The sequence below is a fragment of the Amycolatopsis orientalis DSM 40040 = KCTC 9412 genome (assembly GCF_000478275.1).
Lineage (GTDB): Bacteria > Actinomycetota > Actinomycetes > Mycobacteriales > Pseudonocardiaceae > Amycolatopsis > Amycolatopsis orientalis.
This window is the reverse complement of record NZ_ASJB01000096.1, coordinates 1-54,710: the sequence shown is the minus strand read 5'-3', so window position 1 is coordinate 54,710 and position 54,710 is coordinate 1. Positions and strand designations below refer to the sequence as shown.

Below are 54,710 nucleotides of genomic sequence, written 5' to 3'. Positions count from 1 at the left end.
CGCGCGGCCGGCCGCCGTCCTGGTCCGGAGCATCGCGGGGCTGGACGCGGAGGTCACCGTGCGGCTCGGCGACGAGACCGCGGACGCCAACAGCGTGCTCGCGCTGATGGCCCTCGGCGCACGTCAGGGCGACCGGATCGAGGTCCGGGCGCGGGGCGCGCAGGCCGACGAAGCGCTCACCAAGGTCAAGGAGCTGGTCGAGCAGAACTTCGGGGAGTGACACTTACTCGATTAGGAGGGTGACAGCCGCTGCTTTCCGCGCCCCGGCATGGCACGATCGGAGAAAACTACCAGCGAGTAACCTCCGGAGGCCGGTTGTGGCGCGGGAAATCTCGAGTGTGGGAGTCATCGGTCTCGGCACCATGGGTGCCGGGATCGCCGAGGTGCTCGCGCGAAGCGGCGTGTCCGTGGTCGCCGTGGAGATCGACGACGACGGCGTGCGGCGGGGCCGGGGCCATCTGGAGCATTCGACCGAACGGGCGGTGGCGGGCGGCAAACTCGACGCCGACGGCCGCAGCGCGCTCCTGGACCGGATCTCCTACACCACGTCGCTGCAGGGACTGTCCGATGTGGACCTGGTGATCGAGGCGATCCCGGAGAACCTCGAAGCCAAATCCGACGTGTTCGCGGAGCTGGACAAGATCACCGGTCCGGACACGATCTTCGTGTCCAACACCTCCTCGTTGTCGATCACCGAGATCGGGGTGCACACCGCGCGGCCGGGCAAGGTCGTCGGGATGCACTTCTTCAATCCGGCGCCGATCCTCAAGCTGGTCGAGATCGTCCGCACCGTGGTCACCGAGCCCGAGGTGATCACCGACGTCGTGGCGTTCGCCGAACGGCTCGGCAAGACGCCGGTGGTGATCGGCGACCGCGCCGGGTTCATCGCCAACGCGCTGCTCTTCGGCTATCTCAACCACGCCGTGCGGATGTACGAACAGCGCTACGCCACCCGTGAGGATCTCGACGCCGCGATGCGGTTCGGCTGCGGATATCCCATGGGGCCCTTGGCTTTGCTCGACCTCATCGGGCTGGACACCGCGTACGAGATCCTCGACACGATGTACCACCAGTCGCGCAACCGGCTGCACGCGCCGGCGCCGCTGTTGAAGCAGATGATCACCGCGGGCCTGCTCGGCCGGAAGACGGGGCGGGGGTTCTACACCTACGACGAGCCCGATTCGCCGACGGTGACCGACTCGGTCACGACGTCCACAGTGGACACCGTGGCGCCGAGGGAAGTGCGCAAGGTCGGCGTCGTCGGGACCGGGACCATGGCGACAGGCATCGTCGAGGTGTTCGCGAAACGCGGCTACGAGGTCATCCTGCGCGCGCGGAGCGCCGACAAGGCCGCCGCGTCGGTCGCGAAGGTGAAGAAGTCGCTCGACAAGGCCGTCGTCAAGGGGAGACTGTCCGAAGAGGACGCCACCGCCGCGCTCGGCCGGATCTCGCCCGCGGTGGACTTCGACGAACTGGCCGACGTCGACCTCGTCATCGAGGCGGTGGCCGAAGACCTGGCCGTCAAGCAGGCCGTCTTCGCCGCTCTCGACGACGTCGTGAAACCGGGTGCGGTTCTGGCGACGACCACGTCGTCGCTGCCGGTCATCGAATGCGCGGCGGCCACCTCGCGGCCGTCGGACGTGGTCGGCGTGCACTTCTTCAACCCGGCGCCGGTGATGAAACTGGTCGAGGTCGTCTCGACCATCTCCACCGCGCCCGACGTGATCGCGACCGTCGACGCCGTCTGCGCGGCGGTGGGCAAGCACCCCGTGCACTGCGGCGACCGGGCCGGCTTCATCGTCAACGCGCTGCTGTTCCCGTACCTCAACGACGCGGTGAAGATGCTCGAAGCGCACTACGCCGAGGCCGACGACATCGACACCGCGATGAAGGTGGGCTGCGGGTTGCCGATGGGCCCCTTCGAACTGCTCGACGTCGTCGGGCTGGACGTTTCGCTGGCGATCCAGCGAACGTTGTTCAACGAGTTCCGCGAAGAGGGCTTCGCGCCCGCGCCGCTGCTGGAGCACCTCGTGACCGCGGGGCGGCTCGGCCGGAAGACCGGGAAGGGCTTCAAGGACTACTCGGCCAGGTAGGGCCTCGTGAGTGGTAATGACGGTTAGAACCGTCATTACCACTCACGAGAGGTGACCCGGCCGGTAGTTTGACGGTATGCCGGTTTCCTCGGGGGTCAGGGAGCGGATCAGGGATTTCCTCGATCCGGACGACGACATCCAGTACGTGTTCCCCGCCGACATCCTCGGCAGTACCACTCCCAGCGTGTTCTTCGTGGTGACCCGCAAGACGATCACGGTGCTGACGACGGGGTACTGGTCGAGGAAGACACCGAAACGGGTCGTCGCGACGACGCTGCGCGGTCATCGCATCGGGCCGGTGCAGGCCGAGACCACGCCGTGGTTCAAGTTCTGCGGCGTCGACTACGAGATCGACGAAGAGTACGTCTCGGTGGTGCACGCGGCCGACGCGGAGATCATGCGTGACGCGGCAAAACCTGAAGATCCGCTGCCGGACCTCTAAGCTCGCCGGGGTGCGCCAGCTGACATACGACGGGATGCCCATCCCCGGCTTGAACGACCTGGTCCGGACGGCCATCCGGCTGCACCCCGCGCCGGGCGACCCCCGTCCGGACGAAAGCCATCTGGGCGGCCCGCTGCTCTGGCCGTCGGACGAGCCGTGGCCGGAATGCCCGGTGACCTGGCCGCCGGACCCGGACGCGTCCGACGACGCGTGGGCGGGCGGGCATCCGCTCGACGAACCGGTTCCGGCGATGATCAGTGCCGCGCAGTTCTTCCGCGGCGACTTCCCCGAGCTGCCCTTTCCGGAGGGTACCGACGTCCTGCAGATCCTGTTCTGCCCGATGGAACACGACAGCCCGCATCACCGAGGGCCCGCGGTCCGGCTGGTGTGGCGCGATTCCGGCGAAGTCGAGGACATCACGGACCCGCCGCCGGTGCCCGAGGACGCCGACGCCGCTCTCTTGCCGGTGCCCTGCGTGTTCGAACCTTGCTCGATCGACGAACTGCCCCGGCTCTGCGACTTCCCGCCGGAGACCCGCGCCGCGCTCGGCATCCCCGAGGGTGCGCACGACGACCCGGAGGGCTGGCCGGAGCTGGACCAGTACTCGAAGATCGGCGGCTGGACCGCCTGGTACGCGACCGAGCGCACCGATCTGGGCTGCCGGGATTGCGGCGCCGAGCTGCGGCAGACGATCGCGCTCGCCACGGAGGAGCACGAGGTCGGCTGTGGCTGCGAGGTCACCGAAGGTGAGCCGGCGGGCTGGTCGTTCCACCGGCGGGGAGTGCTGAACATCTTCACCTGTCCGGCCGACGTCACGCATCCCTTCAAGGTCCGCATCGACTGACCTGCGGTCCGGCCGCATCCGGACGGATCCGGACACATCCGGACGGCCTCTCACCTTGTTCCCTCTCCACCGCCGTCGCCAGGCTCGGCGCGGTCGGTTCAGTTCGGTTCGAGGGAGGACGAGATGAGAATGGTTCACCGATCACGGACGGCACGCGCCACGATGGTGCTCGTGTCGGCACTGGCGTTGACCGGGGCGGGGGCCGTCCAGGCGAACGCCGCGGAGGCCGCCACGGACCGGGGCGCCGCGCCGCCGTGCAGCACCTGGAACAAGGACCGGGTGCCGACCGGCCGCCACTCGGGGTGGTGCGACGGCAACGGGCCTGCCAGCTACCGGTTCCGCGTCACCTGCCAGGGCGGTGGTGAGACGCCGGGGCAGTGGCGTTGGCTAGGCGACCGGCGTGGCTCGACCGCCTACTGCCCCAACAACCGCCGGGGCATCGGTTTCTCGATCGAGTTCGACTAGGCCGTGTCCTGCAAGTCTTGTTCGCGGTCTTCGCGCCCAGGCGGCCCCTGACGGCACGGGCGGATGCGGCCGAGTACGACCCGGTACGAGGCCGATCCGCCCGCACCGCCAGGAACCACCTGGATCACGAAGCCCATCGAACTGACTTACAGGACACGGCCTAGCCGGGGGTGAGGATCGCCCGGGACCCGTCCCGGGCGATCCGTTCAGCCGGGCGGGAGCAAAGGTCCCCCGCTCCAGTGCTGGAAGACCAGGTTGGTGTGCACCCGGGCGACCTCGTCGCGGGCGGTCAGTTCGTCGAGCACCAGCCGCTGCAGTTCGGTCGCCGAAGCGGTGGCGACGTGCGCGAGGAAATCGTCCGGTCCGGTCAGGTGGTAGACGGCGCGGACCTCGGGCAGCGCCAGCAGATGCTCGACGAACGAGTCCACCAGTGCCCGCCGGTGCGGCCGGACCTGGACGAACAGGAGCGCTTCGAGCGGACGGCCGAGTTTGGCGGCGTCCACCTCAGCGCGCTGACCGGTGATCACCCCCAGCTCGCGAAGGCGGTTCACGCGGTCGAGACAGGTCGAAGGCGCGATGCCGACCTCGGCCGCCAGATCCTTGTTCGAGATCCGTGCGTCGTTCTGCAACAGCCGCAGAATCCGGAGGTCTACCGTGCTCAGTTCGACAGAATCCGACATCGGCGAATGATATCCGAAGATATTGCTTCCGATCCGGAGAAAACCGCACCATCTCGCTATGACCGCAACGCTGCGCACCCGAGCCGTCCACGCCGGCCGTGACGATCTCACGGACCTCGGCGTCCACGCCGCTCCGCTGGACCTGTCCACGACCTACCCCTCGCGGGACAGCGTCGAAGAGGCGAGCCGCATCGACGAGTTCGCCACCACGGGCTCGCTGTCGGGCCTGCCGGTCTACGGGCGGCTGAGCAACCCGACCGTCGAACGGTTCGAGAAGGCGCTGGCCGAACTCGAAGGGTTCGAAGACGCCGTCGCGTTCGCCACCGGCATGGCCGCGGTGTCGGCCTCGCTGCTCGCCGCCGTCGCGCAGGGCAAACGGCATATCGTCGCCGTCCGCCCGGTCTACGGCTGCACCGACCACATGCTCACCTCCGGACTGCTCGGCACCGAGGTGACCTGGGCCGATCCGGAAGGCCTCGCCTCGGCGCTGCGCCCCGACACCGGGCTGGTGCTGCTCGAAACGCCCGCGAACCCGACGCTGCGCGAGGTCGACATCGCCGAGATCGTGCGTGCCGCGGGCGAGGTGCCGGTGCTGGTCGACAACACCTTCGCGACTCCCGTGCTCCAGCGGCCGGGGCGGCACGGCGCCCGGTTCGTCCTGCACAGCGCGACCAAGTTCCTCGGCGGCCACGGCGACGTCATGGGTGGCGTGGTCGCTTGCGGTGCCGAAGACGCCGGCATGTTGCGGCAGATTCGCTTCGCCACCGGAGGCGTTCTGCACCCGTTGGCCGGGTACATGCTGCTTCGCGGCCTCTCGACGCTTCCGCTGCGGGTCAACGCCGCGGCCGCGACGGCGGCCGAACTCGTCGAGCGGCTGCGGGCGCACGAGAACGTCGGCGCGGTGCACTATCCGGGCATCGGGGGCCCGCTGATCGCGTTCGAGGTCGAGGGCGATCCGCACGCGCTCATCGGCGCGGTCCGGTTGATCACCCCGGCCGTCAGTCTCGGCAGCGTGGACTCGCTCATCCAACATCCCGCGTCGATCAGCCACCGGATCGTCGCCGAGGACGACCGGCAGGGCGCGGGCGTCACCGACCGGCTCATCCGCATGTCGGTGGGGCTGGAGGACGTCGAGGATCTGTGGCATGACCTGGACCAGGCGCTCAAGGCCTGCTGAACGGCGCTGCGATCGTGATCACGCGGATGTCGACAAATCGCTCCGCCTGGCTAACCTGGTCGGGTGAAAGATCTGGTGTCGTCCTGGGTGGAATCTTCGGCTCGTAGCACGCTCTCGCGGCTTCACGAGCAGATCGGCGTCGCCGGACTCGCCGCCGCGGCGGCCCTTCCCGGGCTGTCGGCCGTCTTCGACCAGCACTCGGCCGCGGTGCGGGACATCCTCGCGGCGGGGGTCGAAGGTTCGGCGGCGGTCGCCGGGGTGGTACTCCTCGCCGGTTACACGCGAGGGCTGCTCGACGAGGCCAGGACCAAGGGCTGGACGTTCCGCGCGCCGGCCGATCTGACCGCGTGGACCACCAGCGACTGGCTGACCGCTCGCCTGGTCGGGGTATGCTCGCTGGCCGCCACCATGGACGACCCGCGACCGCTGCCGACCGGGAACGGATAGGGCGGCCGGACGCCCCATCCGTTCCCGTCGCAGGTCAGCGGTACTCCGGCGGAGGGGGCATTGACCCACCGGGGGGCCGCTGGCCGGGATCCTGGTGCGGAGGCACCTGACCCTGGTTCGGCGGGAACTGCTGCTGCGGCGCGGGCATCCCGCCACCGGTCTGCATCCCGCCACCGGCCTGCTGCGTCCGGGTCGGATCGGCGGCGTGGTGCCCGGCGGACACCGGCTGGTGGACGGTGGTCTGCTCGGTCGGCACGTCACCCGAGCGGCGTGCGTCCTCACGGCCGCGCTGGTAGGCCTCGGCCTGCGCCTTCGCGGCCGGGATCTCCGCCTCGGCCCGGCCGAGCCACGTCTCCCAGCGCTGCTGCATCGGCTTGATCAGGCCGCCACCGACACCGACGACGGCGATCCCGCCGACCGTGGCGAGCACGGTGATCAGCACCGGCAGCGTGACCGCGGTGGCCACCCCGATCTGGTTCAGCGCGGCGATCGCGCCGAGACCCCAGATGAACACCGAGGCGATGGTCGCGAGCACCTTGCCGTAGGAGACGCCGCCGAGGGCGTTGCCCACCAGGTCCTTGACCGCCTTGGCGATCGCGCCGGCGATCACCACGATGACGATCGCGACGATGGCGCGCGGCAGCCACGCGACGATGTCGTTGAGCAGCGAACTGACCGGGTTCGGACCGAACACGCCGAACGCGAACTGCAGGGCGATCAGCAGGATCGCGTAGTAGACGATCTTGCTGATGATGTTCGACGCGTCGAACTGGCTACGCGCGAGCATCTGTTTGAAGCCGCCTCGTTCGAGCAGGCGGTTGAACCCGACCTTTTCGAGCACCATGCTCACGGCCTTGGCGAGCGCCTTGGCGATCAGCCAGCCGATGAACAGGATGACCAGGAACGCGAGCAGTTTGGGGACGAAGGTGGCGACCGAACTCCAGGCGCTGGACACGCCTTGACCGAAATCGACGGCCGCCAGTGCTGATGTGGCCACTGGACTTGCTCCCTTCCACCACTGGAGGTTCCAGACTGGTGGGAGGGGAGTACCCGTTGGCTACTTCGTCACACGTATAGCCACCCGATCGGGTGGTCAGCCACAGCAGCCGCCTCCGCAGCAGCCACCGCCCCCACCTGCGGGAACAGGGGCGGGACCGGCCGCGGATCCGGTCAGCGCGACGGTGGTCAGGAGCTTGACGGTGTCCTGGTGGCCCTCGGGGCACGGCGCGGGCGCGCCGGACTCGCTCATCGGCCGCAGGAGTTCGAAGGTCTCGGTGCATTCGCGGCAGCGGTAGGCGTAGGTCGGCATGCCCGGCATTATCCCATCTCCTTCCGCCGTCCGGGATGGCAAGCTGGCCGGGTGGAACTGCCTGTCGCGGCGCACGTGCCGCACCTCGGCCAAGTCGTCCCGTCCGTCCTCTCCGCCCTCGGTGCCGCCGAGTTCGCCAACTCGCTGAGCCTCGCCGAGGCGTCCAGCGCCTGTGTCCTGCTCATCGACGGGCTCGGCTGGGAGCTGCTGGCCGAGTACGCCGCCGACGCGCCCGTGCTCACGCAGCTGGCGAAGTCGCCGCTGCGGGTCGGCTTCCCGTCGACGACCGCGGCCGGGCTCGGCGCGATCGGCACCGGGCTGGCCTCGGGGGAGCACGGCCTGGTCGGTTACACCTTCGAGGTTCCGGGTGCGGGCGTCCTGAACGCCCTTCGCTGGAGCAGCCACGTGGACGGCGGCGATCTCCGCGGGGCGCTGCCGCCGCGTGAGGTGCAGCCGCTGCCGACCACGTTCGAGCGTGCGGCGGCCGCCGGGATCACCACCAGCGTGGTCTCGTCGGCGAAGTTCGCGGACACCGCGCTCACCCGCGCGACCCAGTCCGGCGGCCGGTACGTCGGCGTGCACGCGCTCGGCGACCTGGCGGCGTGCATCCTGCGGTGTCTCGAGGCGCGGCCGGCGTTCTGCTGGGGCTATCACAGCGAACTCGACATGCTCGGCCACGTCTACGGGCCGGGTTCGTCGCCGTGGCGGATGCAGCTGCGGCAGGTCGACAGGCTGGTCGAGTCCATTGTGGACGGCTTGCCGTCCGGCGCGCTCCTCGCGGTGGTGGCCGATCACGGGATGGTGACCGTCGAGGGCGCCCTCGACATCGACGAGACGCCCGCGCTGCTCGGCGGCGTCCGGGCCATCGGGGGCGAGGTCCGGGCCCGGCACGTCTACAGCGAACCGGGTGCCGAGGCCGACGTGCTCGCGGCCTGGCGCGAGGTGATCGGTGACCGGGCGTGGATCCTGTCGCGCGACGAGGCCGTCGAGGCGGGCTGGTTCGGGCCGGTCTCCGATCGCGTCCGGCCGCGGATCGGCGACGTCGTCGTGGCGTCGAAGGGTCGCTTCGGGCTCGTGCGGGAACTGGCCGAGGCCGTCGAGTCCTCTTTGGTCGGTCAGCACGGCTCGCTGACCCCGGCCGAACAACTCGTCCCGTTGGTCCTCGCGCGCGGCTGACTGAGCGCGTTTAGCGGGCTAAACGCGCTCAGTGGGGCTTTCGGGCGGAGAACCGCACGGAGCGCTTCGGGACGTGGTCGACCTTGATGTCGGTGAAGCCGGTGGTGGTGAGCCGGGGCCAGAGCGAAACCGGGTCGAGCGCGTTCAGCGTGTCGCCGATGTGGAGGAGCCGGAACGGCACGCTCTCCAAGCCGTCGATCGCGCGCAGGACACCGCCGGGGCGGAGCACGCGGAACGCCTCGGCGAAGATCGCGTCCTGCAGCGCCGTCGTCGGCACGTGATGCAGCATCGTGAAACAGACGACCGCCGAGAACTCGCCGTCCTCGAAGGGCATCGCGGCGCCGTCCCCGTGGACGACCCGCACGCGCTCGCCGAACTCCCGCTGGAGGAGCTCCGCCGACGCCCCGTCGATCTCGACGGCGGTGAGCCGGGGGACCAGCCGGGCCAGCGCGCGGGTGGTCGCGCCGTACCCGGGGCCGATCTCCAGGACGGAGTCGCCGAGATCGAAGCCGGCGACGTTGCCCGGCATCTCCGCCGCGACGGCCTTCGCCCACAGCGCGGAACTGCAGAGTTTGCGGTGCACCAGGTTCATCGGCATGAATCCGAAGCTAGCCGTGACCGGTAGGCGATAGGCTGCCAATCGATGTCGGGAATCGGCCACCTTCCTCCGATGCCGACGGCGATGGTGCTCGGCGAGCTGGACCTGCCCGCCGGCTCCTGGCTTCCGTGGCACGAACACGACGGCCATCAGCTCGCCTGGGCGGCGCGGGGGATCTTGAACGTGAGCGTCGGCGAGCGGCACTGGGTGCTGCCGCCGACCCGGGCCTTGTGGATCCCCGCGGGTGTCCGTCATCGGACCGGCGCCACCGCGCACGCGGCGTTGCGCGGGATCTACGCCGCGACGGACCGGTGCCCGGTGCGCTGGGAGGTGCCGACCCTGGTCGCCGTCCGGCCGCTGCTGCGGGAACTGCTGGAGCATCTCGGCTCGGCCGACCTCGATGACGACGCCCGCCGCCGGTCCGAAGCCGTCGCGTTCGACCTGCTCGAAGCGGTGGACGTCGTCCCGATCACCGTGCCGATGCCGTCCGACGCCCGCGCGCTGACCGTCGCGCGGGCGGTGATCGCCGATCCCGCGGACCGTCGCGGCCTCGCCGACCTGGCCCGCGAGGCGGGCGCGAGTGAACGCACGCTCGCGCGGTTGTTCCTCACCGAATGCCGGACGACGTTCGGCGCGTGGCGGGTGCAGGCGCGGCTGCGCGCGTCACTGCCGCTGCTGGCCGAGGGCATGCCGCTGACCGCGGTCTCCCGCCGGATCGGCTACTCCTCGCCGAGCGCGTTCGTCGTCGCCTTCCGCCGGGCGGTCGGTGTGACACCGGGCGCCTACTTCGGCGGCTGAGCCCCGGCTCCGGATACCGTTTCGGCGTGCCTCGACGTAACCGGCCCGATCGCGGTGGACGCCCAGACCTCGGCGCGTCCACCGGCTGGGCGCGCTCCGAGTCGGCCACGGACGGCGAGTGGCTGGTCCGGACCGTGCCCGGCGCGCAAGCCACCAAGGACTACCGCTGCCCTGGCTGTGACCACGAGATCCGGCCGGGGACCCCGCATCTGGTCGTCTGGCCCGCCGACGACACCGGCGGGATCGCCGACCGCCGCCATTGGCACCGGGCCTGCTGGGACGCGCGGTCCCGGCGCCGGCCCGGTCGCTGGTGAGTCAGCGCCGCATGTGCAGTGACGGTGCTCCTTCGAACTCCTCCTCCGTGTGGATCTTGAATCCGAGCCGCTCGGCGACCCGGATCGACGGTTCGTTGGCCACCATGATGTTGGCGATCACCGGCACCTCCGGGATCTCCCGTTCCGCCCATGCCACGACGGCGGCCGCCATCTCCGTCGCGTAGCCCTTGCCCCAGGCGAACGGCCAGAAGCGGTACGCGAGGTTCAGCACGCGCTCGCCGTTCCACTCGTGATAGCGGACGCCGCCGAAGCCGACGATCACCTCCGGATCGTCCAAAGCGGACACCGCGAGATAGCCGAAGCCGTACTCGTCCCATTGCTTCATCCAGGCGTCGTACAGCTCCCGCGCGCCCTCGACGGTATGCGGTACGACGTTGAACTTGTTCGTCTCCGGATCGGCCTGCAGCGCGACGATGTTCTCGCGGTCCGCCTCGCGCAGCCGCCGGAGCAACAGCCTCTCCGTCTTGATCTCTGTCAGCACGGTTCCGACGGTAGCGCCAGGGTGCGACAGAATTATCGCCATGACGGATCTCCCGCTGGTACTGCTGCACGCCTTCCCCGTCGACGCCCGTATGTGGGACGCGGTGCGCGCACCGCTCTCGGCGCGCCTCCGGCTGATCACCCCCGACCAGCGCGGGCTCGGCCGCAGCCCGCTGCCGGAAACCGACCGGGAGCCGGACCTGGACGACGCCGCCCGCGACGTCGTGGCGCTGCTCGACCGGCTCGAACTCGACAAGGTCGTGCTCGGCGGCTGCTCGATGGGCGGCTACCTGACGATGGCGGTGCTGCGCGCCGCACCGGAACGCGTGGGCGGACTCGTGTTCATCGACACGAAGGCGACGGCCGACACCCCCGAGGCCGCGCGAGCCAGGCACGACGTAGCGGCCCGGGTCGAGGCGGAAGGCGCCGGCTGGCTGCCCGAAGCCGTCACGCCGGGACTTCTCGCCGAAAAGACCCGCGCGGACCGGCCGGAGGTCGCCGAACGGCTCGGTGAACTGATCGCGACACAGCCTCCGTCGGGGATCGCGTGGGCGGCGCGCGCGATGGCGGCGCGGCCCGATTCGGTCGAAACCCTGCGCTCGGCGGACGTTCCGGCACTGGTCGTCGTCGGCGAAGAGGACGGGCTGACCCCGTTGGACTCGGCGAACACCCTGGTGGAGACGCTGCCGGACGCGACACTGGTCGTCTTGCCGGAGGCGGGACATCTGACGCCGCTGGAGGATCCGGCCGGAGTCGTCGAAGCGATTTTGGGCTGGTACCCCGCGAAATAGCGGCTCCCTCGCCCCTTTGAAGGTATAGCGGACACGGGGGCTTGCGGCAAGCCCCCGTTCCCGGTCCACAATTCCCCCTTCACATTTTCCGAAGGGGGATTCCCATGCGTGTACTCCTGTCCACCATCGGGACAAGGGGTGAGGTCCAGCCGCTGGTGGCACTGGCGGTGCGGTTGCGGGAACTGGGCCAGGACGTCCGGCTCTGCGCGCCGCCGGATTTCCGTGAATGGGCCGAAGGTCTCGGGATCTCCTTCGCGCCGCTGGGGCCTGAGCTCCGGTCGACCGCGAAGCCGGATTCCGCGATGACCAAGGCGATGGCTTCACCGGAGGGGCGCCGCGAGATGGCCGAGGCGATGGTCGTCGACCAGTTCGAGACGCTGCCGGAGGCGGCAGAGGGTTGCGACGCCGTCGTCGCGGGAATGGCGTTGAACATCGCCACCCATTCGGTGGCGGAGTGGAAAGGGATTCCGTATTTCTTCACCGCTTATTGCCCGATAACGCTGCCTTCACTGCACCATCGTCCGCCCGTTTTCGCGGGATGGGCGCCGGAGAATCCCGATGCCGCCATCCCGTCCTTGTGGGCCGAAGACGCGCAACGATGGAACGGGCAGTGGGGCGGTGTGCTCAACGCGCGGCGGAAACCGCTCGGCCTGCCGCCGGTCGACGACGTCCGCGGGCACATCTTCACCGAGGGGCCGTGGCTGGCCGCCGATCCGGTACTGGCGCCGTGGCGGGGGCCGTCCGCGCTGGACGTGCACCAGACCGGCGCCTGGATCCTGCCGGACCACAGCCCGTTGCCCCCGGAGTTGGAGGCGTTCCTCGACGCCGGGGAACCGCCGGTCTACTTCGGATTCGGGAGCATCCGCGCCCCGGAGGACATCGCGAAGGCGATGATCGAGGCGGCGAGGGCGCACGGGCGGCGGGCCGTCGTGTCCCGCGGGTGGGCCGAACTGGCGCTGATCGACGACGAACCCGACTGCGTCGCCGTCGGGGACGTCAACCAGCAGGCGCTCTTCCCCCGGGTCGCGGCGGCCGTGCACCACGGTGGCGCCGGCACGACCACGGCGGCGACCAGGGCCGGGGTACCGCAGGTGCTCGTCCCGCGGATGTTCGACCAGCCGTACTTCGCGGAGCGTGTCCGCGATCTCGGGATCGGGACGTCGATCACCGGCGAGCCGGACGCGGAGTCGCTCACCCTCGCCCTGGCCGAGGTGTTGCGGCCGGAGGTGGCCGAGCGAGCGCGCCGGGTCGGTGCTGAGGTCCGGACGGACGGGGTCGAGGTGGCGGCGGAACTCCTGCTGGCGGCCGTCTAGCCCCTTCCCGCGTTTCGTCCTCTGGATGCGGTGGTCGGCAGTGCGAACTACCGCGTCCAGAGGACTAAATGCGCCGGAAGTAGCGCTCCAGAGCCGCCTCGGCCTCTCCGCGTCGCTCGGGAAACCGCTGGGCGATCACGTACCGCCAGGCGACCTCGAACAACCGGCGCAGCCCGAGGAACGGCTCAAGGGACGAAGGCGCGACGTCGGCCGGGTACGCGGAGAGAGCCGAAGCGCCAAGGTCCGCGTAGAGGACGGCCAGGTCCCAGCCGAGCGGTCCGCGCCAGGTGTCCTCGAAGTCGAGCCAGCACGGTCCGGCCGCCGTCGCGACGACGTTCCCCCGATGGGCGTCACCGTGCAGCGGCCGGGCACCGTCCGCCGGAAGCGTCGCCGCGACCCGTGCGAGTTCTTCGCGCAGCCGGGGTGCCGCGCCGTCCATCGTGTGACCATGCCGCTCGAGAAGGGCCCTGAGGTCATGGACCGGCCCGAGTTCGGGCAGTTCGCCGGGGTAGTCCGCGAGCGCGGCGTGCACCCGGGCGAGCGACTCCGCCACCTCTCGCGGCGACAGGGTTTCGCCCCGTTCATGGGGCGTGTAATGCCAGAGAGTGACCGGCAATCCGTTGGCGAAATGCGGGCCTGCCGGGGGATCCGTCGTGGGTGAGACGACGAGCACACCACGTTCCGTGAGGTACTCCGACAGTGCGACATCGCGTGCGAGCCAGTCCTCGGGGGACCGCCGGGCGAGGCGCGTCGTGCCCGGCACCCGCGCCACCACCGGACCCAGTCTCACCAGCACGTTCGACTTGAAATGCAGGACATCGGGGGTGCCCGTCGGGAGCCCGTACCGGTCACCGACGGCGACCGCCGCGGCCACTCCCGCACGCGTGTGTTCGTCGGTCACGGCGCGATCTTGCCAGCCGGTGCGCGCGACTGTCGGTAGTGAGGGCTACGATCCCCACTAGCCGTCGGAGTGGGTCCCGAACCCGCCCCGGCGACCGGAAATTGACCACCACAAGGTTTGAGTGTTGGAGGCAGGAGTGACGGCCGTAGCCCCCAAGCCGATCGCCACGCGCCCGTACCCCGCGCGCGAGTCGGTTAAGGGTTCGTACCTGCTGCGGTTGTTCCGCACGACGGACCACAAGCAAATCGGCATCATGTACCTGGTCACGTCGTTCGCCTTCTTCATGGTGGGCGGCGCGATGGCCATGCTGATCCGTTCCGAGCTGGCGCGTCCCGGGCAGCAGTTCCTTTCGCAGGAGCAGTACAACCAGCTGTTCACCATGCACGGCACGATCATGCTGCTGCTGTACGCGACGCCGATCCTCTTCGGCTTCGCGAACTTCGTGCTGCCGCTGCAGATCGGTTCGCCCGACGTCGCCTTCCCGCGGCTGAACGCGTTCTCGTACTGGCTGTACCTCTTCGGCGGCCTCATCGTGATGTCCGGCTTCCTGACCCCGGGTGGCGCCGCCGACTTCGGCTGGTTCGCCTACACCCCGCTGTCGGACGCCATCCACTCGCCCGGCGTCGGCGCCGACCTGTGGATCTCCGGTCTGGTCGTGTCCGGTCTCGGCACCATCCTCGGTGGCGTCAACATGATCACCACGGTGGTCTGCCTGCGCGCCCCCGGTATGACGATGTACCGGATGCCGATCTTCACCTGGAACATCCTGGTCACCAGCATCCTGATCCTGCTGGCCTTCCCGATCCTGACCGCGGCCCTGATGGGCCTGCTGGCGGACCGGCATCTCGGGGCGCATGTGTTCGACCCCGCGAACGGCGGCGTGATCCTCTGGCAGCACCTGTTCTGGTTCTTCGGCCATCCAGAGGTCTATATCGTCGCTCTACCGTTCTTCGGGATCGTGTCGGAGATCTTCCCGGTCTTCAGCCGCAAGCCGATCTTCGGTTACAAGGGCCTGGTCTGGGCGACGCTGGCGATCGCCGCGCTGTCGGTGGCGGTGTGGGCGCACCACATGTACGCGACCGGTGCCGTGCTGCTGCCGTTCTTCTCCTTCATGACCTTCCTGATCGCGGTCCCGACCGGCGTGAAGTTCTTCAACTGGATCGGCACGATGTGGAAGGGCCAGCTGTCCTTCGAGACGCCGATGATCTTCTCGATGGGCTTCATCGTCACGTTCCTCTTCGGCGGTCTGACCGGCATCATGCTGGCCGCGCCGGCGATCGACTTCCACGTGTCGGACAGCTACTTCGTCGTCGCGCACTTCCACTACGTGCTCTACGGCACGATCGTGTTCGCCACGTTCGCCGGGATCTACTTCTGGTTCCCGAAGATCACCGGCCGCATGATGGACGAGAAGCTCGGCAAGTGGCACTTCTGGACCACGTTCATCGGCTTCCACGCCACGTTCCTCGTGCAGCACTGGCTGGGCGCCGAAGGTATGCCGCGGCGGTACGCGGACTACCTGCAGTCCGACGGCTTCACGACGCTGAACACGATCTCCACGATCGGCGCGTACATCCTCGGTGCCTCGACGCTGCCGTTCATCTGGAACGTCTTCAAGAGCTACCGGTACGGCGAGATCGTCACGGTGGACGACCCGTGGGGCTACGGCAACTCGCTCGAATGGGCGACGTCCTGCCCGCCGCCGCGGCACAACTTCACCGAGCTGCCGCGGATCCGTTCCGAGCGTCCGGCGTTCGAGCTGCACTACCCGCACATGATGGAGCGCATCCACAAGGAGGGTGAGATCGGCTTCTTCGGGAAGCAGAAGGTCAACACCCACCGGGCGCCGTCCCAGCTGCTCACCGAGGCGGCCATGCCGGGTGACCACTCCAAGGACAACTCCAGCGAGAAGTGACCCGATAAGCGGAATCGGCGCGTGCCTTGCCTCACACAGGGGCAAGGCACGCGCCTTTTTCGTACCGGGCTGAGGGAGACTGACCCCGTGACGCAGACACCAGTTCTCATCACCACCACCGGTCCCGACAAGCCGGGTGTGTCCTCGGTGCTGTTCGCCGTGCTGTCGCGCCACGACGTCGACGTCCTCGACGTCGAGCAGGTCGTCATCCGCGGCCAGCTGGTGCTCGGCGTGCTCGCCGGGGTCTACCGCGACCCCGAGGGCCTGCAGGAGTACGTCGAGCAGGCGATGGCGTCGGTCGGGATGCAGGTCGAGGTGAAGATCGGCTCGGCCATCGGTGCCGACCCGTTCGCCATCGGCCAGAAGGACTCGACGCATGTCCTGCTGATGCTCGGCCGTCCGGTGACCGCGCGGGCGTTCTCCGACGTCGCGCGCCGTCTCGCCGCGCTGGACGTCAACATCGACTCGATCCGCAGCGTCGCCGACTACCCGGTCACCGGGCTGGAGCTGTACACCTCGCTCGCCCAGGACACGCCGGAAGCCGACGCCGCCTTGCGGACCGCGCTGGCCGACGCCGCCGTGGAGGCGGGTATCGACATCTCGGTCGAGCGGGCCGGACTCGCCCGCCGGGCCAAGCGGCTGGTCGTCTTCGACGTCGACTCCACGCTCATCCAGGGCGAGGTCATCGAGATGCTCGGCGCGCACGCCGGTGTCGAGCCCCAGGTCCGCGAGATCACCGAAGCCGCGATGCGTGGCGAGCTGAACTTCGGTGAGTCGCTGGAGCGCCGCGTCGCGCTGCTGGAAGGCCTTCCGGAGACGGTGCTCGACGAGGTCGCCGCGTCGATCGAGCTCACCCCCGGTGCGCGCACGACCATCCGCACGCTGAAGCGGATGGGCTTCCGCTGCGGGGTCGTTTCCGGCGGCTTCACCAAGATCATCCAGTCCCTCGTGGACGACCTCGGCCTCGATTTCGCCGCCGCGAACGAACTCGAAGTGGTCGACGGCAAGCTCACCGGCCGGGTGGTCGGGGAGATCGTCGACCGCGCGGGCAAGGCGACGGCGCTGCGCCGGTTCGCCGAGGAGTACGAGATCTCGCTGGAGCAGTGCGTCGCGGTCGGCGACGGGGCGAACGACATCGACATGCTTTCCGTCGCCGGGATGGGCGTCGCCTTCAACGCGAAGCCCGCGCTGCGCGAGGTCGCCGACACTGCGCTTTCGCACCCGTACCTCGACGCCGTGCTGTTCCTGCTCGGCGTCACGCGGGGCGAGATCGAAGCGGCCGACGCGGCCGACGGTCTCGAACTGTCACGGCCATGAGCGAGCTTGCGAGCGAATCATTCAACACAGGGCCCGCTCATGCGACGCAAAGCGACCCACTACGAGGAGTAGGCATGAGCGTGCTGGAGCCGCTGGCCGCGCGCTACGCGTACTGGCTCGGCCTGCCCGCCGAGGACACGGTGGACACCTCAGACGAGGATCCCGCCGAAGTCCGCGCGATGCCGGTGATCCTGCGGATGGAACGCGCCGAACCGCCGTCCCGCACCGCCCTGTTGGAGGCCGCCGCGGCGGCCGCTGTCGCGGTCTGTCTCGACGAACGCGCCGAGCCCGAGGGCGAGTGGCACGATCCGCTCAAGGCGTGGGTCGACGGCCGGATCCGCAAGGTCGCCCGCCGTGCGCGGGGCGCGCATTGGCAAGCGGTGCAGGAACTGCCGGGCATCACGATCGAGGTCGACGGCGCCGAAGCACGGGCGTTGCTGCCCGGCCGCGTTGTCGACGCGCCGAAAGAGGTCTCGCGGCTGCAGATCTCCGGGAGCGAACTCCCGGCCGACGAGCCGGGGCCCGCGCCGGACAGTGTGCCGCGGCTGCTGCTGAACCCCGAGGTCTCGATGACCGTGGGCAAGGGCGCGGCCCAGGTCGGGCACGCGACGATGATCCTGGCCTCGCTGCTGGACGAAGCCGAACGGGCCGCCTGGGCCGAGACCGGCTTCCGGTGCTCGGTGCGGACGCCGCCGGTCGCGGTCTGGAAGGCGCTGTGCCCGATCGAGGATCCGGAAGGTTCTTGGCGGCGCGACGGGGTTGTCGCGGTCCGGGACGCGGGCTTCACCGAGGTGGATCCGGGGACGGTCACCGTCATCGCTCAGCGGGTCATGGCAGCGACGAGCTGAAAGGGAAGATCGTGTCCTTGGAAGTCCAGCGCGACGGCGAGCACCGCTTCGTCGGCCGCAACGAACGCGGTGCCGAGGTCGTGATCGGCCGCAAGGGCGCCGAGGGCGCCTTCTCGCCGTCCGAACTGCTGCAGATCGCGGCGGCGGGCTGCTCGGCCGTCACCGCCGAGAACCTCATCACGCGCCGGATCGGGGAGGACTCGAAGTTCCGGGTCGGCGTGACCGCGGACCAGCGCGAAGGCGCTTCGGAGCTTGACGCCGTCCATGTCGCTTTCGACGTCGACGTGTCGTCGCTTTCCGGGGAGGACCGTGAGGCGCTCGCGGCTGCGGTGGACCGCGCCATCGAGCGGCTGTGCACGGTGAGCCGGACGCTGAAGAAGGGCATTCCCGTGACCGAAAGCTTCCCGGCTGAGTAGGTGCCCGGATGCCATGAAAGGTCCTTTCCTTGCGAAATTCGCAAGGAAAGGACCTTTCATGGCACTTGGCTCCAGTGCTTGATGGGGTGCGGACCGTCGCAAGTAGTCGACTACTTGCGAGGTACACGGGGTCAGTGTTTGGCGGGGTGGCCTTCGGCGCTCCAGACCACGTACGCCTCGTCGGCGTCGGTGGTCATGGCCTCGATGAACTTCTCGTTGTCGAAGCCGGGCAGCGTCTGCAGCCGCTCGATCAGCGCGTCGGCGGCCGGGTCGCCGCTGGGGATCGCGGTGCCCTTCCCGTCGGTGCCTGCGAGCATGAAGAAGACGTCTTCCTTCCACGGGCCTTCAGGGATCACTCTGACCACCACCGCGGACAGCTCGGACCACGTGACGGCTTCCTCGCTTCCGTCCGCGAGCTGGCGCCGCACTCCGGTGTCATCGACGCTGACGGTCCGGGATTGTGCGTTGGGCGACTCGTGGGACAACCGGTTCTCCCTGTCTTCGGCGTTCCGTTAACGGTACTCGGCCGTGTCCCAGACCACTCAGGCCGGGGCGGCGGCGTCGAGGCGGCGCAGCGCGTCGCGGGCGACCTTCGGGTCCATGGTCGGCCAGAACGGCGGCAGCGACGCGCGCAGGAATCCGCCGTAACGGGCCGTGGCCAGCCGTGAGTCCAGGATCGCCACGACGCCGCGGTCGGTGACCGAGCGGTGCAGCCGTCCGGTGCCCTGCGCGAGCAGCAGCGCGGCGTGTGTTGCCGCGACGGTGAGGAAACCGTTGCCGCCCCTGGCTTCCACGGCCCGCTGCCGGGCCGACGAGACCGGATCGTCCGGGCGCGGGAACGGGATGCGGTCGACCACGACGAGCTGGAGCGACGGGCCGGGCACGTCGACGCCCTGCCACAGCGACAGCGTGCCGAACAGGCAGGTGCGCGCGTCCTCGGAGAACTTCTGCACCAGCAGGCCGGTGGAATCGTCGCCCTGGCAGAGGATCGGCAGGTCGAGCCGTTCCCGCATCTCCTCGGTGGCCTGTTTCGCCGCGCGCATCGAGGAGAACAGGCCGAGGGTGCGCCCGCCCGCGGCCTCGATCAGCTCGGCCAGCTCGTCCATCGTGGAAGGCTGCAGCCCGTCCCGTCCCGGCGGCGGCAGATGCTTGGCCAGGTAGAGGATGCCGTTGCGTTTGTGGTCGAACGGCGAGCCGACGTCGAGGCCGGTCCACTTCGGGCCGTCGGCGTCGTCGCTGTCGGCCGGGGCGGCCTTGTCGGTCGCCGCGCCCGGTGCCTTCTCGACCCTGGCCCCGCCGGGCGGGAGACCCCATTGCCGGGCCATGGTGTCGAAAGTGCCGCCCAGGGTCAGCGTCGCCGACGTGAGGACAGTGGTGTGCTGGTTGAAGACGCGCTCGCGCAGCAGGCCCGCCACGCCGAGCGGCGCGACCTTCAGCGCAGGCGGACGCGGGTTCGTGGAGAACCGGTCACCGGTCAGCCAGACGACGTCCCGTTGGTGCGCGTTGTCGTCGTCGAAGGCTTCCAGCAGCCGGACCGCGGTGTCGTGGACCTCTTCGAGCAGCGACCGCGCCAGTTTGCGGGCGGTGGCCTCGTCGACCTCTTCCTTCCGGTCCTTGCCGAGCGCGGTGAGGCAGCGGTGCGCGGCGTCGCGGACGGCGGGGATCGCGCCGGAGAGGGCCTGCGGCAGCGAATCCATCCGGCCGGCGGGCAGGTCGTCGAGGATCAGGGCGAGCCCGTCGCTCGCCTCCAGCAGCTGATCGGCCACTTCCTCGTCGACCAGCTTCCCGCAGCGCCGGGCGGCGGCGGACACCATGCCGCTGGTCAGCTCGCCGGTCGCCACGGACGTCACACGGTCGACCAGATCGTGCGCCTCGTCGATGATCACCAGGTCGTGCTCGGGGAGCACCTGGTAGCCCTGCAGCGCGTCGATCGCCAGCAGCGCGTGGTTGGTGACCACCACGTCGGCCTTGCCCGCTTCGGCGCGGGACCGCTCCGCGAAACAGTCGGTGCCGATGGGGCAGCGTGAGGCGCCGAGGCATTCCTTGGCCGTGACGGAAACCTGGCGCCACGCCTGATCCGAGACGCCGGGGACCAGTTCGTCGCGGTCGCCCGTCTCGGTGTCGGACGACCATTCCCGCAGCCGCGTGACCTCCTTGCCGAGCCGGGAGACCGCGAACGGGTCGAACAGCTGCTGATCCTCCGGCTCGTCCGGGGCGCCGGAATCGAGCCGGTGAAGGCAGAGATAGTTGCGACGGCCCTTGAGGATCGCGAAGGTGGGCTCGCGGCCGAGGGGCTTCTTCAGCGCCTTCGCCAGCCGGGGCAGGTCGCGGTCGACCAGCTGGCGCTGCAGCGCGATGGTGGCCGTGGAGACCACGACCGTGGCCTCCTTCTCGACCGCGTGCCGGATCGCGGGAACGAGGTAGGCCAACGACTTCCCGGTGCCGGTGCCCGCCTGGACGGCCAGATGCTCGCCGGTGCGGATGGCGCGGCCGACGGCGTCCGCCATCCGGACCTGGCCCTCGCGCTCGGCACCACCCACGGACTCGACCGCGTGGGTCAGGAGTTCGAGGACGCCGGGGAAATCAGCACGGTTGGGCACGGGACAAGACGATAGCCGGGCCCACCGTCAAGATCTTGGGCCCCGTGCAATGAAAGGTCCTTTCCTGGCGAATTTCGCAAGGAAAGGACCTTTCATGGCGGCGCGTGGGGCGGTGAAAGGGCCGGTCACGCGTCCTTGCGGAACCGCGAGACGAGTGCCCAGGTGCCCGGAAGCAACGCGGCCGCGACGGCGATCTTCAGCGCGTCACCGATCAGGAACGGCACGACGCCCTTCTGCACCGCGGTCGACAGGCTGACGCCCAGCGAGGCCGCCAGCCACGGCACGCCGAAGGAGTAGATGACGAGGTTGCCGAGCACCATCGTGCCCGCCATGCGCAGCGGCGTGCGGTCACCGCCGCGACCGGCGAGCGCGCCGACCAGTGCACCGGCGAAGACGAACCCGACGATGTAGCCGGCGCTTGCGCCGAACAGACCCGACGAGCCGTCCTGGAACCAGCCGACACCGGCGGCGCCCACGGCCAGGTACAGCGCCATCGACAGCGCGCCGCGCTTCCAGCCGAGCGCCGCGCCGACCAGGAGGGCGGCGAACGTCTGGCCGGTCATCGGTACCGGCGAGCCGGGCACCGGGATGACGAGCTGCGCGGCCGCACCGGTGAGGGCGGCCCCACCGGCGACCAGGATCGCGTCACGGACGAGGGCGCCGGGAACGAGGTCGGCGAGGACCGGACGGTGGCCGGCCACGGACAGCGAAGACACTCAGACCTCCTATGAGTACACGAATGTGAACCGAGGTTAACGTCAGAAGACGGAGTGCGGACCGAATGTCGGCCACCTCACGATCCGGCCCGATCCACTCGTCCGGGTGGCGTGGGCCTGCGCCGGCCGGATACTTGGTGAAGGCTGCCAGCCATGACGAAACCCACGACAGCGGGACGGCTGCTTTCGGTGACGCTGCTGACCGCGGCGCTGGCGGTGGGAGGCCCGGTGGCGTCGGCCGAACCGGCACCCGCGTCGGCGTCGGCGTCGGTCGGCTCTGTCGACGTGGAGATCGGCGACGAACACGTCGCCACCGGCGAACTGGCGCCGTGCGACGCCGACGGGCCGTCGACCGCGAAGACCGCGGGCGGGTCGATCGGCGACTTCGCCCGGTTCAACGGCGGCGAGTCGCGTTGCGGCCGCACCGGGGCCGTCGCCGTCGGCGAGGCGACCGGGCGGCGGTTCGAGACCACGCTGCTCAAGCGGTTCGGCGGCCCGGTGATCAAGGTGCGCACCTTCATGGCGAAGTGCAGTACCACCAAGGACGGCAGCCTCGGCTACATCGAGTTCGGCGACGTCACCGGGTTCACCCTGCCGGAGAACATCCCGCAGAACTACCGGCTGACCATCGCCGGCGGCAAGGGCGGGACGGCGCTGGCATCGCTCACGGTCAACGAGACCGTCACGCCGACGCCGCCCGACGGGAGTCTCGTGACGCACATGCTGCACATCAAGCTGTTCCCGCAGGGCGGGGGACCGGCGAAGGGCGACATCTACCTCGGGACCGCGCGTTGCGACCCGTACGGCAAGAAGCCCTGATCCCAGGCATTTCGTCCTCTGGATGCGGTCCTTGCACGCGCAAGTACCGCGTCCAGAGGACGAAATGCGGAAGGAGTCAGACGCGCGAGACGTACTTCGCCGCCGCGGCGACGAACTCGCTCGCCCGGGTCGCCAGATCCGTCAGCGACCCGGCCGGGGTGAGCGCGTCACCGAGCAGCGGCGTGGCGGCCGCGACGGCGATCGAACCCGACTCGAGGTACTTCGCGACGTCGGCGAGGTGGACGCCGCCGGTCGGCACCAGCGGGATGTCCGGCATCGGCGCCCGGATCGCGCGCAGGTAGGCGACCCCGCCGACGGCGGCGACCGGGAACACCTTCACCGCGGCCGCGCCGAGGCGCCAGGCCTGGTCGATCTCGGTCGGGGTCAGCGCGCCGCAGATCACCGGCAGCCCGCGTTCGTGCGAGCGCTCCAGCACCAGCGGATTCACCGTCGGCGTGACCAGGAACGTCGCGCCCGCGTCCGCGGCGGTGTCCACATCGGACACCTCGCGGACACTGCCGGCGCCGACGTGCACGTCGTCGCCGAGTTTCTTGCGGATCGTCGTGATGGCTTCCGGGGCTCCCGGCGTGGTCAACGCCGCTTCGAGCACCCGGACGCCCGCCGCCTGCAGCACGACGGCCGCATCGGCGAAGCGGCTCGCGTCGGCGGCCCGCAGAATCGCGACGAGCCGGTTTTCGATCAGGGTGTCCTGGAGGTCGTGCTGGATCATGCGGAGGGGACCGGCGCCTTTCCGGTGTAGGTCACGCCGGCCTCGTCGAAGTCCTTGAGCGCCGCGTCGACCGTCGGCTGCGAACCGCCGACGGTGAGGTCGAGCAGCACTCGCACGGTGAAGCCCGCCTTCGCCGCGTCGAGCGCCGTGGCGCGCACGCAGAAGTCGGTCGCGATACCGACGACGTCTACCTCGGTGACGTCGTGCTCCTTCAGCCACGCGTCGAGCGTCTTGCCGTCCCGCGCGTTGCCCTCGAAGCCCGAGTACGCGGCGGTGTACTCGCCCTTGGAGAAGACCTCGCTGATCGGGACGACGTCGAGCGCGGGGTGGAACGAGGCGCCGGAGGTGCCCGCGACGCAGTGCCGCGGCCAGCTGTCCTTGAAGTCCGGCGTCTCGCTGAAGTGGTCGCCCGGGTCGATGTGGTAGTCACGGGTGGCGACGACGTGCGCGTAGCCGCCCTCGGCGGCCAGCTTCGAAATCCCTTCGGCGGCCGCGGCGCCGCCGGGCAGGCCGAGCGACCCGCCTTCGCAGAAGTCGTTCTGCACATCGACCACGATCAGGGCGGTCCCCATGTGTTGCTCCTGAACTCTCTTTAGACGAATACGGTCGGGATGGCCGGCTCCCCGTGCGAGAGCTTGAGGCCCTCCCACGGCAGGCTCACCAGCGCACGCCGAAGCCGCTGGCGCGCGTCGTCCAGCGTGGGCAAATCATCCACCGTCCGGCCGTCCCGGACCAGCGGAATCTGCAATTCGTGGTCGTTCGGTCCCCGTTCCGGTACCGCCGAGGCGGCGGTCCAGATGACCTCTTCGACGGCGGTGCCGGTCTCGCGGTGCCGTCGCAGCGCGGATTTCCGGCCGCCGCGGGACTCCTTGTGCGCGCTGCGCTTGGCCACCGGCTTGCCGTCGACCTCGACGAGCTTGTAGACCATCCCGGCGGTCGGCGCGCCGGAACCGGTGACGACCGAGGTGCCGACGCCGTACGCGTCGACAGGTTCCGCACGCAGTGCCGCGATGGCGTGTTCGTCGAGGTCACCGGACACCACGATGCGGGTGTCCTTGGCGCCGAGGGAGTCCAGTTGCTCGCGCGCCTTGCGGGCCAGCGGGCCCACGTCACCGGAGTCGATGCGGATCGCGCCCAGCTCGGGGCCTGCCACCCGGACGGCCGTTTCGATCCCCTTGGTGATGTCGTAGGTGTCCACCAGAAGAGTGGTGTCGGCGCCCATCTTGTCCACTTGGGCGCGGAACGCGGCCTCTTCACTGTCGTGCAGCAACATGAACGCGTGCGCGACGGTGCCCCGGGTCGGGATTCCGTAGCGCCGCCCGGCTTCGAGGTTGGAGGTGGTGGCGAAACCGGCGAGGTACGCGGCCCGCGCGGCGGCGACGGCGGCGTACTCGTGCGTGCGGCGCCCGCCCATCTCGATGATCGGCCTGCCGTGCGCGGCGCCCGACATCCGCGCCGCCGCGGAGGCGATCGCGCTGTCGTGGTTGAGGATCGAGAGGATCAGCGTCTCCAGCACGACGGCCTCGCCGAACGAACCGGTGACGGTCAGGATCGGGGAGCCGGGGAAGTAGAGCTCGCCCTCGGCGTAGCCGTCGATGTTCCCGGAGAAGGAGTAGTCCGCGAGCCACGAAAGGGTGGCGTCGTCGACGACGGCCGTCGCTTCCAGCTGGCTCAGTTCGGCGTCGGTGAACCGGAAGTCCGCGATCGCGTCGAGGACCCGGCCGGTGCCCGCGACGACGCCGTAGCGGCGCCCGTCGGGCAGGCGACGTGCGAAGACCTCGAACACGCAGGGCCGGTCCGCGGTCCCGTCGGAGAGGGCGCTGGCCAGCATGGTCAGCTCGTAGTGGTCGGTGAGCAGCGCGGTGCTGGCGCCAGTGGCCGCCTCGGGGAAACCCATGGGGCCAGCCTATTCACCCACATGGCCGGACCTGCCAGCCCATACCGGGTGGGGCCCGTGACACCATGGAGTGCATGTCCACGCCTGTCGCATCCGAGCAGACGCAGGTTGATCCACAGGGAGTAGAAGTCGTCTCTGAGGACAGTCCCTGGCGGACGGTCGTCTGGAACGATCCGGTGAATCTCATGTCGTACGTGACGTACGTGTTCCAGAAGCTGTTCGGTTACAGCCGGGACCACGCCACGAAGCTGATGCTCGACGTACACCAGAAGGGCAAGGCGATCGTGTCCTCCGGTTCCAAGGAGAAGGTGGAGACCGACGTCGCGAAGCTCCACGCCGCCGGCCTCTGGGCGACGATGGAGCAGCCATCGTGAACGGATGGCGCCGTAAGGGCGAGACCATCGTCGCGGGGTTCGAGCAGCAGGAGGCCGCGGTCCTCCGTGGCCTGGTCAGCCAGCTGGAGGACATGCTCACCGCGCGCGCCGAGGAGGCACCGCAGGACGAGCTGGCCGAGCTGACCGGGATCCGGACGGGCCCGACGGAGTCGCCGGACGATCCCGTGCTCTCGCGGCTGTTGCCGGACTTCCACAAGCTGGACCCGGACAACCCGACCCGCGAGGACATCGACTCGGCCGCCGCGATGCGGTCGATCCACGAGCCGGATCTGCTGGACAAGAAGGTCGGCGTCGCCAAGATCGTGCTGGACACGCTGCCGCGCGACGGCGGGAACGTGCGGCTGACCTTCGAGCAGGCCGACGCCTGGCTGGGCGCGCTCAACGACGTCCGGCTCGCGCTGGGCACCGCGCTCGACGTCACCGAGGACATGCCCGACGAGCTGCCCGAGGACGACCCTCGCGCGCCGCACCTGGGTGTCTACCACTGGCTGACCTGGGTGCAGGAAACCCTGATCCAGTCACTGACGTCATGATCACCGACGTTCCGGGGGTGCTGGTCGGGCACCACGAGCGGGTCGGTGACGGCTGGGCGACCGGGACGACGGTCGTACTGGTCCCCGGCGGCGCTGTCGGGGCGGTCGACCAGCGCGGCGGCGCGCCCGGGACCCGCGAGACCAACCTGCTGGAGCCGGAGAACCTGGTCCAGCACGTGAACGCGATCTGCCTGTCCGGTGGGAGCGCGTACGGCCTGGCCGCGGCGGATGGCGTCATGCGCTGGCTCGCCGAGCGGAATCTCGGGATCCCGGTCGGGACGCAGCCGCACGAGGTGGTGCCGATCGTGCCCGCCGCGGTGCTGTTCGACCTGCCGCGTAGCGACTGGGGCAACCGCCCGGACGCGTCCTTCGGTTATGCCGCCTGTGAGGCCGCGGCGGCCGGGCCGGTGGGGTTGGGGACCGTCGGCGCGGGTGCCGGGGCGAAGGCGGGATCACTCAAAGGCGGCATCGGGACGGCCTCGGAGCGCGTCGGGGAGTTCACGGTCGGCGTCGTCGCCGCGGTGAACGCCGCCGGGGAGGCGGTGGATCTCTCGACCGGCCGCGCCTTCGCGGCGGATCACGAGGTCGACGGCGAGTTCGGCGTCCGCTGGCCGGACCGGCCCGGCGACGTCGAGGCGAAGGCGGCCGGGCTGAACACGACGATCGGCGTGGTCGCGGTCGACGCGGCGCTGTCCAAGGCGGAGGCGCGACGGCTCGCGGTGGCCGCGCAGGATGGTCTCGCCAGGGCCGTGCGGCCCGCGCACACGATGTTCGACGGCGACACGGTCTTCGCGCTCGCGACCGGCGAGCGGGAACTGCCCGGTGGTGCCGGGCCGATCGCGGCCACGGCGCGCGCGGCGGTGCTGGACACGCTGTGCTCGGCGGCCGCGCGGGTGTTCGGGCGGGCGATGGTGCACGGCGTGCTGAACGCCACTTCGGCCGGTGGCATGCGCGCTTATCGCGACGTCTGGCCCGAAGCGCTCTCCTGACCCCACGTTTCGTCCTCTGGATGCGGTAGTTGCACGCGCAAGGACCGCATCCAGAGGACGAAATGCGGGGGTGAGTGGCGGCAATCTCAGAGTGTGGACCGCCTGCGTCCAGCACCTAAGATGTGGATGTGCTCCGGATCCGCCGTGACCTCGTCGACGAGATCGTCGCCCATGCCCGCCGTGACCATCCCGACGAGGCGTGCGGGGTGATCGCCGGTCCCGAAGGATCGGACAGCCCCGAACGCTTCATCCCGATGGTCAACGCGGCCCGGTCGCCGACGTTCTACCAGTTCGACTCGATGGACCAGCTCAGGCTGCATCGCGAACTGGAGGCGAACGGCGAGGTCCCGGTGGTCATCTACCACTCGCACACCGCCACGGACGCCTACCCGTCGCGCACCGATGTCTCGATCGCCTCGGAACCCGACGCGCACTACGTGCTCGTCTCCACCAAGGACCCCGACTCGCACCAGTTCCGGTCGTACCGGATCGTGGACGGGGAGATCACCGAGGAGCCCGTCGAGATCATCGGCTGAACCCCGGACCCGGAATAACCCGGGCCGGACCGAACGTCTGCGTAGTAGAGAACCCACCGGAGGTAGAAAACCATGGCCGTGACCGTGTCCATCCCGACCATCCTGCGTACGCACACCGGCGGCGAGAAGTCCGTCGAGGCGACCGGCAAGACCGTGCTCGAGGTGATCGACGACATCGAGTCCCGCCACGGCGGCCTCAAGGCCCGCCTGGTCAAGGAAGAGAAGCTGCACCGCTTCGTCAACGTCTACGTCAACGACGAGGACGTCCGCTTCTCCGGTGGTCTCGAGGCCGAGGTCAAGGACGGCGACACGCTGACCATCCTGCCCGCCGTGGCCGGAGGCTGATCCATGGCTCGCTTCGAGTCGCTGCTCGACACGCTCGGCGGCACCCCGCTGGTCGGCCTGCCCCGGCTTTCGCCCACCCACGACGTGCGGTTGTGGGCGAAACTGGAGGATCGCAACCCGACCGGTTCGATCAAGGATCGCCCCGCGCTGGCGATGATCGAGGCCGCCGAGCGTGAAGGGATCCTCCGGCGCGGTTCCACGATCCTGGAGCCGACGTCGGGCAACACCGGGATCGCGCTCGCCATGGCCGCGAAGCTCAAGGGCTACGGCCTGGTGTGCGTCATGCCGGAGAACACCTCCACCGAACGCAAGCAGCTGCTGCAGGCGTACGGCGCGAGGATCGTCTTCTCCCCGGCCGCGGGCGGCTCCAACGAGGCCGTGCGCCGGGCGAAGGAGCTGGCCGAGGCCAACCCGGACTGGGTCATGCTCTACCAGTACGGCAACCCGGCCAACGCCGACGCGCATTACCGCGGAACCGGGCCCGAACTGCTCAAGGACCTGCCGACGCTGACGCATTTCGTCGGCGGCCTCGGCACCACCGGCACCCTGGTCGGGGTCGGGCGCTACCTGCACGAGGCGAAGCCGGACGTGCAGATCATCGCGGCCGAGCCGCGCTACGGCGAACTGGTGTACGGCCTGCGGAACCTCGACGAGGGTTTCGTCCCGGAGCTCTACGACGCGAGCGTGCTCAACGGCCGCTTCTCCGTCGGCGCTTACGACGCGCTTCGCCGGACACGTGAGCTGCTGGAGCACGAAGGCATCTTCGCGGGGATCTCGACCGGTGCGGTGCTGCACGCCGCGCTGGCTGTCGCCGAGAAGGCCGCTGCTTCGGGTAAGCCCGCCGACGTCGCGTTCGTGGTCGCGGACGCTGGGTGGAAGTACCTCTCGACGGGCGCTTACTCCGGCTCGCTCGACGAAGCCGCCGAAAGGCTCGACGGGCAGCTCTGGGCCTGATTCCCCTCTTCTCGCGCGCTATGAAAGGTCCTTTCCTTGCAAAATTTGCAAGGAAAGGACCTTTCATAGCGTTGGCGGCACTGTCCGCGCGGCGCTGGCACGATGGTGGGCATGAAGGTCATCGGGCTGCTGGGCGGGATGAGCTGGGAATCTTCGGCCGAGTACTACCGGCTGGTCAACGAGCGCGTCCGTGAACTTCGCGGCGGGTACCACTCCGCGCATACCGTGCTCTACTCCGTGGACTTCGCCGAAATCGAGGCGATGCAGGCCGAAGGTCGCTGGGACGACGCCGGCCGCGAGCTGAACCGCGCCGCGCGCGGGCTCGAAGCGGCCGGAGCGGACTTCGTCGTGCTCTGCACCAACACGATGCACAAGGTCGCCGAGCAGCTCACCGACGGCCTCGGCATCCCGCTCCTGCACCTCGCCGACACCACGGCCGCGGCGATCAAGGCCGAGAACGTCAAGCGCGTCGGGCTCCTGGGCACCGGCTTCACCATGGCCCAGCCGTTCTACCGCGAACGCCTCGCCGCGCACGGGCTCGACGTGCTTGTGCCCACCGAAGAAGACCGCGAGACCGTGCACCGGATCATCTACGACGAACTCGTCCACGGCGTCGTCACCGACGAGTCGCGCGAGCGGTACCGCGAGGTCATCGCCCGGATCGTCGACGCGGGCGCGGACGGCGTCATCTACGGCTGCACCGAGATCGAACTGCTCGTCGGTCCCGAAGACAGCCCGGTACCCACTTTCCCCACCACCAGGTTGCACGCCGAGGCGGCCGTGGACTACGCGCTCGGCAAGGCCGCGCTCCCCTCCGCTCCGGCGAGGTGACGCTCGTGCTGGGCGACGGCCTGCCGCCACAGCCTGTCTCGCTCCTCATCGGTGAACAGGCCGCGCCGCACCCCGAAGACGTCCTCGATCGCCGTCCACCACTCGGCCGGTGATTCCAGCACCGTCTTGCCGCCCGGCAGGCGGGTGAGCGTCAGCGCGCGCAGCGAATCGAGGCTTTCGGCGTCCCGGCGCTGCAACACGAGCGTGCGGACGAACCCGGAGCTCTCGGACGTGGACAGCTCGACGTGTTTCTCGGCGAAGTCCTGCATCACGGCCGTCTCGGGGGCGAAATCCATGCCGACGAAACTGCCCTGCGGATCGTGGTCGAACCGCCAGCCGCCGGGCGTGATCTCCGACGTCCGCATGCGGAACACCAGCGGCCCCTGCTTGTACTCGCCTTCACTCAGCGGAAGTGGCTCATGGATGCCGTCGCCGAGCCCCACGTCGACCAGCCAGCCGGCTTCCGGCGCCTCGGGCAGCCCGGTCACCGTCAACGCCAGGTGGTTGAGATGGATCCCGGCGGTCTCCTGAGCGGTGTGCGCCCCGCCCGGATGCCGCGTGACCCGGTAGCCGAGCGCCTTCAGCAAGGCCGAAAACGCACCGTTGAGGTGATAACAGTAGCCACCGCGACCGGCGACGATCCGGCCGAACGACACCGCCGGATCCAGCGAGGTGACCCGGCCCAGCTGGACTTCGAGATCCTCGTACGGCACCCGTTCCACATGCGCCTGGTGCAGGCGGAAGAGCGCGTCGAGGCTCGGCGGCTCGTGCCCGAGGCCGAGTCGCGCGAGGTAGGCGGGCACGTCGACGTGCTCGGAAGAAGAGATCCCCATGCGACCGACCGTAGCGGTCCCCACCGACAAATCAGGGTTCTCACGGAGGCGATCCCGCCCGGACCGGCCGTAGCCTGGGGAGGTGACCACTTTGCCTCCCCAGCCGGTCCCGGCGAGCGAGTCGTCCGGCACCGATCCGGCCAAACGCGTCCTGCCGCCGAACCCGAAGGCCGCCGTCATCGTGGCGCTGGCCTTCACCGTGCTGCTCTACCTGGTGGAGCTGGTCGACGTCGTGCTGCCCGCCGACCTCGACCAGGGCGGCATCCTCGCCCGCGACCTCTCCGGGCTGGACGGCGTGCTCTGGGCGCCGTTGCTGCACGCGGGCTGGGGTCATCTGTTCTCGAACACCGTCCCGGTCCTGGTGTTCGCCTTCCTCGCGATGGCGGCGGGCATCGGCCGGTGGGTGCTGGTCACGGCCATCATCTGGGTGCTCTCCGGCCTCGGTGTCTGGCTGATCGCGCCGGACAACACCGTGACCGTCGGCGCTTCCGGCGTCGCCTTCGGCTGGCTCGCGTTCCTACTGGTCAGGGGGATTTTCAACCGGGCGGCCGGGCAGATCCTGGTGGCCGTGCTGCTGCTGGGCATCTGGAGCGGGATGCTCTGGGGACTGCTTCCGGGTGATCCGGGCGTCTCCTGGCAGGGCCACCTGTTCGGTGCGCTGTCCGGTGTCTTCGCGGCCTGGGTGGTGGCGAGGATGGACAGGTCCCGAGCCAAGAAGAGTCCGGCGGCCGGTCCCGGTAGCCTCGCCGTGTGACCAAGCCGAGCGCCGACGCCCCGATCGGCGTCTTCGATTCCGGGGTGGGCGGGCTCACCGTCGCCAGGGCGATCCTGGAGCAGCTGCCCGGTGAGCAGCTGCGCTACGTCGGCGACACCGCTCGCAACCCGTACGGCCCGCTTCCCATCGCGACGGCACGCAAGTACGCGCTGGAGGCGCTGGACGACATCGTCGAAGGCGGGGTGAAGGCGCTGGTCATCGCCTGCAACACCGCGTCCGCGGCCTGCCTTCGCGACGCGCGGGAGCGCTACGACGTCCCCGTCATCGAGGTCGTCCTCCCGGCCGCGCGCCGGGCCGTGTCCGCCACGCGATCCGGCCGGATCGGGGTGATCGGCACCGAGGGCACCGTCCGGTCCCGCGCCTACGACGACGCGTTCACCGCCGCGCAGGGCGTCGAGATCACCAGCGTCGCGTGCCCGCGGTTCGTGGACTTCGTCGAACGCGGGATCACCACCGGCCGTCAGGTGCTCGGCCTCGCACAGGGATATCTCGAACCACTGCTCGACGCCCAGGTCGACACGCTGGTGATGGGCTGCACGCACTACCCGTTGCTGTCCGGGGTGCTGCAGATCGTCATGGGCCAGGACGTCACGCTGGTGTCGAGCGCCGAGGAAACCGCGCGTGACCTCGTGCGTGTCCTCACCGAGAACGACCTCCTCGCCGAACGCGACACCCCGCCGAGGCACGAGTTCGTCGCCACCGGATCCGCCGAGCCGTTCACCAGACTCGCTCAGCGGTTCATGGGTTTCGCTCCGGGTGTGCTGGCTCCCACCAGCGCGTAAAAAAGCCGATTCCGCGCTTAAGGTGTCACAGTGCGTCTCACGATCCTCGGCTGCTGCGGCAGCATCCCCGGGCCCAACGCCGCCGCGTCCGGCTATCTGATCGAGGCGGACGGGTTCGTCCTGGGGCTCGAACTCGGCAACGGGACGCTCGCGCGGCTGCAGGCCCTGCGCGACCCGTTCGATCTGGACGCGCTGATCCTTTCCCATCTGCACCCCGATCACTGCGCCGACGTCAGCGCGCTGACCGTCATGCGGCGCTACCACCCGGCGCTGCCGTATCCCCGGCGGCCGCGCCGCCTGCCGGTGTACGGGCCGTCGGACGTGCACGAGCGGCTCGCCTACGCCTACGCGGCGAACGAGGAGGAGCGGGCGATCACCGACCTCTCCGACGTCTTCGCCTTCGACGTCCTACGGACCGAGCCCATGGAGATCGGGCCGTTCCAGATCACCGCGATCCCGGTCGACCATCCGACCCCGGCGTTCGGCCTGCGGATCGCGCACGGCGGCCGGACGCTCGCCTACACCGGCGACACCGGCATCTGCGACGCACTGACCGAACTCGCCGACGGCGTCGACGTCCTGCTGTCCGAGGCGTCCTGGACCGACTCGCCCGACCGTCCCGCCGGCGTCCATCTGTCCGGCAAGGAAGCGGGGGAGCTGGGACGCAAGGCGCGGGTGGGGCGGCTGCTGCTCACCCACGTCGCGCCCTGGACCGACCGTGACGCCGTCCTCGCCGAGGCGGCCGTCGGGTTCCCCGCCGCCGAGCTGGTCGAGCAGGGCGCCGTCTACGAGGTCTGACGCGGGGTTCTAGAGTGACGGCCGTGGCGAGAAAAGACGGCAGGAACGACGACCAGCTTCGCGACATCAAGATCACCCGCGGTTTCCAGCGGTGGCCGGCGGGCTCGGTGTTGATCGAGTTCGGCGACACCCGGGTGCTGTGCGCGGCGAGCGTCACCGAAGGCGTCCCCCGCTGGCGGGCCGGTTCCGGCCTCGGCTGGGTCACCGCCGAGTACGCGATGCTGCCGTCGGCGACCAACACCCGCAGTGACCGCGAATCCATCAAGGGCCGCGTCGGCGGCCGCACCCACGAGATCTCCCGGCTGATCGGCCGGTCCCTGCGCGCTTGCATCGACCTCGCGGCGCTGGGGGAGAACACGATCGTCATCGACTGCGACGTCATCCAGGCCGACGGCGGCACCCGCACGGCCGCGGTGACCGGCGGTTACGTCGCGCTCGCCGACGCCGTCACCTGGCTCGGCGCCGCGGGCCGCCTCGCGGACCCGCAGCCGCTTTCGTCCTCGGTCGCCGCGGTCAGCGTCGGCGTCGTCGACGGCCGGGTGCGCCTCGACCTGCCGTACGAGGAGGACTCGCGCGCGGAGGTCGACATGAACGTCGTCGCCACGGACACGGGCACCCTGATCGAGGTGCAGGGCACCGGCGAGGGCGCCACCTTCGCGCGGTCCACTTTGGACACGATGCTGGACATGGCGCTCGCGGGCTGCGAGGAGCTGACCCGGTTGCAGACCGAGGCGCTCGCGCTGCCGTATCCCGGCGAACTGCCCGAGCCGCGCACGGACAAGAAGAAGGGTGCGAAGTGACCAAGCTGCTCCTGGCCACCCGCAACGCGAAGAAGCTCGGCGAACTCCGGCGCATCCTGGTGGCGGAAGGGATCGAGGGCGTCGAGGTCATCGGTCTCGCCGACGTCCCCGAATTCCCCGAAGCGCCCGAGACCGCTCCGGACTTCGAGGGCAACGCGCTCGCGAAGGCCCAGGACGCGGCCGCCGCGACCGGACTCCCGGCCATCGCCGACGATTCGGGTATCGCCGTGGACGCGCTCAACGGCATGCCCGGCGTGCTCTCGGCGCGGTGGTCGGGCAAGCACGGGAACGACGAGGCGAACTTGGACCTCGTGCTGGCGCAGCTGTCCGACACCCCGGACGAGCGGATGGGCGCGGCCTTCGTCTGCGCGGCGGCGCTGGTCGTCCCCGGCGGTGACGAGACCGTGGTGCGCGGGGAATGGCGGGGCTCGCTGATCCGGGAACGCCGTGGTGCCAACGGCTTCGGCTACGACCCGATCTTCGTGCCCGAAGGTGAGACGCGGACTTCCGCGGAACTGGAACCGTCCGAAAAGGACGCCGCCTCGCATCGGGGGCGGGCGTTGCGGGCGCTGGTGGGAGAGCTGCGGAAGCTGGCAGGCTGAGTCTCGTGAGTGGTAATGACGGTTCTAACCGTCATTACCACTCACGAGGCGTTACGCGAGGGAGAGGTCCCGGAGCAGCTTCGCGACGTGCCCGGTGGCCCGGACGTTGTACTGCGCCACCGCGATCTTGCCGTCCGCGTCGACCACGAACGTCGAGCGGATGACGCCCTCGTAGACCTTGCCGTAGTTCTTCTTCTCGCCGAAGGCGCCGTACGCCTTGAGGACGGTCTTCTCCGTGTCGGAGAGCAGCGGGAAGGTCAGCCCCTCCGCCTCGACGAACTTCGCGAGCTTCGCGGGCTTGTCCGGGGAGATGCCGAGAACCTGGTAGCCGGCGTCGTTGAGCTGCGCGAGGCTGTCCCGGAAGTCGCAGGCCTGCTTCGTGCAGCCCGGCGTTCCGGCGTTCGGGTAGAAGTACACGACCACCGACTTGCCGCGGAAGTCGCTGAGCTTGACGTCGTTGCCCTCGCTGTCGGGGAGGGTGAAGTCGGGCGCTTTGTCGCCGGGGGAGAGTCGCTGCTCGGTCATGAGGCACACGGTAGCGAACCGGAGCCCTCAGACCTTCCCACAGTAGGTCGCGGCGACCGGTTCCGCGGGGTTCGGCCGTACCTGCAACCGCAGGCGCACCGGCTTGTCCGGAACGGCGAACGCCAGGTTCAGGTGGACCGACCGGCCGGGTGCCACGTCCTTGCCCGCGTCGGCGACGCCGTTGTAGCCCTGCACCGCGTCGACGACCTGTTTGACCGCCGAGCTCTCCCCGTCGACCTCGCCGGTCACGGACAGGCCGGAAAGCCGGTAGACCCCGTCACCCGCGTTCGTCACCTCGATGCCGAAGGCCACCGCGCGCGGGCTCTGCGGATACGCCGACACGCTGGGCCGGAACGATTTCGGCGCGGACACGGAGATGGTGACCCCGGTCGCGAACCGGTGCGGCGCGCCGAAGGTGAGGTCGCCTTCCGCGTGGGTCGCGGCCAGCCCGTGCGCCGGCGCGTCGGCACCGAGCGCGGCGGCCCCTTTTTCCGGTGCCGGGACCCCGCACGCGGTCGCCAGCAGCAACGAGCAGGCGGCGATCAAGAGCTTCGGGGTGCGCGGGGGCGCCATGTGCGGTTACTCCAGTCGGCGGGTCGGGTGGGCCGTTCGAGGTAGGTATTAGTGCCGAAGAGTCCAGAGTGACGGTCTTCCTCAGCTGAGAGGAGCGGCGCGGCCGGGTTGAGGCGCACCTGGTGTACAGCCGTGGCCGTTCCGTGATCGCAGGGGTACGGGTGGTGACAGTCGTCACCTCGGTGGCACAGCGGCCACGGGCTCACACGGCGAAGGCGAAGAACAGGATGAAGATCGCCAGGCCGGATACCCAGGCCACGATCAGCCAGCCGAAATCACGCATCGGGTCGACCGCGCGGCTCTCCTCGCCCGGGACGTAGACGCCGCGTTCTTCGAACCAGTCCGCCCACCGGGTCATCCAGCGAAAAGGGCTTCGAGACGCCATGCCTGTCACAGTACGGGCACGGGTGAGTCCGGTCAGCCAGGGAGGCGCCGCCCGAAAGGGCGAATCGGGCGGACCAGTTATCGCCCGCTAGGCCCTTTTGTCCAACGGGTTCACCCTTCAGGCTGTAACGATGGCGCTGGGAATAGATGTCTACAGTCGCTTTCAATCCGTTACTGATTGGCAGGCCGTCAAGAAGCACGGAGTGTCCTTCGTCTTCGTCAAGCTCACTGACGGCGGCGGTCTGCCGAACGGCGGCCGCAACACCGGCGACGCCCTGGTGGGCGGCGCCCGATCCGCGGGGATCCCGGTGGGCGGCTACCACTTCGCCCAGTTGAGCCCGTCACCCGAGGCGCAGGCCGACGTGTTCATCTCGGAGGTCAGGCGGCTGGGGGCGACCGGCTGCGTCCCGATGCTCGACCTCGAGGACAACCCGCCGGGTTCGGGCGCGCCGAACATCCCCGACGGGCGCAAGCGGGACTTCGCGATCCGGTTCTGCAACCGCGTCGCGGGGCACGGGTTCCGGCCCGGTGTGTACATGAACAACGCACTCGCCAGGATGCTGCGCCCGGATCAGTTCGGCGTTCCGGACCTGGTGATCTGGATCGCGCGCTACGGCGCCAAACCCGACGCCGCCGCGGGCCGCTACGACGTGCACCAGTACTCGGACGCCGGTCAGATCCCCGGTATCCGGGCGAGCAGTGTCGATCTCAACGAGTCCTACACGAACGCCCACTTGACCGGCGGCGGCGCCGCCCCGAAGCGGAAGGGGACGACAGAACTCATGGAACGCAGGACCATACCGGCCAGTCCGTCCACCACGTCCGTGCGGTTGCTGCTCTCCGGCAGCGAGACGGCCGCGATCATCGTCCGCCCGCGCGTCGACGGCGACGGCACCACCGACACGCCCGTCTGGCAGGGCAACATCTACGCCTGGGGGAGCGACAAGGTCGGTGTCGGCGGGAATCCCCTGCAGACGCCCGGATTCAACCCGAAGACGGTTTCGCACCGGCGTTATCACCTGCCCGGCGCGGTGTGGGTCGACTTCGAGTACAGCTCGAACGTGGAGTTCGAGATCGACATCGTCGGCTGATCGTGGATGAGGTGGTCGTGAGTGCCGAGTGTCGTTAGAACGACACTTACCACTCACGACCAGCGTCCCGGATGGCGTCCACGATGAACTGATACCCCGTGCACCGGCACAGGTTTCCCGAGATCCCCTGCCGGATCTCGGCGTCCGTCGGGTCCGGGTTCTCCTTCAGCAGTTCCATCGCCGTCGCCAGCATCCCCGGTGTGCAGAAACCGCATTGCAGTCCGTGGTGCTTCCGGAACGACTCCTGCAGCGGATGCAGTTCGCCGTCCGACGCCAGCCCCTCGATCGTGACGATCTCCGATCCGTCCACCTGCACCGCCAGCAGGCAGCACGATCGCGCGCTCGCGCCGTCGAGGGTGATCGTGCACGAGCCGCAAACGCCGTGTTCGCAGCCGACGTGCACCCCGGTGAAACCCAGGTCGTGGCGCAGGAAGTCGGCGAGTGTCCGCCGTGGTTCGCAGTCCGCGCGGTAGATCCGCCCGTTCACCGTCAGGGTGACCGTGATCATGCGCCCTCCTTCGCTCGCGTGATCGCCCGCCGGGTGAGGACCGCGGCCATCTCACGCCGGTAATCGGCGGGGGCGTGGAGGTCGCCGGGCGGATCCGTCGCGTCGGCGGCGAGATCGGCCGCGGCGGCGATCGCGTCGGCCGTCAAGGCGCGGCCGGTGAGCGACTCTTCGGCGGCGGTGGCGCGGATCGGCGTGGGACCCGCGCCGGCGACGGCGATCCGGGCGGTTTCGCAGACGCCGCCGGACATCGTCACGGTGGCGAAGACGGCGACCAGTGCGAGATCGCGGCTTCGTCGGCTCAGCTCTTCGACCGCGCTGCCGCCTCGGTGCGACGGCACCGAGATCCGGGTCAGCAGTTCGCCGGGGCCCAGCGCCGTCCGATGTGGACCGAGGAAGAAGTCCCGCGCGGCGATCGGCCGCTCGCCTTCGGGGCCGTGGACGCGGAACTCGGCGTCGAGGGCGACCATCACCGCGGGCAGCTCCGCGGCCGGGTCGGCGTGCGCGAGGCTGCCGCCGATGGTGCCCCGGTTCCGGATCGCCACATGCCCCACGTAACCGAGCGCCTCGGCGAGCAGAGGGACTTCGGAGTGGACGACGGCGGACGTCTCGACGACACGATGCCGCGTGAGTGCGCCGATCTCCAGCCGCCCGTTCTCCTTGTGCAGGACGGAAAGCCCGTCGATGCGGTTGATGTCGACCACCAGCGGGGGCCGCACCTGACGCAGGTTCAGCAACGGCACCAGGCTCTGCCCACCCGCCAGCACACGCGCGTCCGGCGTCTCCGCCAGCGCCTCGATGGCCTCATCGAGCGACGAAGCCCGGAGGTAGTCGAACGGAGCGGCCTTCACCGGCGCGCTCCCCGTTTCATCGCGGCCAGCAGCCGGGGTGGCGTGATCGGCAGGGAAGTGATCTCGACGCCGTACTCGCGCAAAGCGTCTTCGACAGCATGCGCGATCGCCGCGCCACCGCCGATCACGCCCGCTTCCCCCATTCCCTTGAAGCCGCCGGGAACGTGCTCGGCGGGGGTCGTCATATGGGAGACGGAGAACGACGGGATCTCGGTCGCCGTCGGCAGCAGGTACCCGGTGAACGACGTGGTCTCCATCCGTCCGTCGGCGCCGTAGACCAGTTCCTCGTACAGCGCCCCGCCGATCGCCTGCGCCGCGCCGCCGTGCAGCTGCCCGTCCACGATCGTCGGATTGATCACGGTGCCGCAGTCGTGCGCGATCAGGTAGTCCAGCAGCGTCACCACGCCGGTCTCCCGGTCGACTTCGGCGAGTACGGCCGTGCAGCCGAACGAGGTCGCGACGTTGACGGGGTCGTAGACCTCGCGCTCCTCCAGCGTCGGCGTCTCGCCTTCCGGCCAGACGCCGTTCAGCCGCCGGTACGCCGCGTCGCCGATCGCGGCCAGCGTGATCTCCTTGCCCGGCACGCCCTTCACCGAAACGACTCCGTCCTCAAGGGACAGATCATCCGGCGAGACCTCCAGGATGTGGCCCGCGACGCGCAGGATCTTCGCCCGTAGCCGCGCCGACGCGTTCAGTACCGCCGCACCGCCGACGGCCGCTCCCCGGCTCGCCGCCGAGCCGTATCCGGTGTACGGGCAGCTGTCGGTGTCCCCGGACAGCACGGTGACGTGGTCGAGCGGGACGCCGAGCGTCTGCGCGGCCACCTGTGCCAGCGTGGTGTGGATGCCCTGACCGATCGCGGACAGTCCGGTGTGGACGGTCACGTGCCCGGTCGAGTCGACCCGGACGACCTCCTCGTCGAAGCCGGAATGCCCCAGCCCGGCGAGATTGACGATCCGGCTCGGCCCGAATCCGGTGAGTTCGTTGTGGAACGAGTACCCGATGCCGACACCGTTCCCGCGTCGCTCGGCCCAGCCCGCCTCTTCGACGGCCTTCAGGCAAAGATCCAGGCAGTCTTCGTAGCGTCCGCTGTCGTAGACGAAAACCGGGCTCTGGTAGGGAAACGCCTCCGGTGGGATGAAGTTCTTGCGCCGTACCGCGTGCGCGTCCACCCCCAGGCGCTTCGCCAGCCGCTCCACCAGCCGTTCGTGCACGAAGTTCGCCTTCGGCAGCCCGTAACCGCGGAACGACCCGTACGGCGAGCGGTTCGTCATCACCGCGACGAGGCTCAGTTCCACGTTCGGGATGGCGTACGGCCCGGTCAGCAACGCCGTCGTCGTCCAGCACGGGCTGGCGCCGGCGGAACCGAGCACGCCGCCGAGCACGCCGTACACCGTGGCACGCAGGCCGGTGATCGTGCCGTCGTCTTTGGCGGCCAGTTCGACGTCGATCTTCTGCTCGCGCGAGTGCGCGGTGGCGACGAAGCTCTCCGCGCGATCCTCGATGAGCTTGACCGGTTTCCCGGTGCGCCGCGAGAGGATCGCCGCCACGACCTCCTCGGGGTAGAAGTCGAACTTGTTCCCGAAGCCGCCGCCCACGTCGGGGGTGCGGACACGGATCTTGTCGATCGAGAGCCCGAGGACTTCTCCCAACAACTCCCGGGCCAGGTTGGGCGCCTGAGTGGAGAGCCAGACGTCGAGCCGGTCGGTGAACGGGTCCCAGGTCGCGACGACACCGCGCGTTTCGAGTGGCGTGCCCATCTGGCGCGCGAAGCGGAACGACTCGGTGAGCACGACGTCGGCCTCGGCGAACGCGGCGGTCACGTCGCCCATCGGGATCGTCCCGGTCCCGGCGATATTGCCCGGCCAGTCTTCGTAGAGCTTCGGGGCGCCGTCCGCCAGCGCCTGTTCGAGGGTGCTGACGGCGGGGAGTTCCTCGTACTCGACCTCGATCAGTTCCAGTGCGTCTTCGGCGGTCGCCCGGTCCTTCGCCGCGACGGCCGCGACGCCCTGGCCGGGATAGCGCACCTTGCCGACGGCCAGCGCGTGGGTCCCGGGGATCCGCATGTCCGGCAGGTTCGCCCAGATCACCGGCTGTGGCGCCTTCGTGCACGACCGCACGTCTTCACCGGTGACCACGGCGAAGACACCGGGATGGGCGTTCGCGGCGGTGACATCGACGCGCACGATCCGTGCGTGCGGAAGGGGACTGCGGAGGACGGCGGCTTCGAGGAGCCCGGGCATCGTGACGTCGTCGATGTACCGCGCCCGGCCGGTGAGCAGGCGGACGTCCTCCTGCCGGGTCACCCGCGCGCCGATCAACCCCTCGCCCATGACCTCACTTTTCCGCACCGGCGGCCCTTCGCGCATCGTGCACACGGGTCACCCGTGCGGATTCGCACGGCCGGACCGTGAACATCGCCGATGGGAATCGCGCGTCGCCGGAACGACGCTCGTCCCATGACACTTTCCCTGGATGAACCGAGGACGGCGCCCCGGTGGCGGTACTTCGCCCGGCACGCGATCGAGATGGCCGTCGCGATGTTCGTGGGCATGGAACTGTTCGCGCCGTTCTGGCCCGAGGCGCCCGGAACCGAGGTGGCGGCGCTGGCCGCGGCGACCGACATGACCGTGGCGATGACGGTCTGGATGCTCTATCGCGGGCACGGCCGTGCGCGGGTGCTCGAGATGGCGGCGGCGATGTACGTGCCGTACCTGCTGCTGCTGATCCCGCACTGGTCCGGCCTGATCCCGGGCGAGGACGTCCTCATGGGCGGTCACGCGCTGATGTTGCCCGCGATGGCGATCGCGATGCTGATCCACCGTCAGGAGTACTCGCTCCAGCACGGTGATCACCGTGCGCATCCCCTTGTCGACGTACTCGGCCACCGTGCGCCGACCTGGATCGCGCTGGCCATGACCATGAGTGCCTGGAGCGACCCGGCCGCGCCCCTGTCCTGGGTCATACTGATCCTCCCGGCGGCGTACCTGTTCTTCGGAGTGATCCGGGGGAGCTTCCGCGATCGACGGCTGCTCGCGATCCAGATCGCCGGGTTCGCCTGCTACTTCGCCTTGGCCGTGGTGGCGGCGAACGCCGATCCGGAGGTCGCCCGCTGGGTCATCGCGGCGGCCTGGGGATCGCACGCGGTGTGGGACTTCGCGCATCATCGGGCGGACGCGGTCGCGCCGCGCTGGTGGTCGGAGTGGTGCGGTGTGGTCGACCTCGTCGTCGCCGTCACGATCGTGGTGTTCTGGTGAGCTCTAGCATCGGGGCCGTGACCGGGAACCTCACCGACCTCGCCGACGGCGACCAGCGGCTGCGCGGTGTCCGGTCGACGATCCTCGCGGCGGTGGCCGTGATGGGCGGAGGATGCTTCGCGGTGCCGGTGGTCGCGGTGTTCCGCGAGCCGGAGCCGGTCCGGCAGTGGCTCGCCGTGGCGGGGCTGCTCATCCTGGCCATCGCCTACGCCGCGGCCTTGTTCGCGGAGCGATCGCCCGCCGGCCGCCGCTGGGGTTTCGCCGCGGCGACCGCGGTTTCGATCCCGCTCGTCGCCCCGGCCGGTCCGGGCGACATGTTCACCTGGGCGTGGATCGGCGGTGCCGCGGCGGGGTTCGCGCCGCTGCTGTTCGCGGGCCGCTTCCGCTGGGTGGCGCCCGCGGTGATCGTCGCCGCGACGGTGGTCGCCGGGGTGTTCACCGGCGGCTCCCCGCTCGTCCACGGCCTGATCGCCGCCGCACTCGCGGGCACGATCCTCGCGACCATCGTGCTGCCGTCCCGGTTGTGGGAGCTGCTCCTGCAGGCCAGGGCCGGACGTGAGGCGCGGGCTCGGCTCGCGGTCAGTGAGGAGCGGCTGCGGTTCGCACGGGACGTCCACGATCTGCTCGGCCATCGCCTGGCGGTCATCGCGCTCAAGGCGGAACTGGCCGCCCGGCTGAGCGGCACCGATCCGGACCGGGCGGCGCGCGAGGCGGCGGAGGCACAGAACCTGGCGACGTCCGCGTTGTCCGAGGTACGCGAGGCCGTCCACGGTTATCGCGAGGTGGACCTCGGTGATCAGCTGCTGGCGGTGGAGAACGTGCTCCGGGACGCGGGGATCCGTTGTACCGTGCGGCATCCGGAAGACGATCCGCCCGCCGCGACGGCGACCCAGCTCGCGCTGGCGTTGCGCGAGGCCTGTACGAACGTGCTGCGGCACAGCACCGCCGGATGGTGCACGATCGAGATCCGCCGGGATCCGGAGGAGGTGCGGATGACCATCGCCAACGACGGTGCGGGCAAGGCCGTCGCGGACGGGCTCGGCTTCGGGCTGCGGGGTACCTCCGAACGGCTCGCCGGACTGGGCGGCACCCTGCGCACCCGTCGCGAGGACGACGTCTTCACCCTCGACATCTCGGTTCCCGCGCCGTGATCCGCGTCCTGCTCGCCGACGACGAGGACCTCATCCGGGACGCCCTGGCGGCGTTGCTGGAGCTGGAGGAGGACCTCGAAGTGGTCGCGCGGGCGGCCGACGGCAGGGCCGCCGTCGACGCCGCCCGCGCGCACCGGCCCGACGTCGCCGTCGTCGACCTGCAGATGCCGGGACTCGACGGACTGGAGGTCACCGCCGAACTGGCCAAGGCCCTGCCGTCCTGCGCCGTGGTGATCCTCACCGGCCGGGGACGGCCGCCCCATCTGCGGCAGGCGTTGCACGCGGGCGCGAAAGGCTTTCTCCCCAAGGGATCGCCGGGCGGCGCGCTGGCCGACGTGATCCGCCGGGTGCACGCCGGTTCCCGCTACGTCGACCCCGCATTGGCCGCCGACGCGCTCACCGCGCCGCCGTGCCCGCTGACCCCGCGTGAGCTGGAAGTATTGCGGCTGGCCGAATTCGACACCCCGGTGACCGCGATCGCGCGTCGTACCGGGCTTTCCGCCGGCACGGTGCGCAACCACCTCTCGGCCGTCGTCACGAAACTCGGCGCTGCCAGCCGGTCCGAGGCGTTCCGGGTCGCCACCGCCAACGGCTGGCTCTGAGTCACCCGATCTTCGCGCCCGATTGGACAAGCATTCAGTCCTCTAGATGCTCATGGCCGCCCGGTCGGCTTCCGGAAGCCACTGCCGCTCCGCGTCGAAGGGCCGGTAACCGGACTGGACGTGCTCGACCAGCAGCGACAGCGTCGGGTGCTTGTTTTCGTGCCGCCACAACAGGGAGAACGGGTACACCGGCGTCGGATCGACGAGCGGGATCCGGACGACGTCCGGATGCCAGGGCACATGCGTCTTCGCGCCGACGAAACCCACGCGGTCCTTCGCCGTACTGAGTACCTCGATGTGGTGCTCCAGCCCGAAGTTCGGTCCGTCGGTGTCGGCGAGGACGCCGAACGCCGGGCACAGCTCCTGCCAGAACTCCGCCCATTCACTGGCCCGCGCGCTGTACGGCATCCAGGCCGTGAGCCCGGCGAGTTCCGCCATCGCGACCTGTCGCCGCCGTGCGAGCGGGTGCCGCCTGCCGACCAGCAGGTTCGCGGGCTCCAGATAGGCGGGTGTGCGGCTGATCGCAGGGTCGGTCACGGTGCTGACGCGGGCGAAGGCGGCGTCGACCGAATCGGGCAGCATCGGCCGTCGCTGCGCGCCCAGCCCCGGCGTGACGAGTTCCAGTTCGACGTCGTGGTCGGCGTGGAACGCCCGGATCACCTCCATGGTCGCCAGCCGCGTGCCGAGGACGTCGACGCGCAGCGGACGGCGCCTGCCCCGGAGCTGCTCCACGGCCTGGTCCGCGAGGCCGATCAGCGCCCGGGCGTGCTTGAGGAAAGCCTCGCCGTTTTCGGTCGGTTCGGCCCCTCCGCGCGTCCGCGACAGCAGCTGTACGCCGAGATCCGCCTCCAGCTTGGCGACCCGTTTGGAGACCGCCTGCTGGCTCATCTCCAGCCGGATCGCCGCCTCGCCGAAGTACCGGTCTTCGGCCACCGCGACGAACGCGCGGACCGCGCCCAGATCCAGCTCCACTGTGCACTCCCTCCAGACTCGTGAGTGGTAATGACGGTTCTAACCGTCATTACCACTCACGAGTCTGGAGGGGCACCGGCGGATCCTTCCCGTGGGCCCGGCACGGCCGCCACCTGATTACCGTGCGGGTAGGAATCCCCTTCTCGAAAGGAAGACATCGTTGAAGATCCTCGTGGTCGGCGCCACCGGAACCATCGGGGCCGCGGTCTCCGACGCCCTCACCGCGCGCGGGCACACCGTGCTCCCCGCGTCCCGCTCCGGCGAGTTCCGGGTGGACGTCGAACGGCCTGGCACGCTCGACGCGCTGTTCGACGCCGAGCCGGACATCGAGCACGTCGTGTGCTGCGCGGGAAGCGGCTCGCTCGTCCCCATCGACGGCGGCACGGACGAAGAGTTCGTCCAAGGGCTGCAAGGGAAACTGCTCGGCCAGGTGTTCCTGCTGCGGCACGCGATCCCCCGGCTGCCGGACGGCGGTTCCGTGACGCTGACCGCGGGCCGGATCCCGGAGACGTTGCGCGGCAGCGCGTTCGGCGTGCTGACCAACGTGGGCCTCGAAGCGTTCGTCGCCGCCGCGGCCCGCGAATTGCCGCGCGGCCTCCGCGTCAACGCCGTCAGCCCTGGTTGGGTGAGCGAGACGCTGGCCGCGCTCGGCGAACCGGACGGCGGCACCCCGGCGGCGGAGGTCGCGCGGAGCTACGTCGAGGCGGTGGAGACCGCCGGCCTGACAGGGCAGACGCTGGAGCCCTGATCGACGACGGAAGTGGACACCGTGACCGGTTATCGGCTAGCTTCGGCCCGGTGAAGTGGACACGGTGTTCACTTAAGGAGGATCCGATGACTCCGCTGCCGCGCGAGCGGTTTCCCGCCGCGAACCGCTGGGCCTACCTCAATCACGCCGGGATCTGCCCGCTGCCCACGTCGTCGGTGGAGGCCATGCACCGGCAAGCCGTCGAGGTGTCGCTGGACGGCGAGTTCACCTACGCCGCCCACAGCGAGGCCGTCGAACGGGCCCGCGTTTCGGCCGCGACTCTGATGGGGGTACCCGCGCGCGACGTCGCCTTCGTCAAGAACACCAGTACCGGCCTGGGTTTCGTCGCGAACGGACTCGAGTGGTCGGCGGGCGACCGTGTCGTCATCCCGGACCTCGAGTTCCCATCGACGTTGTATCCGTGGCTCGCGCTCGCCGATCGTGGCGTGGTGGTGGACCGGGTGCGCCCGGACGGCCCCGGCGGCAGGCTCACCACCGAGGCCTTCGCCGAGGTGATCGCCGCTGGTCCGCCGCCCAGGCTCGTGGTGACCAGCTGGGTCCAGTTCGGTCGCGGCTGGCGGGTCGATCTCGCCGCGCTGAGCCGGTTGTGCCGGGAGGCGGGCGCGCTGTTCTGCGTCGACGTGATCCAAGGGCTCGGCGTGCTCCCGGCGCGGCTGGCGGACTGGGGTGTCGACTTCGCGATGGCCGACGGGCACAAATGGCTGCTGGGCCCGCAGGGCTGCGGCGTGCTCTATGTGCGGGAGTCCTGTTTGGACCTGCTGCGGCCGCTGGAACCGGGCTGGAACTCCGTCGTCCATCGGGAAGAATGGGACAACCTGGCGTACGCGCCGGACGACACCGCCCGGCGTCTGGAAGGTGGGATGCCGAACATCGCCGGGATCCTCGGCCTCGGTGCCTCGATCGACCTGCTCCTTTCGGCGGGTGTCGACGAGATCTGGTCGCATGTGGACGGTCTCGGCGACCGGCTTTCCGCCGGCCTGACCGAGATCGGTGCGACGGTGCTGACGGACCGCGCCGAGGGGCATCGGTCCGGAATCGTGAGCGCCCACGTCGACGGACCGCCGGTCCCGCTGCTGGCGGAACGACTGAAGTCGCGCGGGATCGCGGTTTCGGCGCGCTCCGGCGGGCTCCGCGTCTCGCCGCACGGCTACAACACCGAAGAGGACATCGATCGCCTCATCGGCGCGCTGAAGGAGATCGTGCCCTGATTTTCGTTTGACCGCGCTGACACAGTGCATTGTCGTGGCGAACCATGACAATGACAGGAACGAACTCCTCCGGCTGGCCGGACTGACGACGCCGATGGCGCTGCGGGTGGCGGTCACCCTCGGCCTGCCGGACCGGTTGTCCGGCCGGGCCGAAACCGCCGACGAACTCGCGGCGGAACTCGGCCAATCCCCGCTCGCGCTCGGCCTGCTGCTGGGGCATCTCACCACGCTCGGCGTCTTCGAAGCGACACCGAGCGGCTATCGCACCACCGCGTACGGCGCGAACCTCCGCGCCGACGCGGGCAACGGCCTGGCCGGGCTCCTGGACATGGAGGCGGCGGGCGGGCGCGGCGAACTGGCGATGGTCGAACTCGCGCACAGCATCGCCACCGGCCAGGCGGCGTACCCCCGTCGCTACGGCCAGGACTTCTGGGCCGACCTCGCCGAACATCCCCGGCTGCGTGAGTCGTTCGACCGGCAGATGACCCAGCGGTTCAGCGCGCAGATCCCCGGCCTCGTCGCCGGTTTCGACTGGTCCCGCTTCGGCACGATCGTCGACGTCGGCGGCGGCCACGGAAGCCTGCTCGCCGCGATCCTGACGGCGAACCCCTCCGTGCGCGGCCATCTCGTGGACCTCGGGCCCACCGCGGCGGGCGCCCGGGAGACCTTCCGCGAACTGGGTCTCGAAGACCGGACCGAGGTGACCGCGGGCAGCTTCTTCGATCCGCTCCCGGCGGGGGCGGACGCCTATCTGCTGTCCGACATCCTCCACGACTGGGACGACGAGCACGCGCACCGCGTCCTGGCCCGCTGCGCCGAAGCCGCAGGTCCTGGCGGCCGGGTCCTCGTCATCGAGGCGGTCGGCGGACTCGGCGCCCAGACCGAGTGGGACCTGGTCATGCTCGTGCTCTACGGCGGCAGGGAGCGGCGCCTCGACGAACTTCGCGAACTCGCCGCCGCCGACGGCCTGGTCTTCGACTCCGTCACCACGCTCACCGACCAGCGGAGCCTCCTGGAATTCCGGATCCAAGATATTCCTTGACAAGAATATTCTCTTGGATGAATACTTCTCGGCATGGAGCAGATCGCAGCAGCACTGGGAGACGGAGCGCGGTGGCGCATCGTCGAACTCCTCGCCGAGCGGCCTCGTTCCGTCGGTGAGCTCGCCGAGCTGACCGGCCTTCGGCAGCCGCAGACCACCAAGCACCTCCAAACCCTCGCCCGCGTCGGTCTCGTGACGGTCTTCCCGCTCGGGCAGCGTCGCGTCTACGCGGTCGAGGCGGCTCCGCTGAAGGAACTCGAAAACCGGCTGGGCGCGCTGGTCGCGACCATCACGGCGAACGAAGGCGAGCGGGATGTCCTCGCGCGCTACCGGTCCGCGATCGACGCGGAAACCAAGGCCGCGGACCGGGACCGGTGGGCGGACGGACGCGCGTTCTCGTTCGACCGCGCGCTGTCCGCGCCGCGGGACGTCGTCTGGCGGCACTGGACCGACCCGGAGCTGCTCGCGTCCTGGTGGGTGCCCCCGTCGATGACCGTCACCGACTGCGTCATCGAACCGTGGACGGGCGGACGTGCCGTTCTCGACTATCGCGACGCCGAGGGGCGCTACCGCTCCGCGGGGAAGGTCCACGCCGCGAAGGAACTCGAACACCTCGAGTTCGACCTCTCGGTGCTGGACGCCAAGGGGGAAACCTTCTTCACCGGTCACTACGACCTGAGGTTCACCGAGACGCCGGGCGGCACCCGGCTCCGGCTGGACCTGCGCATCACCGAAACCACCGTCGAGGCCGTCCCCTTCATCGCCGGGATCGAAACCGGCTGGGGCCAGGTGCTCGACAACCTCGCAGCCCGACTCACCAAGGAAAAGGACTGAACGACATGACGAACTCGACCGGCCGCCGCGTCACCGCGAACATCAGCCTCACCCTCGACGGCCACTACAGCGGCCCCGGCGGCCCCGGCGACATGGGTGCGATCGTCTCGTACGCGACCACCGACGTCGCACGGGGACACCTCGCCCGCATCCACGAAAACGCGACGACGGCGCTGCTCGGCAGACTGAACGCGGAGGGCTTCCTGGGCTTCTGGCCGATGGTCGCCGCCGACGAGAACGCCGACCCGCGCGACCGTGCCTACGCGAAGTGGCTGGTGGACGCGGAAAAGGTGGTCCTCTCGAAGACGCTGACCGAGGCGCCCTGGGACCGCGCCCGCGTGGTGAACGCCCCCGCCGCGGAGGTCGTCGCCGGCCTCAAGGCCGAGGGGGAGGGCGACATCCTGGTCAACAGCAGTGCGAGCGTCATCAAGGCACTGCTCGCCGACGACCTGATCGACCGGCTGTACCTGATGATCTGCCCCGAGATCACCGGCGGCGGGCAGCGGCTGTTCGTCGACGGCCTTCCGGCGTCGAAGTGGAAGCTGGCTTATCAGGAGGTCGGGGAACTGGGGGAGATGGCCGTGGTCTACGACCGGGCGCGCTGATCGTCCGGCGCCTCGCCTTCGATGGCGGAGGCTGGGCGCCGCGACTCGCCGACGGGCTGAAGGGCGCTTTCCCCGCATCGCACGCGGGGAAAGCGCCCTTCGCCGCGTGAGATGAGGTGAAGGGCCCCTTCAGCCCCCGCTTTGGGTGGGCTGAAGGTGAGGCGAAGCTCGGAAAGCGTCGATCGCGAGTGCGGCGAAGCGCCGCGAAGCCGCGATCCGGGTGGCCGGTGAGGCGGCGTGGATGCCGCTGTTGGCCATGATCACGAGGATCAGGTCGTCCAGGACGAAGTCGGGGCGCAGGTGGCCCGCCTCCTTGGCGAGACGCGCCAGTTCGGCGATCGAGTTCAGGGCGTGTTCCCGGTCCGCGGTGAAATCGAGCGCGCGGGGGAAGGTCGTCATGAAGGCCGCGGCGAAACCTCGGTCGCGCGCCTGCAGCTCGAAGAGCTTCTCGATCACGCCGCGGAAGCCGCGCCACGGATCCGGATCGGCGAGCCCCTCGTCGGCGACGACGTAGCAGGCGCGCATCTGGTCCTTGAACGCCTCGGTGACCAGCTGTTCCTTGGTCGGGAAGTGGCGGTACAGGGTGGCGGGGCCCACCGCCGCGCTGCGCGCGATCTCCCGCATCGGCACGTTCAGGCCTTCGGCGGCGAACACCGTGCGGGCCGCGTCGAGGATGCGTTCGCGGTTGTCCCTGGCGTCGGAGCGCAACGTCTGAGGCAAACGATCGGGCACGCTCTCACTTTAGCCAAACGGACGCCTGCGTCCGTTAGCGTCCGCCGTCGAGTTCCCCGAGATCCCAGGAATGGAGACGACAGTGAAGGCAGTCGCGGTGCGGGCGTTCGGAAGCCCGGATGGTCTCGAGGTCGTCGACCTCCCCGATCCGGCTCCCACCGCCGGGCAGGTGCTCATCGACACCGAAGCGATCGGTGTGGGCGGTGTCGACGTGATGATCCGGAGCGGTGTCATCGCCGATGCGGGGATCGCGGACGGTCACATCCTCGGTGGCGAGATCGCTGGCACCGTGGCAGCGGTCGGCGACGGTGTCGACCCGGCCTTGGCCGGTCAGCGAGTCTGGGCGTTCATCGGCATGGGCGGCGGTTACGCCGAGCAGGCGCTCGCCCCGGCCGAAGCGCTCATCCCCCTCCCCGCGGACCTGTCGGCCGTCGACGCGGTGACGCTCGGGACCTCCGGGATGGTGGGCCACTTCGGGCTGCGCCACGCCCACTTCACCCCCGGCGAGTCGGTGCTGGTGCGCGGCGCGGCGGGCGGCATCGGGATCATGACGGTCCAGCTCGCGGCCCGCGCCGGTGCCGGGGCGGTGGCTGTCACGACGTCGTCGGCCGGACGGGGCGAGCGGCTGCGCGAACTCGGCGCGACCCACGTGCTGGACCGGGCCGGCGAGGGACACGGCCCGGCGGGCTACGACGTCATCATCGACATCGCCGGCGGCGCGGACCTGCCGTCGTTCTTCGGCAAGCTGAATCCGAACGGTCGCATGGTGGCCGTCGGCGCGGTCGCGGGCTATCCGCCGCCCGACTTCGCCATGGCGCTGTTCGCGGCGTTCCGGAAGTCGCTGTCGTTCGCGACCTTCAGCGCGGACACCGTGGCCGAAACCGACCGGCGCGTCGTGACCGCCGAGTTGTTCGCCGCCGCGGGCCGCGGCGAACTGGCCTCGGTGGTGCACGAGGTGCTGCCGCTGGAGCAAGCCGTCCAGGCACACCGGAAAATGGACGCCGGTGAGGTGTTCGGCAGGATCGTTCTCGTGCCCCGGTGACGTCTGGGGTGGGCCCGGAGAGACTCGAACTCTCACTGGCACGGACCTAAACCGTGTGCCTCTGCCAATTGGGCTACGGGCCCCAGTACCGCCTCGAAATCGTATCGTGCGACACGATCGGCCTTACTCGGCGTGGCCGATGCCGCCCGCGGGGTCGTCGTCCTCTAACGTGGGGCCCCTGCAGGTACGTTGCGGCGAGGAGGACACGTGGCTCGCGATCCCGAGACCATCGAGCGTGAGATCGAGCAGGCCAGGAACGCGCTGGTCGCCACGCTCGACCAGCTGGGCACGAAGGCGAACCCCGCGAAGCTGGTGGATTCCGCGAAGACCGGCCTGCGCGCGAAGCTGGACGAGCCCAAGGTGAAGTACCCGCTCATCGGCGGGGCGGTGCTGATCGGCGTGCTGCTGATCCGCAAGCTCCTGAAGTAGGTCTCAGGAGGTCTGGGCCGCCTTGGCGGGCGTCTTGGCGGGCTCAGCCTTCTTCTTGCTCTTCGCCTCGTCGACGGCCTTCGGGAGTTCCTTGCCCTGGGGCACCGGCGGCTTGGCGTTGATCTTCTCCTTGGCCTTGCCGTTCGCCGGGGGAGGAACCACGAGCGGTTCGATCTCCGGAAGCGTGAGCCTCGCCGTCATGTAGGCGGCGGTGAACTCGAGCGCACTGCCGTTGAGCAGGTGCACCACGGTCGACCGTTCGGGCGGGGACAGTTTCTCGACCAGCTGGTCGGCCCGGTCCCGGGCCGCGATGATGCCCGGCGCGCGACCGGTCAGTTCCTTACCGGAGCCGCTGACCGTGACCTTCCAATCGTCGTCCTCCTGGACGTACGACGCGGTGATCGGTTCGGTCATCCGCCTCACCCCTCTCCTCGCGAGCATGCGTCACTCCTGTGGACTTCGCCACCCCGACACCATGACGCCACTTTTCGGAAGTGGCGCCCCCTCCTGGTGGAGGCCGTGACTGTCCATCAGAGTTTCTACAGTGTCATCGATACAGTAGGACAACTCTGTGTCACAAGACACTGGCGGCAATGTGCTCTGAGTGACGACCGAATGGCCTAATGCACGCGCATCTTCACAGTCGCTTCAGCGAGCCCTCGCCGAGAGGCCTGACCAGAGGATGTCCATCGCGTATTCGGTGGCCTTTTCGGGGCTGACGTCCTCGTGTCGCTCGCACCAGATCGCGAGCCGCTCGCAGGCGCCGACGACGAACTCCGCGGACGCCTCGGCGCGCAGGTCGTCGCCCACTTCGAAGTAGCCGCCCATCAGCGCTGCGATCAGATCGGTCTGCTGGCGCCGGGTCTGCTCGATCTCGTCGGCGGCCGGTGTGCCGATGAGCGCCATTTCGTGCCGGAGGAGCGACCAGGCCTGCCGCCGTTCCCGGATGAAGACGAAGAAGGCGAGCAGTCCTCGCCGCAGTGCCTCCTCGGCGGTGGCGGCGCCGACCGTCGCCTGTTCGGTGGCTTCGCGCAGCGCTGTCCTGGACTGCTGGATGCAGGCCAGCAGCAGTCCCTCTTTCGAGTTGAAGTACTCGTAGAGCATCGGTTTCGAGACGCCGACGCGTTCGGCGATCTCGTCCATCGACGCCGCGCCGTACCCGCGTTCGGAGAAGACCTCTTCGGCGATTTCGATCATCTGCCGCATCCGCTCCGCTCGTGGCATGCGTTTGCGCTTCACCGTCGTCACCACAACACTCTACCGAAGGTAACCTACTTCGAGTAAGGTGTACTCCCGGTAACAGGTAATGCGAACGAGAGGTCGGGGTCATGGGCAACCGCACCGAGACCGGTGTCGTCATCGTCGGGACCGGCTTCTCCGGTCTGGGCATGGCGATCCAGCTGCGGAAAGAGGGCCGCGAGGACTTCGTCATCCTGGAGAAGGCCGACGACGTGGGCGGCACCTGGCGGGACAACACCTACCCCGGCTGCGCCTGCGACATCCCCTCGCATATGTACTCGTTCTCGTTCGAGCAGAACCCCGGCTGGTCCCGCGCGTATTCGCCGCAGCCGGAGATTTGGCGCTACATGCGCGATGTCGCCGACAAGTACGAGCTTCGCCGCTTCATCCGCTTCGGCCAGGAGATGACCGGCGCCCGCTGGGACGCCGACGAGAACCGCTGGCACGTCGCGTCGAAATCGGGTGACGAGTTCGTCGCGCCCGCGCTCGTCGCCGGGGTCGGCGCGCTGCACCTGCCGCAGATCCCGAAACTGCCGGGCATCGAGGACTTCAAGGGCCGCGCGTTCCACTCCGCGCGCTGGGAGCACGACTACGACCTCACCGGCAAGCGGGTCGCCGTGGTCGGCACCGGCGCGAGCGCGATCCAGTTCGTCCCGCAGATCGCGAAGGACGTCGAGGAGCTGACGCTCTTCCAGCGGACGCCGCCGTGGATCATGCCGAAGCCGGACCGCGAGATGCCGACGGCCCTGCGGACGGCGTTCCGATCGGTTCCGTTGCTGCAGCGTGCTTTCCGCGATGTCCTCTACTGGGGACTCGAAGCGCGGGCGATCGGCTTCAACGGGCAGCCATGGGTGATGAAGATCGGCGAGCGCATCGCGAAGCGCAACATCTTCAAGAGTGTCAAGGATCCTGAGCTGCGCCGGAAGCTGACGCCGGACTACACCATGGGCTGCAAGCGGGTCCTGGTCTCCAACGACTACTACCCGGCGCTCGCGCGGGACAACGTCGACGTCGTCACCGAAGGCGTCAAGGAGGTGCGCGAGCACAGCGTCGTCGACGGCGCCGGGGTCGAGCACGAGGTCGACGCGATCATCTACGGCACCGGATTCCACGTCACCGACGCCTTCGACGACCTGGAGATCATCGGACGGGACGGTCGCAACCTCGGCAAGGAGTGGGCGGCCGAAGGGATGCGGACCTATCAGGGCATCACCGTCTCCGGGTTCCCGAACCTGTTCTTCCTGCTCGGCCCGAACACCGGCCTGGGGCACAACTCCGTGGTGTTCATGATCGAAGCGCAGATCTCCTACGTCGCACAGGCGCTGCGGCTCGCCGGCGGCAAGGCGCTCGACCCGCGGCCGGAGGCGCAGGAGCGGTTCAACGGCGAGATCCAGCGCAAACTCGCCAAGGGCATCTGGACGCAGGGCGGCTGCAAGAGCTGGTACCTGGACGCGAAGGGCGTCAACCGGACGATCTGGCCCGGCTTCACCTGGCGATACTGGCTGGACACCCGCAAGGTGCGGCGCGAGGACTACGAACTGCTCGGCTGAACCGCCGAACGCGCGTGAAGGCCCCCTTCCCCTCGGCTCAGCCGAGGGGAAGGGGGCCTTCACGCGCAAGAGGGGAGGTCCGCTTCCCTCTTGCCTGGGGGGCGAGCGTGGAGGATTTGGGACGTTCAACGTCCCAAATCCTCCACGCTCGGTGCGCCCCGCGTCCATGAAGGAATTGGGACACTCAACGTCCCAATTCCTTCATTGACGGCCTGCACCATGACGACTAGGCAGCCGACGCCACTCACATCGGGCCGTTGCCACTCGGGGAGAGCCCTCCGAGCTGGGCAAAAAAAGGGGGAGGTCCGTGAAAGCCCAGATGGGGGGGCAAGGCCTTCACGGACCAGGGAGAGCCGCGCTCATGAGGGGTTGAGCCGGCGAAGCCTTCCGATGAGATCGACGGTGGGGATGCCGCAGAGCTCGGCCATCCGTTCCAGCGCGGGGAAGTCGAGGTTGACCTCGGCATTCCCGGCGTCGCCCGAGCGCTTGAGGCGGTCGTCCGCCCACCGTCGCAGGGGGAGCAGTTCTTCCTGGTCGTCCTTGATCACCAGGCGCAGGTCGATCCGGACCCGGCCCGGTTCGTCGACGAACACGCGGCGATGCACCTTGGCCAGCAGATCCTGTGGCAGTTCGTCCATCGCGACGCACAGTTCGACCAGCCGCACCACGGAACAGTGCCGGGTGCCCAGTTCGTAGGTGGCCAGCGTCTGGAGCGAGATCTCGCTCTGCAGATGCTGGTTCAGCTCCTTGCGTGTCCAGCCACGCTTACGGCGGAGCTTGCGGAGCTCGTCTCCGAGTATCCGCTGATAGGCCTCAGCGTCGATCAGCACTCCCCAACCCCTGCCTTGCCAACCTTCTCCACCGCTCACCCCCGGTGACCGAGGGGGGATGAGCGCACTCACGTGAATGAAAGTCGGCAGACCCTCCGCTCTTACGCGGTTTCGGGGGTGCTTTTTCTCCGGATTTTGGTCCGTTGGTCCGAACGGGTTAACGCGGCGGCCTTGAGGCGTCGATACAGAGGCTCGTGAGTGGTAATGAGGGTTAGAACCGTCATTACCACTCACGAGCC

Annotated in this window: 65 protein-coding genes and 1 tRNA gene (1 of these 66 running past the window's edge); 41 read left to right on the top strand and 25 right to left on the bottom strand. The window is 69.6% G+C overall.

Features of this window, described 5'->3' with window-relative positions:
* From dhaM to L324_RS38560, 5 genes are all read left to right on the top strand, one after another.
* On the top strand, positions 1-220 hold the final stretch of the coding sequence (dhaM, locus tag L324_RS38580; RefSeq protein WP_037320786.1) for a dihydroxyacetone kinase phosphoryl donor subunit DhaM. The gene continues 455 nt to the left of window position 1, outside the view; 220 of the gene's 675 nt are visible here — the last part of the coding sequence; the start codon falls outside the window, past its left edge; the stop codon is at positions 218-220.
* Between the two features lie 97 nt (positions 221-317).
* The gene (locus L324_RS38575; RefSeq protein ID WP_037320785.1) at positions 318-2,093 is read left to right on the top strand and encodes a 3-hydroxyacyl-CoA dehydrogenase family protein; all 1,776 of its coding nucleotides are present in this window, start codon (positions 318-320) and stop codon (positions 2,091-2,093) included.
* 76 nt (positions 2,094-2,169) lie between these two features.
* Entirely contained in the window at positions 2,170-2,535 is a 366-nt protein-coding gene (locus L324_RS38570; protein ID WP_037320783.1) for a hypothetical protein, read from the top strand.
* 10 nt (positions 2,536-2,545) lie between these two features.
* Positions 2,546-3,379 carry a YwqG family protein gene (locus L324_RS38565; protein WP_037320782.1) on the top strand — a complete coding sequence of 278 codons (834 nt, stop codon included), beginning with the start codon at positions 2,546-2,548 and terminating at the stop codon, positions 3,377-3,379.
* Between the two features lie 123 nt (positions 3,380-3,502).
* On the top strand, positions 3,503-3,844 hold the full coding sequence (locus tag L324_RS38560; protein WP_152547129.1) for a hypothetical protein: 342 nt from the start codon (positions 3,503-3,505) through the stop codon (positions 3,842-3,844).
* A gap of 206 nt (positions 3,845-4,050) precedes the next feature.
* Here L324_RS38560 and L324_RS38555 read toward each other — a convergent pair whose 3' ends face one another.
* Positions 4,051-4,524, bottom strand: a complete 474-nt coding sequence (locus L324_RS38555; protein ID WP_007028289.1) for an Lrp/AsnC family transcriptional regulator — start codon at positions 4,522-4,524, stop codon at positions 4,051-4,053.
* A gap of 58 nt (positions 4,525-4,582) precedes the next feature.
* On the opposite strand from L324_RS38555, the gene L324_RS38550 reads away from it, so the two are divergent.
* Together L324_RS38550 and L324_RS38545 are read left to right on the top strand one after the other, a co-directional pair.
* Positions 4,583-5,701, top strand: a complete 1,119-nt coding sequence (locus L324_RS38550; RefSeq protein ID WP_037320776.1) for a trans-sulfuration enzyme family protein — start codon at positions 4,583-4,585, stop codon at positions 5,699-5,701.
* Between the two features lie 63 nt (positions 5,702-5,764).
* Positions 5,765-6,148, top strand: coding sequence for a DUF6401 family natural product biosynthesis protein (locus tag L324_RS38545; protein WP_037320774.1), 384 nt, complete (start codon positions 5,765-5,767; stop codon positions 6,146-6,148).
* Between the two features lie 34 nt (positions 6,149-6,182).
* Here L324_RS38545 and L324_RS38540 read toward each other — a convergent pair whose 3' ends face one another.
* Together L324_RS38540 and L324_RS38535 are read right to left on the bottom strand one after the other, a co-directional pair.
* Positions 6,183-7,145 (bottom strand): mechanosensitive ion channel family protein, encoded by a 963-nt coding sequence (locus L324_RS38540; protein ID WP_037320772.1) that lies wholly within the window; start codon positions 7,143-7,145, stop codon positions 6,183-6,185.
* A gap of 96 nt (positions 7,146-7,241) precedes the next feature.
* Entirely contained in the window at positions 7,242-7,457 is a 216-nt protein-coding gene (locus tag L324_RS38535) for an FmdB family zinc ribbon protein (protein ID WP_037320769.1), read from the bottom strand.
* Positions 7,458-7,508: 51 nt separating this feature from the next.
* Here L324_RS38535 and L324_RS38530 point away from each other — a divergent pair, with 51 nt between their 5' ends.
* Positions 7,509-8,633 carry an alkaline phosphatase family protein gene (locus L324_RS38530; protein ID WP_037320767.1) on the top strand — a complete coding sequence of 375 codons (1,125 nt, stop codon included), beginning with the start codon at positions 7,509-7,511 and terminating at the stop codon, positions 8,631-8,633.
* 28 nt (positions 8,634-8,661) lie between these two features.
* On the opposite strand, the gene L324_RS38525 is transcribed toward L324_RS38530, so the two are convergent.
* Positions 8,662-9,273 carry a class I SAM-dependent methyltransferase gene (locus L324_RS38525; protein ID WP_235783772.1) on the bottom strand — a complete coding sequence of 204 codons (612 nt, stop codon included), beginning with the start codon at positions 9,271-9,273 and terminating at the stop codon, positions 8,662-8,664.
* A 30-nt stretch (positions 9,274-9,303) separates the two neighbouring features.
* Here L324_RS38525 and L324_RS38520 point away from each other — a divergent pair, with 30 nt between their 5' ends.
* Positions 9,304-10,029, top strand: a complete 726-nt coding sequence (locus L324_RS38520; RefSeq protein WP_152547128.1) for an AraC family transcriptional regulator — start codon at positions 9,304-9,306, stop codon at positions 10,027-10,029.
* A gap of 26 nt (positions 10,030-10,055) precedes the next feature.
* The gene (locus tag L324_RS38515) at positions 10,056-10,343 is read left to right on the top strand and encodes an Rv1322 family protein (protein WP_037320762.1); all 288 of its coding nucleotides are present in this window, start codon (positions 10,056-10,058) and stop codon (positions 10,341-10,343) included.
* Between the two features lies 1 nt (position 10,344).
* Here the strand turns inward: L324_RS38515 and L324_RS38510 are convergent, their stop codons facing one another.
* The gene (locus L324_RS38510; RefSeq protein ID WP_081736605.1) at positions 10,345-10,845 is read right to left on the bottom strand and encodes a GNAT family N-acetyltransferase; all 501 of its coding nucleotides are present in this window, start codon (positions 10,843-10,845) and stop codon (positions 10,345-10,347) included.
* A gap of 40 nt (positions 10,846-10,885) precedes the next feature.
* Here L324_RS38510 and L324_RS38505 point away from each other — a divergent pair, with 40 nt between their 5' ends.
* Together L324_RS38505 and L324_RS38500 are read left to right on the top strand one after the other, a co-directional pair.
* Positions 10,886-11,635: an alpha/beta fold hydrolase gene (locus tag L324_RS38505; RefSeq protein ID WP_037320756.1), complete on the top strand. Its 750-nt coding sequence runs from the start codon at positions 10,886-10,888 to the stop codon at positions 11,633-11,635.
* A gap of 104 nt (positions 11,636-11,739) precedes the next feature.
* Positions 11,740-12,948 (top strand): glycosyltransferase, encoded by a 1,209-nt coding sequence (locus L324_RS38500; RefSeq protein WP_037320754.1) that lies wholly within the window; start codon positions 11,740-11,742, stop codon positions 12,946-12,948.
* 64 nt (positions 12,949-13,012) lie between these two features.
* On the opposite strand, the gene L324_RS38495 is transcribed toward L324_RS38500, so the two are convergent.
* Positions 13,013-13,849: a phosphotransferase enzyme family protein gene (locus L324_RS38495; RefSeq protein ID WP_037320752.1), complete on the bottom strand. Its 837-nt coding sequence runs from the start codon at positions 13,847-13,849 to the stop codon at positions 13,013-13,015.
* 136 nt (positions 13,850-13,985) lie between these two features.
* Between L324_RS38495 and ctaD the strand changes: the two genes are divergently transcribed.
* The 4 genes from ctaD (at position 13,986) to L324_RS38475 (ending at position 18,345) form a co-directional block, all read left to right on the top strand.
* Positions 13,986-15,764: an aa3-type cytochrome oxidase subunit I gene (gene ctaD / locus L324_RS38490; protein WP_037320750.1), complete on the top strand. Its 1,779-nt coding sequence runs from the start codon at positions 13,986-13,988 to the stop codon at positions 15,762-15,764.
* Between the two features lie 87 nt (positions 15,765-15,851).
* Positions 15,852-17,081, top strand: a complete 1,230-nt coding sequence (gene serB, locus L324_RS38485) for a phosphoserine phosphatase SerB (RefSeq protein ID WP_037320748.1) — start codon at positions 15,852-15,854, stop codon at positions 17,079-17,081.
* Positions 17,082-17,155: 74 nt separating this feature from the next.
* Entirely contained in the window at positions 17,156-17,929 is a 774-nt protein-coding gene (locus tag L324_RS38480) for a peptidyl-tRNA hydrolase (RefSeq protein WP_037320746.1), read from the top strand.
* 11 nt (positions 17,930-17,940) lie between these two features.
* Positions 17,941-18,345 (top strand): OsmC family protein, encoded by a 405-nt coding sequence (locus tag L324_RS38475; protein WP_037320740.1) that lies wholly within the window; start codon positions 17,941-17,943, stop codon positions 18,343-18,345.
* 131 nt (positions 18,346-18,476) lie between these two features.
* On the opposite strand, the gene L324_RS38470 is transcribed toward L324_RS38475, so the two are convergent.
* The 3 genes from L324_RS38470 to L324_RS38460 all read right to left on the bottom strand — a co-directional run bounded on the left by L324_RS38470 (position 18,477) and on the right by L324_RS38460 (position 21,661).
* A complete protein-coding gene (locus L324_RS38470; RefSeq protein WP_037320738.1) occupies positions 18,477-18,830 on the bottom strand; it encodes a hypothetical protein in 354 nt (117 codons plus the stop codon).
* 57 nt (positions 18,831-18,887) lie between these two features.
* Positions 18,888-20,945, bottom strand: a complete 2,058-nt coding sequence (locus L324_RS38465; protein ID WP_037320735.1) for an ATP-dependent DNA helicase — start codon at positions 20,943-20,945, stop codon at positions 18,888-18,890.
* 125 nt (positions 20,946-21,070) lie between these two features.
* Positions 21,071-21,661 (bottom strand): biotin transporter BioY, encoded by a 591-nt coding sequence (locus L324_RS38460; protein ID WP_037320731.1) that lies wholly within the window; start codon positions 21,659-21,661, stop codon positions 21,071-21,073.
* Between the two features lie 153 nt (positions 21,662-21,814).
* On the opposite strand from L324_RS38460, the gene L324_RS38455 reads away from it, so the two are divergent.
* Positions 21,815-22,480, top strand: coding sequence for a choice-of-anchor P family protein (locus L324_RS38455; protein WP_037320729.1), 666 nt, complete (start codon positions 21,815-21,817; stop codon positions 22,478-22,480).
* 76 nt (positions 22,481-22,556) lie between these two features.
* On the opposite strand, the gene L324_RS38450 is transcribed toward L324_RS38455, so the two are convergent.
* Genes L324_RS38450 through L324_RS38440 form a run of 3 tightly spaced genes read right to left on the bottom strand, consistent with a single transcriptional unit; the run spans position 22,557 to position 25,107 of the window.
* On the bottom strand, positions 22,557-23,210 hold the full coding sequence (locus L324_RS38450) for a bifunctional 4-hydroxy-2-oxoglutarate aldolase/2-dehydro-3-deoxy-phosphogluconate aldolase (RefSeq protein ID WP_037320726.1): 654 nt from the start codon (positions 23,208-23,210) through the stop codon (positions 22,557-22,559).
* A complete protein-coding gene (locus L324_RS38445; RefSeq protein WP_037320723.1) occupies positions 23,207-23,782 on the bottom strand; it encodes a nicotinamidase in 576 nt (191 codons plus the stop codon). The genes L324_RS38450 and L324_RS38445 overlap by 4 nt, the downstream gene beginning before the upstream one ends.
* A gap of 20 nt (positions 23,783-23,802) precedes the next feature.
* Complete coding sequence (locus L324_RS38440) at positions 23,803-25,107, bottom strand: nicotinate phosphoribosyltransferase (protein WP_037320720.1); 1,305 nt, start codon at positions 25,105-25,107, stop codon at positions 23,803-23,805.
* Positions 25,108-25,181: 74 nt separating this feature from the next.
* Here L324_RS38440 and clpS point away from each other — a divergent pair, with 74 nt between their 5' ends.
* From clpS to L324_RS38405, 7 genes are all read left to right on the top strand, one after another.
* Positions 25,182-25,481, top strand: a complete 300-nt coding sequence (clpS, locus tag L324_RS38435) for an ATP-dependent Clp protease adapter ClpS (RefSeq protein ID WP_037320717.1) — start codon at positions 25,182-25,184, stop codon at positions 25,479-25,481.
* The gene (locus L324_RS38430) at positions 25,478-26,035 is read left to right on the top strand and encodes a DUF2017 domain-containing protein (RefSeq protein ID WP_037320714.1); all 558 of its coding nucleotides are present in this window, start codon (positions 25,478-25,480) and stop codon (positions 26,033-26,035) included. Before clpS ends, L324_RS38430 begins: the two co-directional genes overlap by 4 nt.
* Positions 26,032-27,024, top strand: a complete 993-nt coding sequence (locus L324_RS38425; protein WP_037320711.1) for a P1 family peptidase — start codon at positions 26,032-26,034, stop codon at positions 27,022-27,024. The genes L324_RS38430 and L324_RS38425 overlap by 4 nt, the downstream gene beginning before the upstream one ends.
* Positions 27,025-27,152: 128 nt before the next feature.
* Positions 27,153-27,560 carry a M67 family metallopeptidase gene (locus L324_RS38420; RefSeq protein ID WP_037320701.1) on the top strand — a complete coding sequence of 136 codons (408 nt, stop codon included), beginning with the start codon at positions 27,153-27,155 and terminating at the stop codon, positions 27,558-27,560.
* Between the two features lie 72 nt (positions 27,561-27,632).
* Positions 27,633-27,905 (top strand): MoaD/ThiS family protein, encoded by a 273-nt coding sequence (locus L324_RS38415; protein ID WP_005165659.1) that lies wholly within the window; start codon positions 27,633-27,635, stop codon positions 27,903-27,905.
* A gap of 3 nt (positions 27,906-27,908) precedes the next feature.
* On the top strand, positions 27,909-28,859 hold the full coding sequence (locus tag L324_RS38410; RefSeq protein WP_037320698.1) for a PLP-dependent cysteine synthase family protein: 951 nt from the start codon (positions 27,909-27,911) through the stop codon (positions 28,857-28,859).
* 111 nt (positions 28,860-28,970) lie between these two features.
* A complete protein-coding gene (locus L324_RS38405; protein ID WP_037320696.1) occupies positions 28,971-29,690 on the top strand; it encodes an aspartate/glutamate racemase family protein in 720 nt (239 codons plus the stop codon).
* Here the strand turns inward: L324_RS38405 and L324_RS38400 are convergent.
* On the bottom strand, positions 29,645-30,523 hold the full coding sequence (locus L324_RS38400; RefSeq protein ID WP_037320693.1) for an arylamine N-acetyltransferase family protein: 879 nt from the start codon (positions 30,521-30,523) through the stop codon (positions 29,645-29,647). The two genes, L324_RS38405 and L324_RS38400, sit on opposite strands and share 46 nt — an antisense overlap.
* Positions 30,524-30,605: 82 nt before the next feature.
* Here L324_RS38400 and L324_RS38395 point away from each other — a divergent pair, with 82 nt between their 5' ends.
* Genes L324_RS38395 through rdgB form a run of 5 tightly spaced genes read left to right on the top strand, consistent with a single transcriptional unit; the run spans position 30,606 to position 34,280 of the window.
* On the top strand, positions 30,606-31,277 hold the full coding sequence (locus tag L324_RS38395; RefSeq protein ID WP_037320691.1) for a rhomboid family intramembrane serine protease: 672 nt from the start codon (positions 30,606-30,608) through the stop codon (positions 31,275-31,277).
* The gene (gene murI, locus L324_RS38390; protein WP_037320690.1) at positions 31,274-32,080 is read left to right on the top strand and encodes a glutamate racemase; all 807 of its coding nucleotides are present in this window, start codon (positions 31,274-31,276) and stop codon (positions 32,078-32,080) included. The genes L324_RS38395 and murI overlap by 4 nt, the downstream gene beginning before the upstream one ends.
* 30 nt (positions 32,081-32,110) lie before the next feature.
* Entirely contained in the window at positions 32,111-32,878 is a 768-nt protein-coding gene (locus tag L324_RS38385) for an MBL fold metallo-hydrolase (protein ID WP_037320689.1), read from the top strand.
* 23 nt (positions 32,879-32,901) lie between these two features.
* Positions 32,902-33,678, top strand: a complete 777-nt coding sequence (rph, locus tag L324_RS38380; protein ID WP_037320816.1) for a ribonuclease PH — start codon at positions 32,902-32,904, stop codon at positions 33,676-33,678.
* On the top strand, positions 33,675-34,280 hold the full coding sequence (gene rdgB / locus L324_RS38375) for an RdgB/HAM1 family non-canonical purine NTP pyrophosphatase (RefSeq protein ID WP_037320688.1): 606 nt from the start codon (positions 33,675-33,677) through the stop codon (positions 34,278-34,280). Before rph ends, rdgB begins: the two co-directional genes overlap by 4 nt.
* A 51-nt stretch (positions 34,281-34,331) precedes the next feature.
* Here the strand turns inward: rdgB and bcp are convergent, their stop codons facing one another.
* The 3 genes from bcp to L324_RS38360 form a co-directional block, all read right to left on the bottom strand.
* Complete coding sequence (gene bcp / locus L324_RS38370) at positions 34,332-34,805, bottom strand: thioredoxin-dependent thiol peroxidase (protein ID WP_037320684.1); 474 nt, start codon at positions 34,803-34,805, stop codon at positions 34,332-34,334.
* Positions 34,806-34,832: 27 nt separating this feature from the next.
* Complete coding sequence (locus tag L324_RS38365; RefSeq protein WP_037320683.1) at positions 34,833-35,378, bottom strand: hypothetical protein; 546 nt, start codon at positions 35,376-35,378, stop codon at positions 34,833-34,835.
* A 202-nt stretch (positions 35,379-35,580) separates the two neighbouring features.
* The gene (locus tag L324_RS38360; RefSeq protein WP_026466904.1) at positions 35,581-35,763 is read right to left on the bottom strand and encodes a hypothetical protein; all 183 of its coding nucleotides are present in this window, start codon (positions 35,761-35,763) and stop codon (positions 35,581-35,583) included.
* Positions 35,764-35,893: 130 nt separating this feature from the next.
* Here L324_RS38360 and L324_RS38355 point away from each other — a divergent pair, with 130 nt between their 5' ends.
* Positions 35,894-36,853, top strand: coding sequence for a glycoside hydrolase family 25 protein (locus L324_RS38355; protein ID WP_268871975.1), 960 nt, complete (start codon positions 35,894-35,896; stop codon positions 36,851-36,853).
* A 46-nt stretch (positions 36,854-36,899) separates the two neighbouring features.
* On the opposite strand, the gene L324_RS38350 is transcribed toward L324_RS38355, so the two are convergent.
* From L324_RS38350 to L324_RS38340, 3 genes are read right to left on the bottom strand one after another with little or no spacing between them, the layout of a single operon-like run.
* A complete protein-coding gene (locus L324_RS38350; RefSeq protein WP_037320677.1) occupies positions 36,900-37,361 on the bottom strand; it encodes a (2Fe-2S)-binding protein in 462 nt (153 codons plus the stop codon).
* Positions 37,358-38,209 (bottom strand): FAD binding domain-containing protein, encoded by an 852-nt coding sequence (locus tag L324_RS38345; protein ID WP_037320675.1) that lies wholly within the window; start codon positions 38,207-38,209, stop codon positions 37,358-37,360. The genes L324_RS38350 and L324_RS38345 overlap by 4 nt, the downstream gene beginning before the upstream one ends.
* The gene (locus L324_RS38340) at positions 38,206-40,542 is read right to left on the bottom strand and encodes a xanthine dehydrogenase family protein molybdopterin-binding subunit (protein WP_037320673.1); all 2,337 of its coding nucleotides are present in this window, start codon (positions 40,540-40,542) and stop codon (positions 38,206-38,208) included. Before L324_RS38340 ends, L324_RS38345 begins: the two co-directional genes overlap by 4 nt.
* Positions 40,543-40,668: 126 nt before the next feature.
* On the opposite strand from L324_RS38340, the gene L324_RS38335 reads away from it, so the two are divergent.
* Genes L324_RS38335 through L324_RS38325 form a run of 3 tightly spaced genes read left to right on the top strand, consistent with a single transcriptional unit; the run spans position 40,669 to position 43,219 of the window.
* Positions 40,669-41,466, top strand: coding sequence for a hypothetical protein (locus L324_RS38335; protein ID WP_037320672.1), 798 nt, complete (start codon positions 40,669-40,671; stop codon positions 41,464-41,466).
* 17 nt (positions 41,467-41,483) lie between these two features.
* Entirely contained in the window at positions 41,484-42,617 is a 1,134-nt protein-coding gene (locus tag L324_RS38330; protein WP_037320669.1) for a sensor histidine kinase, read from the top strand.
* Complete coding sequence (locus L324_RS38325; protein ID WP_037320667.1) at positions 42,614-43,219, top strand: response regulator transcription factor; 606 nt, start codon at positions 42,614-42,616, stop codon at positions 43,217-43,219. The genes L324_RS38330 and L324_RS38325 overlap by 4 nt, the downstream gene beginning before the upstream one ends.
* A gap of 42 nt (positions 43,220-43,261) precedes the next feature.
* Here L324_RS38325 and L324_RS38320 read toward each other — a convergent pair whose 3' ends face one another.
* Positions 43,262-44,191 (bottom strand): LysR family transcriptional regulator, encoded by a 930-nt coding sequence (locus L324_RS38320; protein WP_037320665.1) that lies wholly within the window; start codon positions 44,189-44,191, stop codon positions 43,262-43,264.
* A 160-nt stretch (positions 44,192-44,351) separates the two neighbouring features.
* Between L324_RS38320 and L324_RS38315 the strand changes: the two genes are divergently transcribed.
* The 5 genes from L324_RS38315 to L324_RS38295 all read left to right on the top strand — a co-directional run bounded on the left by L324_RS38315 (position 44,352) and on the right by L324_RS38295 (position 48,649).
* A complete protein-coding gene (locus L324_RS38315; protein ID WP_037320663.1) occupies positions 44,352-44,939 on the top strand; it encodes an SDR family oxidoreductase in 588 nt (195 codons plus the stop codon).
* 86 nt (positions 44,940-45,025) lie between these two features.
* Entirely contained in the window at positions 45,026-46,168 is a 1,143-nt protein-coding gene (locus L324_RS38310) for an aminotransferase class V-fold PLP-dependent enzyme (protein ID WP_037320662.1), read from the top strand.
* 34 nt (positions 46,169-46,202) lie between these two features.
* On the top strand, positions 46,203-47,210 hold the full coding sequence (locus L324_RS38305) for a methyltransferase (protein WP_037320813.1): 1,008 nt from the start codon (positions 46,203-46,205) through the stop codon (positions 47,208-47,210).
* Positions 47,211-47,243: 33 nt separating this feature from the next.
* Positions 47,244-48,044 (top strand): metalloregulator ArsR/SmtB family transcription factor, encoded by an 801-nt coding sequence (locus L324_RS38300; protein ID WP_037320660.1) that lies wholly within the window; start codon positions 47,244-47,246, stop codon positions 48,042-48,044.
* A gap of 5 nt (positions 48,045-48,049) precedes the next feature.
* Positions 48,050-48,649, top strand: coding sequence for a dihydrofolate reductase family protein (locus L324_RS38295; RefSeq protein ID WP_037320656.1), 600 nt, complete (start codon positions 48,050-48,052; stop codon positions 48,647-48,649).
* Positions 48,650-48,778: 129 nt separating this feature from the next.
* Here the strand turns inward: L324_RS38295 and L324_RS38290 are convergent, their stop codons facing one another.
* On the bottom strand, positions 48,779-49,381 hold the full coding sequence (locus tag L324_RS38290) for a TetR/AcrR family transcriptional regulator (protein ID WP_037320653.1): 603 nt from the start codon (positions 49,379-49,381) through the stop codon (positions 48,779-48,781).
* Between the two features lie 82 nt (positions 49,382-49,463).
* Here L324_RS38290 and L324_RS38285 point away from each other — a divergent pair, with 82 nt between their 5' ends.
* The gene (locus tag L324_RS38285; protein ID WP_037320650.1) at positions 49,464-50,423 is read left to right on the top strand and encodes a zinc-binding dehydrogenase; all 960 of its coding nucleotides are present in this window, start codon (positions 49,464-49,466) and stop codon (positions 50,421-50,423) included.
* A 9-nt stretch (positions 50,424-50,432) separates the two neighbouring features.
* Here the strand turns inward: L324_RS38285 and L324_RS38280 are convergent.
* Positions 50,433-50,506 (bottom strand) — tRNA-Leu (locus L324_RS38280).
* A 124-nt stretch (positions 50,507-50,630) separates the two neighbouring features.
* Between L324_RS38280 and L324_RS38275 the strand changes: the two genes are divergently transcribed.
* Positions 50,631-50,852 carry a DUF3618 domain-containing protein gene (locus tag L324_RS38275; RefSeq protein WP_005165704.1) on the top strand — a complete coding sequence of 74 codons (222 nt, stop codon included), beginning with the start codon at positions 50,631-50,633 and terminating at the stop codon, positions 50,850-50,852.
* A 3-nt stretch (positions 50,853-50,855) separates the two neighbouring features.
* Here the strand turns inward: L324_RS38275 and L324_RS38270 are convergent, their stop codons facing one another.
* Positions 50,856-51,266, bottom strand: coding sequence for a hypothetical protein (locus L324_RS38270; protein WP_173426450.1), 411 nt, complete (start codon positions 51,264-51,266; stop codon positions 50,856-50,858).
* A 234-nt stretch (positions 51,267-51,500) separates the two neighbouring features.
* Complete coding sequence (locus tag L324_RS38265; RefSeq protein WP_051174367.1) at positions 51,501-52,058, bottom strand: TetR/AcrR family transcriptional regulator; 558 nt, start codon at positions 52,056-52,058, stop codon at positions 51,501-51,503.
* 122 nt (positions 52,059-52,180) lie between these two features.
* Between L324_RS38265 and L324_RS38260 the strand changes: the two genes are divergently transcribed.
* Positions 52,181-53,641 (top strand): flavin-containing monooxygenase, encoded by a 1,461-nt coding sequence (locus L324_RS38260; RefSeq protein WP_037320644.1) that lies wholly within the window; start codon positions 52,181-52,183, stop codon positions 53,639-53,641.
* Positions 53,642-54,000: 359 nt separating this feature from the next.
* Here the strand turns inward: L324_RS38260 and L324_RS38255 are convergent, their stop codons facing one another.
* Complete coding sequence (locus L324_RS38255) at positions 54,001-54,471, bottom strand: helix-turn-helix domain-containing protein (protein WP_037320641.1); 471 nt, start codon at positions 54,469-54,471, stop codon at positions 54,001-54,003.
* Between the last annotated feature and the right edge of the window lie 239 nt (positions 54,472-54,710).

Coding starts and splice junctions, on each gene's coding strand:
- L324_RS38415 (WP_005165659.1), top strand. CDS start 27,633: ATGGCCGTGACCGTGTCCATCCCGACCATCCTGCGTACGCACACCGGC.
- L324_RS38555 (WP_007028289.1), bottom strand. CDS start 4,524: ATGTCGGATTCTGTCGAACTGAGCACGGTAGACCTCCGGATTCTGCGG.
- L324_RS38405 (WP_037320696.1), top strand. CDS start 28,971: ATGAAGGTCATCGGGCTGCTGGGCGGGATGAGCTGGGAATCTTCGGCC.
- L324_RS38520 (WP_152547128.1), top strand. CDS start 9,304: ATGCCGACGGCGATGGTGCTCGGCGAGCTGGACCTGCCCGCCGGCTCC.
- L324_RS38400 (WP_037320693.1), bottom strand. CDS start 30,523: ATGGGGATCTCTTCTTCCGAGCACGTCGACGTGCCCGCCTACCTCGCG.
- L324_RS38260 (WP_037320644.1), top strand. CDS start 52,181: ATGGGCAACCGCACCGAGACCGGTGTCGTCATCGTCGGGACCGGCTTC.
- L324_RS38355 (WP_268871975.1), top strand. CDS start 35,894: ATGGCGCTGGGAATAGATGTCTACAGTCGCTTTCAATCCGTTACTGAT.
- L324_RS38360 (WP_026466904.1), bottom strand. CDS start 35,763: ATGGCGTCTCGAAGCCCTTTTCGCTGGATGACCCGGTGGGCGGACTGG.
- L324_RS38505 (WP_037320756.1), top strand. CDS start 10,886: ATGACGGATCTCCCGCTGGTACTGCTGCACGCCTTCCCCGTCGACGCC.
- L324_RS38295 (WP_037320656.1), top strand. CDS start 48,050: ATGACGAACTCGACCGGCCGCCGCGTCACCGCGAACATCAGCCTCACC.
- L324_RS38570 (WP_037320783.1), top strand. CDS start 2,170: ATGCCGGTTTCCTCGGGGGTCAGGGAGCGGATCAGGGATTTCCTCGAT.
- L324_RS38440 (WP_037320720.1), bottom strand. CDS start 25,107: ATGGGTTTCCCCGAGGCGGCCACTGGCGCCAGCACCGCGCTGCTCACC.
- L324_RS38350 (WP_037320677.1), bottom strand. CDS start 37,361: ATGATCACGGTCACCCTGACGGTGAACGGGCGGATCTACCGCGCGGAC.
- clpS (WP_037320717.1), top strand. CDS start 25,182: ATGTCCACGCCTGTCGCATCCGAGCAGACGCAGGTTGATCCACAGGGA.
- L324_RS38445 (WP_037320723.1), bottom strand. CDS start 23,782: ATGGGGACCGCCCTGATCGTGGTCGATGTGCAGAACGACTTCTGCGAA.
- L324_RS38560 (WP_152547129.1), top strand. CDS start 3,503: ATGAGAATGGTTCACCGATCACGGACGGCACGCGCCACGATGGTGCTC.
- L324_RS38310 (WP_037320662.1), top strand. CDS start 45,026: ATGACTCCGCTGCCGCGCGAGCGGTTTCCCGCCGCGAACCGCTGGGCC.
- L324_RS38335 (WP_037320672.1), top strand. CDS start 40,669: ATGACACTTTCCCTGGATGAACCGAGGACGGCGCCCCGGTGGCGGTAC.
- L324_RS38480 (WP_037320746.1), top strand. CDS start 17,156: ATGAGCGTGCTGGAGCCGCTGGCCGCGCGCTACGCGTACTGGCTCGGC.
- L324_RS38455 (WP_037320729.1), top strand. CDS start 21,815: ATGACGAAACCCACGACAGCGGGACGGCTGCTTTCGGTGACGCTGCTG.
- bcp (WP_037320684.1), bottom strand. CDS start 34,805: ATGACCGAGCAGCGACTCTCCCCCGGCGACAAAGCGCCCGACTTCACC.
- L324_RS38300 (WP_037320660.1), top strand. CDS start 47,244: ATGGAGCAGATCGCAGCAGCACTGGGAGACGGAGCGCGGTGGCGCATC.
- L324_RS38500 (WP_037320754.1), top strand. CDS start 11,740: ATGCGTGTACTCCTGTCCACCATCGGGACAAGGGGTGAGGTCCAGCCG.
- L324_RS38340 (WP_037320673.1), bottom strand. CDS start 40,542: ATGGGCGAGGGGTTGATCGGCGCGCGGGTGACCCGGCAGGAGGACGTC.
- L324_RS38265 (WP_051174367.1), bottom strand. CDS start 52,058: ATGCGGCAGATGATCGAAATCGCCGAAGAGGTCTTCTCCGAACGCGGG.
- L324_RS38550 (WP_037320776.1), top strand. CDS start 4,583: ATGACCGCAACGCTGCGCACCCGAGCCGTCCACGCCGGCCGTGACGAT.
- L324_RS38535 (WP_037320769.1), bottom strand. CDS start 7,457: ATGCCGACCTACGCCTACCGCTGCCGCGAATGCACCGAGACCTTCGAA.
- L324_RS38425 (WP_037320711.1), top strand. CDS start 26,032: ATGATCACCGACGTTCCGGGGGTGCTGGTCGGGCACCACGAGCGGGTC.
- L324_RS38450 (WP_037320726.1), bottom strand. CDS start 23,210: ATGATCCAGCACGACCTCCAGGACACCCTGATCGAAAACCGGCTCGTC.
- L324_RS38270 (WP_173426450.1), bottom strand. CDS start 51,266: ATGACCGAACCGATCACCGCGTCGTACGTCCAGGAGGACGACGATTGG.
- L324_RS38365 (WP_037320683.1), bottom strand. CDS start 35,378: ATGGCGCCCCCGCGCACCCCGAAGCTCTTGATCGCCGCCTGCTCGTTG.
- L324_RS38410 (WP_037320698.1), top strand. CDS start 27,909: ATGGCTCGCTTCGAGTCGCTGCTCGACACGCTCGGCGGCACCCCGCTG.